This is a genomic window from Desulfogranum marinum, assembly GCF_963675105.2.
Classification (GTDB): Bacteria; Desulfobacterota; Desulfobulbia; order Desulfobulbales; family Desulfobulbaceae; genus Desulfogranum; species Desulfogranum marinum.
Genome location: NZ_CAXXRO010000003.1, coordinates 1 through 57671, shown reverse-complemented (window position 1 = coordinate 57671; position 57671 = coordinate 1). Strand labels below are relative to the sequence as shown.

The 57671-nt window shown below is 47.9% G+C and carries 48 protein-coding genes and 1 pseudogene (1 of these 49 running past the window's edge); 22 read left to right on the top strand and 27 right to left on the bottom strand.

Annotation, left to right across the window (positions count from 1 at the left end):
• The 6 genes in view from ACHZCY_RS07240 to cobC are tightly spaced (at most 1 nt apart) and all read left to right on the top strand, a layout consistent with a single transcriptional unit that may run on beyond the window.
• On the top strand, window positions 1–417 hold the 3' portion of the coding sequence (locus ACHZCY_RS07240) for a DVU_1555 family C-GCAxxG-C-C protein (protein WP_319548368.1). Its footprint begins 18 nt before the window's first position; only the last 417 of its 435 coding nucleotides appear in the window; the start codon falls outside the window, past its left edge; it ends in the stop codon at window positions 415–417.
• 1 nt (window position 418) lies between these two features.
• A complete protein-coding gene (gene trsS, locus ACHZCY_RS07235) occupies window positions 419–1780 on the top strand; it encodes a radical SAM (seleno)protein TrsS (protein WP_394713384.1) in 1362 nt (453 codons plus the stop codon).
• A complete protein-coding gene (locus ACHZCY_RS07230; protein WP_319548366.1) occupies window positions 1773–3110 on the top strand; it encodes a DVU_1553 family AMP-dependent CoA ligase in 1338 nt (445 codons plus the stop codon). The genes trsS and ACHZCY_RS07230 overlap by 8 nt, the downstream gene beginning before the upstream one ends.
• The gene (locus ACHZCY_RS07225) at window positions 3094–4107 is read left to right on the top strand and encodes an XdhC family aldehyde oxidoreductase maturation factor (protein WP_319548365.1); all 1014 of its coding nucleotides are present in this window, start codon (window positions 3094–3096) and stop codon (window positions 4105–4107) included. The genes ACHZCY_RS07230 and ACHZCY_RS07225 overlap by 17 nt, the downstream gene beginning before the upstream one ends.
• Window positions 4104–5210, top strand: a complete 1107-nt coding sequence (locus tag ACHZCY_RS07220; RefSeq protein WP_319548364.1) for a DVU_1551 family NTP transferase — start codon at window positions 4104–4106, stop codon at window positions 5208–5210. Before ACHZCY_RS07225 ends, ACHZCY_RS07220 begins: the two co-directional genes overlap by 4 nt.
• Window positions 5207–5806 carry an alpha-ribazole phosphatase gene (gene cobC / locus ACHZCY_RS07215; RefSeq protein WP_319548363.1) on the top strand — a complete coding sequence of 200 codons (600 nt, stop codon included), beginning with the start codon at window positions 5207–5209 and terminating at the stop codon, window positions 5804–5806. The genes ACHZCY_RS07220 and cobC overlap by 4 nt, the downstream gene beginning before the upstream one ends.
• A 141-nt stretch (window positions 5807–5947) precedes the next feature.
• Here the strand turns inward: cobC and ilvN are convergent, their stop codons facing one another.
• The 3 genes from ilvN to ACHZCY_RS07200 are packed head-to-tail and all read right to left on the bottom strand — an operon-like array spanning window position 5948 to window position 8519.
• Window positions 5948–6418: an acetolactate synthase small subunit gene (gene ilvN, locus ACHZCY_RS07210; protein WP_205224329.1), complete on the bottom strand. Its 471-nt coding sequence runs from the start codon at window positions 6416–6418 to the stop codon at window positions 5948–5950.
• Window positions 6415–8193 carry a biosynthetic-type acetolactate synthase large subunit gene (gene ilvB, locus ACHZCY_RS07205; RefSeq protein WP_205224328.1) on the bottom strand — a complete coding sequence of 593 codons (1779 nt, stop codon included), beginning with the start codon at window positions 8191–8193 and terminating at the stop codon, window positions 6415–6417. Before ilvB ends, ilvN begins: the two co-directional genes overlap by 4 nt.
• Window positions 8194–8228: 35 nt before the next feature.
• Window positions 8229–8519 (bottom strand): hypothetical protein, encoded by a 291-nt coding sequence (locus ACHZCY_RS07200; protein WP_319548362.1) that lies wholly within the window; start codon window positions 8517–8519, stop codon window positions 8229–8231.
• A gap of 248 nt (window positions 8520–8767) precedes the next feature.
• Between ACHZCY_RS07200 and ACHZCY_RS07195 the strand changes: the two genes are divergently transcribed.
• Together ACHZCY_RS07195 and ACHZCY_RS07190 are read left to right on the top strand one after the other, a co-directional pair.
• On the top strand, window positions 8768–9598 hold the full coding sequence (locus tag ACHZCY_RS07195) for a hypothetical protein (protein ID WP_319548361.1): 831 nt from the start codon (window positions 8768–8770) through the stop codon (window positions 9596–9598).
• Entirely contained in the window at window positions 9595–12282 is a 2688-nt protein-coding gene (locus ACHZCY_RS07190; protein WP_319548360.1) for a cation-translocating P-type ATPase, read from the top strand. The genes ACHZCY_RS07195 and ACHZCY_RS07190 overlap by 4 nt, the downstream gene beginning before the upstream one ends.
• An 82-nt stretch (window positions 12283–12364) precedes the next feature.
• On the opposite strand, the gene ACHZCY_RS07185 is transcribed toward ACHZCY_RS07190, so the two are convergent.
• From ACHZCY_RS07185 to ACHZCY_RS07170, 4 genes and pseudogenes are all read right to left on the bottom strand, one after another.
• On the bottom strand, window positions 12365–12646 hold the full coding sequence (locus ACHZCY_RS07185) for a Fic family protein (RefSeq protein WP_394713383.1): 282 nt from the start codon (window positions 12644–12646) through the stop codon (window positions 12365–12367).
• Between the two features lie 213 nt (window positions 12647–12859).
• A pseudogene (locus ACHZCY_RS07180) lies at window positions 12860–13072 on the bottom strand (Fic family protein); the annotation flags it as partial.
• Window positions 13073–13128: 56 nt separating this feature from the next.
• The gene (locus tag ACHZCY_RS07175; protein WP_319548358.1) at window positions 13129–13785 is read right to left on the bottom strand and encodes a class I SAM-dependent DNA methyltransferase; all 657 of its coding nucleotides are present in this window, start codon (window positions 13783–13785) and stop codon (window positions 13129–13131) included.
• 231 nt (window positions 13786–14016) lie between these two features.
• A complete protein-coding gene (locus tag ACHZCY_RS07170) occupies window positions 14017–14931 on the bottom strand; it encodes a hypothetical protein (RefSeq protein WP_205224322.1) in 915 nt (304 codons plus the stop codon).
• Window positions 14932–15428: 497 nt separating this feature from the next.
• On the opposite strand from ACHZCY_RS07170, the gene ACHZCY_RS07165 reads away from it, so the two are divergent.
• On the top strand, window positions 15429–16970 hold the full coding sequence (locus tag ACHZCY_RS07165) for an alkaline phosphatase (RefSeq protein WP_319548357.1): 1542 nt from the start codon (window positions 15429–15431) through the stop codon (window positions 16968–16970).
• A 90-nt stretch (window positions 16971–17060) separates the two neighbouring features.
• Entirely contained in the window at window positions 17061–18197 is a 1137-nt protein-coding gene (locus ACHZCY_RS07160; protein WP_319548356.1) for a YibE/F family protein, read from the top strand.
• Between the two features lie 158 nt (window positions 18198–18355).
• Here the strand turns inward: ACHZCY_RS07160 and ACHZCY_RS07155 are convergent, their stop codons facing one another.
• The 6 genes from ACHZCY_RS07155 to ACHZCY_RS07130 form a co-directional block, all read right to left on the bottom strand.
• Window positions 18356–19393 carry a DUF2278 family protein gene (locus ACHZCY_RS07155; protein WP_319548348.1) on the bottom strand — a complete coding sequence of 346 codons (1038 nt, stop codon included), beginning with the start codon at window positions 19391–19393 and terminating at the stop codon, window positions 18356–18358.
• A 684-nt stretch (window positions 19394–20077) separates the two neighbouring features.
• A complete protein-coding gene (locus ACHZCY_RS07150) occupies window positions 20078–20767 on the bottom strand; it encodes a PAS domain-containing protein (RefSeq protein WP_319548355.1) in 690 nt (229 codons plus the stop codon).
• A 139-nt stretch (window positions 20768–20906) separates the two neighbouring features.
• Window positions 20907–21386 (bottom strand): nitrogen regulation protein NR(II), encoded by a 480-nt coding sequence (locus ACHZCY_RS07145; RefSeq protein ID WP_319548354.1) that lies wholly within the window; start codon window positions 21384–21386, stop codon window positions 20907–20909.
• 1121 nt (window positions 21387–22507) lie between these two features.
• Window positions 22508–23875 (bottom strand): serine hydrolase domain-containing protein, encoded by a 1368-nt coding sequence (locus ACHZCY_RS07140; protein WP_319548353.1) that lies wholly within the window; start codon window positions 23873–23875, stop codon window positions 22508–22510.
• A 1501-nt stretch (window positions 23876–25376) separates the two neighbouring features.
• Window positions 25377–25730: an ATP-binding protein gene (locus ACHZCY_RS07135; protein ID WP_319548352.1), complete on the bottom strand. Its 354-nt coding sequence runs from the start codon at window positions 25728–25730 to the stop codon at window positions 25377–25379.
• Between the two features lie 124 nt (window positions 25731–25854).
• Window positions 25855–27147, bottom strand: a complete 1293-nt coding sequence (locus ACHZCY_RS07130; protein ID WP_319548351.1) for an OsmC family protein — start codon at window positions 27145–27147, stop codon at window positions 25855–25857.
• A 172-nt stretch (window positions 27148–27319) separates the two neighbouring features.
• Between ACHZCY_RS07130 and ACHZCY_RS07125 the strand changes: the two genes are divergently transcribed.
• Window positions 27320–28222, top strand: coding sequence for a LysR family transcriptional regulator (locus tag ACHZCY_RS07125; protein WP_319548350.1), 903 nt, complete (start codon window positions 27320–27322; stop codon window positions 28220–28222).
• 99 nt (window positions 28223–28321) lie between these two features.
• Window positions 28322–28972, top strand: coding sequence for a YibE/F family protein (locus ACHZCY_RS07120; protein ID WP_319548349.1), 651 nt, complete (start codon window positions 28322–28324; stop codon window positions 28970–28972).
• Window positions 28973–29130: 158 nt separating this feature from the next.
• Here ACHZCY_RS07120 and ACHZCY_RS07115 read toward each other — a convergent pair whose 3' ends face one another.
• The 12 genes from ACHZCY_RS07115 to ACHZCY_RS07060 form a co-directional block, all read right to left on the bottom strand.
• The gene (locus ACHZCY_RS07115) at window positions 29131–30168 is read right to left on the bottom strand and encodes a DUF2278 family protein (protein ID WP_319548348.1); all 1038 of its coding nucleotides are present in this window, start codon (window positions 30166–30168) and stop codon (window positions 29131–29133) included.
• Window positions 30169–30658: 490 nt separating this feature from the next.
• Complete coding sequence (locus ACHZCY_RS07110) at window positions 30659–31435, bottom strand: maleate cis-trans isomerase family protein (protein WP_319548347.1); 777 nt, start codon at window positions 31433–31435, stop codon at window positions 30659–30661.
• A 15-nt stretch (window positions 31436–31450) separates the two neighbouring features.
• A complete protein-coding gene (locus ACHZCY_RS07105; protein WP_319548346.1) occupies window positions 31451–32620 on the bottom strand; it encodes a M24 family metallopeptidase in 1170 nt (389 codons plus the stop codon).
• Window positions 32621–32658: 38 nt separating this feature from the next.
• Window positions 32659–33945 carry a TRAP transporter large permease gene (locus tag ACHZCY_RS07100; RefSeq protein ID WP_319548345.1) on the bottom strand — a complete coding sequence of 429 codons (1287 nt, stop codon included), beginning with the start codon at window positions 33943–33945 and terminating at the stop codon, window positions 32659–32661.
• Between the two features lie 72 nt (window positions 33946–34017).
• On the bottom strand, window positions 34018–34551 hold the full coding sequence (locus ACHZCY_RS07095) for a TRAP transporter small permease (protein ID WP_319548344.1): 534 nt from the start codon (window positions 34549–34551) through the stop codon (window positions 34018–34020).
• Window positions 34552–34611: 60 nt separating this feature from the next.
• Complete coding sequence (locus ACHZCY_RS07090) at window positions 34612–35670, bottom strand: DctP family TRAP transporter solute-binding subunit (RefSeq protein ID WP_319548343.1); 1059 nt, start codon at window positions 35668–35670, stop codon at window positions 34612–34614.
• Window positions 35671–35703: 33 nt separating this feature from the next.
• Window positions 35704–36981, bottom strand: a complete 1278-nt coding sequence (locus ACHZCY_RS07085) for a TRAP transporter large permease (protein ID WP_319548342.1) — start codon at window positions 36979–36981, stop codon at window positions 35704–35706.
• 15 nt (window positions 36982–36996) lie between these two features.
• A complete protein-coding gene (locus ACHZCY_RS07080; protein ID WP_319548341.1) occupies window positions 36997–37560 on the bottom strand; it encodes a TRAP transporter small permease in 564 nt (187 codons plus the stop codon).
• 85 nt (window positions 37561–37645) lie between these two features.
• A complete protein-coding gene (dctP, locus tag ACHZCY_RS07075; protein WP_319548340.1) occupies window positions 37646–38695 on the bottom strand; it encodes a TRAP transporter substrate-binding protein DctP in 1050 nt (349 codons plus the stop codon).
• A gap of 96 nt (window positions 38696–38791) precedes the next feature.
• Window positions 38792–40258 carry a pyridoxal-phosphate dependent enzyme gene (locus tag ACHZCY_RS07070; RefSeq protein WP_319548339.1) on the bottom strand — a complete coding sequence of 489 codons (1467 nt, stop codon included), beginning with the start codon at window positions 40256–40258 and terminating at the stop codon, window positions 38792–38794.
• 56 nt (window positions 40259–40314) lie between these two features.
• A complete protein-coding gene (locus tag ACHZCY_RS07065) occupies window positions 40315–41526 on the bottom strand; it encodes a YgeY family selenium metabolism-linked hydrolase (protein WP_319548338.1) in 1212 nt (403 codons plus the stop codon).
• Window positions 41516–42208: a GntR family transcriptional regulator gene (locus ACHZCY_RS07060; RefSeq protein WP_319548337.1), complete on the bottom strand. Its 693-nt coding sequence runs from the start codon at window positions 42206–42208 to the stop codon at window positions 41516–41518. The genes ACHZCY_RS07065 and ACHZCY_RS07060 overlap by 11 nt, the downstream gene beginning before the upstream one ends.
• A gap of 761 nt (window positions 42209–42969) precedes the next feature.
• Between ACHZCY_RS07060 and hoxE the strand changes: the two genes are divergently transcribed.
• The 5 genes from hoxE (at window position 42970) to ACHZCY_RS07035 (ending at window position 48062) form a co-directional block, all read left to right on the top strand.
• Window positions 42970–43500: a bidirectional hydrogenase complex protein HoxE gene (gene hoxE, locus ACHZCY_RS07055; RefSeq protein WP_319548336.1), complete on the top strand. Its 531-nt coding sequence runs from the start codon at window positions 42970–42972 to the stop codon at window positions 43498–43500.
• On the top strand, window positions 43484–45136 hold the full coding sequence (locus ACHZCY_RS07050; RefSeq protein WP_319548335.1) for a NuoF family protein: 1653 nt from the start codon (window positions 43484–43486) through the stop codon (window positions 45134–45136). Before hoxE ends, ACHZCY_RS07050 begins: the two co-directional genes overlap by 17 nt.
• A complete protein-coding gene (gene hoxU / locus ACHZCY_RS07045) occupies window positions 45133–45897 on the top strand; it encodes a bidirectional hydrogenase complex protein HoxU (RefSeq protein ID WP_319548334.1) in 765 nt (254 codons plus the stop codon). Before ACHZCY_RS07050 ends, hoxU begins: the two co-directional genes overlap by 4 nt.
• Before the next feature lie 188 nt (window positions 45898–46085).
• Window positions 46086–46619: an NADH-quinone oxidoreductase subunit B family protein gene (locus ACHZCY_RS07040; protein WP_319548333.1), complete on the top strand. Its 534-nt coding sequence runs from the start codon at window positions 46086–46088 to the stop codon at window positions 46617–46619.
• Between the two features lie 21 nt (window positions 46620–46640).
• A complete protein-coding gene (locus ACHZCY_RS07035; protein ID WP_319548332.1) occupies window positions 46641–48062 on the top strand; it encodes a Ni/Fe hydrogenase subunit alpha in 1422 nt (473 codons plus the stop codon).
• Window positions 48063–48146: 84 nt separating this feature from the next.
• Here the strand turns inward: ACHZCY_RS07035 and ACHZCY_RS07030 are convergent, their stop codons facing one another.
• Window positions 48147–49553, bottom strand: coding sequence for a glutamate synthase-related protein (locus tag ACHZCY_RS07030; RefSeq protein ID WP_394713382.1), 1407 nt, complete (start codon window positions 49551–49553; stop codon window positions 48147–48149).
• 77 nt (window positions 49554–49630) lie between these two features.
• Window positions 49631–50152 carry a rubrerythrin gene (gene rbr, locus ACHZCY_RS07025; protein WP_205224456.1) on the bottom strand — a complete coding sequence of 174 codons (522 nt, stop codon included), beginning with the start codon at window positions 50150–50152 and terminating at the stop codon, window positions 49631–49633.
• 640 nt (window positions 50153–50792) lie between these two features.
• Between rbr and ACHZCY_RS07020 the strand changes: the two genes are divergently transcribed.
• The 5 genes from ACHZCY_RS07020 to ACHZCY_RS07000 form a co-directional block, all read left to right on the top strand.
• Entirely contained in the window at window positions 50793–52670 is a 1878-nt protein-coding gene (locus ACHZCY_RS07020) for a lytic transglycosylase domain-containing protein (RefSeq protein ID WP_319548330.1), read from the top strand.
• 455 nt (window positions 52671–53125) lie between these two features.
• Window positions 53126–53926 carry a transglutaminase family protein gene (locus tag ACHZCY_RS07015; RefSeq protein ID WP_319548329.1) on the top strand — a complete coding sequence of 267 codons (801 nt, stop codon included), beginning with the start codon at window positions 53126–53128 and terminating at the stop codon, window positions 53924–53926.
• 73 nt (window positions 53927–53999) lie between these two features.
• Entirely contained in the window at window positions 54000–55445 is a 1446-nt protein-coding gene (locus ACHZCY_RS07010) for a circularly permuted type 2 ATP-grasp protein (RefSeq protein WP_319548328.1), read from the top strand.
• A gap of 11 nt (window positions 55446–55456) precedes the next feature.
• Entirely contained in the window at window positions 55457–56431 is a 975-nt protein-coding gene (locus tag ACHZCY_RS07005) for an alpha-E domain-containing protein (RefSeq protein ID WP_205224452.1), read from the top strand.
• Between the two features lie 163 nt (window positions 56432–56594).
• On the top strand, window positions 56595–57671 hold a 1077-nt coding region (locus ACHZCY_RS07000; protein ID WP_319548327.1), incomplete at its 3' end, for a transglutaminase family protein.

Here is a 57671-nt window from a genome sequence, read left to right as displayed (position 1 = left end):
GATATCCTTCGGCTTGCAGGTCTTGGGTACTGCTGTGCACAGATTGTTGTACAGCTTGCCTTAGAGGTACAGGGAAAAGAGAATCCGGGGCTCGTTCGCGCCATGTCGGCCTTGTGCCACGGCTTTCCCTGCACCACTGGAACCTGCGGAGCGTTAACCGGAGCAGCCTGTCTGCTTGGGTATTATGCTGGTAAAGGAACGCCTGAAGAGGAGGAACATGAGCGGTTTGCCCTGATGCTTGCAGAACTTGAGGAATGGTTTGAGCGCCAATACGGATCGCTTTATGGCGGTATTGCCTGCAGTGACATTGTTGCTGATGGGAAACCGGATACCACCATTTGTGGAGGTCTTGTTTCTGCATGTTATGGCCAGACAATGACGATTCTGGTGGAGAACGGTTTTGACCCGGAAGACTGAAATGGAGGCTGAAATCCTCCGCCAGGTTGAGAGTGTTTGCCCGGTATGCCTGGAACGTATACAAGGGCACCTGGTACACCGAGGAGAGTCGGTTGTTTTAGAAAAGCGCTGTCCGGAACATGGTTTTTTTGCTGCCACCGTCTGGAAAGGAGAACCTGCATTTTCTTCCTGGTTCAGACCTAAGATTCCTTATTACGGCGGGCGGCGAGAAAAAACAGGAACGGGCTGTCCCTTTGATTGCGGACTGTGTGAACGGCACACCCAGCGAACCTGTACAGCATTGGTGGAAATAACCTCGCGATGCAATCTGAACTGTCCGGTTTGCTTTGCAGACAGCGGTAACGGTACTGATCTTGATCTTGGTACTCTCACCAAGATGTTTGCCTCTATAATGACCAGAACCGGTGGGTGCAACCTGCAGCTTTCAGGAGGCGAACCAACGGTTCATAAAGATCTGGAACGTATTGTCGGGTTGGCGAAAGAGGCTGGTTTTACTTTTATCCAGCTCAATACCAACGGTATTCGACTTGCTGAGGATCCGCAGTTGGCCTTACGACTGAAAAAAGCCGGCCTCTCTTCGGTCTTTTTGCAGTTTGACGGAGTGGATGACACCGTCTTGCGCACGCTTCGCGGGCGTGAACTCTTTACCGTCAAGTGCAGGGCTATTGATACTCTGGCTGATGCCGGCATCGGGATTGTGTTGGTGCCGACCGTCGTGCGAGATGTGAATATGGATCAACTCTGGCAAATCGTCCGGTTTGGTTTGCAACGTCAACCCCATGTTCGTGGTGTGCATTTTCAACCCATGAGTTATTTTGGGAGATTTCCGGTGGATTTTGTACCCGATCATGTCACCCTCCCTGAAGTGATGAGTGGACTGGCAATACAGAGCGACAATGTGCTGCAGGTCAATGATTTCCGACCTCCGGGATGTGAACATGCCCTTTGCTCATTTTCGGCCAAGTATATGCAACAGGACGATGGTCGTCTGATGCGCCTTGGTAGTAACAGCTGCGACTGCACACCCGTCCCTGCTGAGCAAGGAGCTTTGACTTCTATTGGGGTAACAGCCAGGCAGTGGGCAGGCGTTGTCAAGGAACCCTTCAATTTACATGCACAGCCAGTAGATGAACTGGATCGTTTTCTGCAGCGGGCCCGGACGCATACCTTTTCCATTTCAGGCATGGCCTTTCAGGATTGCTGGTCTTTGAACCTTGAGCGATTGCAGGGGTGCTGTATCCATGTAGCCAGACCCGATGGGAGGCTCATTCCCTTTTGCAGTTTTAACCTTACTGCTTGCGATGGAACCTCTCTCCATCGCCCTTTGTCAAATTTTTCCAATCCAGGGCAGCAAGATGAGTAGACAACCCATTCAAACCCCTGTAGACCCGCTGGTTAAGCGTCGCTTGGCGATTAGCGGGGAGATGGGAAGAAAAGAGCTGGAACAAGCGCAAATGCAGGCATTGCGCAGTACCCTCCACTACGCGGCAGAGCATAGTGCCTATTATAGGCAACAGCTTGCTGGCTGCGATCCCGATCGGCTGCAGACACGCCATGATCTTGAGACTATCCCTTTTCTTACCCCGTCTACCATCACCAAGCAGGGACATCGGATGCTCTGTGTTTCTCAAAGCCGGGTCGCCAGGGTGGTAACCATGCATACTTCGGGCAGTACAGGGGTGCCGAAACGGTTTTTTTTCAGCATGGATGATTTAGCCTCCACAGCTGATTTTTTTCTGCATGGCATGCATACCTTTGTGAACGAGCAAGATCGGGTGTTGGTGCTGTTGCCTTATGAGCAACCTGCTAGTGTTGGTGAACTGCTCATGGGTGCTCTAGCCGAAGGCGGCATCCACGCAGAGGGCCTGTGGCCACCGCCGCTCAGGGGCGCGGATTTGCCGACACAGATCCACAAAAGCCGTATAAGCTGTGTGGTGGGGTTGCCCCAACATCTCCTTGCAGTGTCTAGCTTGGTTGCTCCTGGGCAGTTGAGGTCAATGCTGCTGTGCTCCGACTATGCATCGCCTGCATTACGCAGCCGGATTGAAGAAAACTGCGGCTGCCGCACGTATCTCCATTACGGAACAACAGAGTCTGGGCTGGGGGGAGGCGTAGAATGCCTGATGCATGCCGGGTGCCATCTCCGTGAATCAGATCTTTTGGTGGAGATTGTTGATCCGCGCACCGGCAGGCAGCTTGCCGATGGGCAAGCCGGAGAAGTAGTCTTGACTACCCTGGGGCGTGAGGCAATGGTGCTGGTACGATACCGTACCGGAGATATTGCAGTGCTTGAGCGGAGGCCCTGCGGCTGCGGGGGCGTAACAGCCAGGCTTCGCTCAATCCGTGGCAGGATGGATGGTTGCCTGTTGGCATCAGGTGCTCTGTTGCACAGTCAGGATATGGATGATTACCTTTTTCAGATACCAGGACTGCTTGATTATCGAGTGCGATTGGAGAGTGGCAGCGTGGATCAGCTCCATATCGATTATATGGCCGTTCCCGGATGCATGGAGACTGTCGGCGATCTGATGAGGATGACAGCAAAGGTTCCTGCCATTCGTGATAATCTTGCCGGCGGCAATCTGGCAATAGGAATATTGAAACAGGTCGATGCTTTTGCGGCCATTCATACTCTCAAACGAACTCTTATCGATCAACGCAAAGCTGGAGAATTATATGCGGTATGTTCTTGATACACTCATTGAAACCCTTGAGCAGGGAGAACCTGCGGTACTCGGTGCTATTGTGCACAGTTCAGGTTCTGCTCCGAGGACCTCAGGTGCCCGCATGCTGGTTTTAACAGATGGTACACTTGTCGGCAGCGTGGGAGGCGGGTCGGTTGAAGGGACCTGTCATGCAGAAGCACGGAAGCTGCTAGCCAATGGGCATACATATAAAGAGGTCAAATGTGATTTAAGTGCGGCTGCTGCAGCCGAGGAAGGCATGGTCTGTGGAGGAGCTGTGTGCGTGTTGTTGCAGAAAGTGGCGCCTGACGCTATTGAGCAGTTTCGGGAACTTCGTCATTGTTACCGAAATGGGACACGGCCGATGCTGGTGACCCAGCTGCCGGTTGACGATGCACCACCACAGATGATGACTCTGGGTACCGGGTCCGACGATGAAGTACCCGCTGCACTCCGGGAAAAGGCTCTGGCTAAGAATAAACGGGTTTCATTTATCGTTACCCATGCGGGTAAGGATTTTTTTGTAGAGCCTTTGGTCCAGCAGGGGACCGTGTATCTGGCAGGAGCCGGTCATGTGGCGCTTGCCACCGCTCACCTGGCATCCTATGTGGGATTTGAGGTCGTTGTCATGGATGATCGACAAGAATTTGCCAACAAAGAACGGTATCCCCAGGCGAAAAAGGTACGAGTGCTGGAGAAATTTGATGATTGTTTTTCCGAGCTGGGCGCTGAAGACTATGTGGTGATAGTTACCCGCGGCCATCAATATGATAGGGACGTCCTGGCGCAGGCATTACTGACCGAGGCTGGGTACATAGGTATGATCGGCAGCAGCAGCAAACGAAAGGCAACCTATGCTTCGCTGCTGGGTTCAGGGTTTACCGAAGCTGACCTTCAACGCGTACACAGCCCCATCGGGCTCTCGATTGGGTCGGATACTCCCCAGGAGATAGGACTGAGTATTGTCGCTGAGTTGGTACAGGTCAGGGCGGCAATGAATCGATGAAGAAACTGGGCGCGATTATTTTGGCAGCGGGATACTCGTCTCGTATGGACGGGTTCAAGCCACTTATGCAGCTTGGGGAACACAGTCTTGTCGGGCACTGTATCCGGCTTTTCAAAACAAAGGGTATTGACCGGGTCGTGGTTGTGGTCGGGCACCGACAGCAAGAGGTTGCAGTCGAGGTGACCAGGCAAGGTGCAGAGCCGCTCTTTAATCCTGATTTTGATAAGGGCATGTTTTCTTCGGTGTGTACGGCCGTTGCGAAAATGACAGAGCTGGATGGCTTTTTTTTGTTGCCGGTGGATATTCCGCTGGTTCGTCCGGTGACCATAGATTTACTTGTATCCGGGTTTGATGGAAAAAGTGTTATCTATCCTTGTCGTGACGGCAGGCGTGGACACCCGCCACTCATCCCCGGGCACCTCGTCAAAGAAATTATTGCATATACCGGTGAGGGGGGATTGCGAAGTCTGTTGCAACGATTTCCTGGTAAGGATGTTTTCATCTGGGATGATGGTGCGTTTATGGATGCAGATACTGCCAAGGATTTTGCACGACTTGCAGCACGTTTACCACAGCTGGAAAAAGGATCGCGACGTGAAGCGGAGGCTCTGGCGGCAATGTACATGCCACAGCGGGGAATAGCGCATGGGCGTGCAGTTGCCAAAGTTGCCGGTACACTGGCCAGGGCACTGGTGGAGCATGGGCGCACTCTGGATTTGGATATTGTGTATAATGGGGGGCTCCTCCATGATGTGGCAAAGGGGCAACCTGAGCATGAAGCACGAGGTGCGGAGATGATGCGAATGTTCGGTCTGGATCAGTTGGCCGAAGTTGTCGGCAGTCATCGTGATGCATTGCCGGTAGTACCGGAGAAGCTGGGGGAGAAGGAAGTAGTCTGTCTGGCCGATAAACTTGTCCGTGGAAACCAGTTGGTATCGGTAGCTGAGAGGTTTGGCGAAAAACTGATCCTCTATAAGGATGACCCTGAAGCCTGTAAGGCTATTCGGTCGAGGATGAACACCGCTGTTGCTCTGCAGCAGGCAGTGGAACAGGTAGCATCTACGACCATTGAACATTTACTCCTTGCCGAGGAGGAAGGATGAGTACTCTGTATCTTATTCGGCATGGAGAGATTCCATCTTCTTTGCCGCGTCGTTTTATAGGGCAGAGCGATGTGGCAATGACTGCCCATGGGCATGAGCAGTTGGAAAATATCGCCGGATACTTAATGGACTTTTCCCTTGAAAGAGTATGCACCAGCCCCTTGCTGCGCTGTCGACAAAGCGCTGAGATAATCGGTTCTGCTGTTGGCTGCATGCCCGAAGTGGTAGAGGAGTTGGGCGAAATTGCCTTGGGAACATGGGAAGGGTTGACCGTTGCCGATGTTCAGCAGCAATATCCAGGAGAATATGAGGCACGCGGTAAAGACATGACCGGCTATCGGCCTCCGGGTGGCGAAAGTTTTGCAGATCTCTTTCAGCGGGTATGGCCTGCATTTGCCAAGGTGATGGAGGCCCACTACGAGCGGACGGCAGTGGTGACACATGCCGGTGTTAACCGGGTTCTTCTCTGTCATTTGTTGGGAATGCCCCTTGCTAACCTGTTTCGTCTGGAGCAGAGCTATGGCTGCATTAACGTGGTGCATGTGGATGAAGGGACGTACCGAGTGGGATGTATCAACAGGGCTGCAATATACTAGTTTAGAGATGCCACGTCTGTGTTGGGTTAATAAGCGGAGCGCATCCATCTACGTACAGCCAACTCAAAAAAAAGCCTGCTGAAATAAAGTGATTAACCATATATCAACAGGCTGGCTACAACGAAAGTCCGAGAAAAATAGCTATTTTTCCATGGCGGTAACCCCGGTGCGGGCTATTTCAATGATGTACTCTCTGCCTATCTCATCCAGAAAGGAATCAATCTGCCTGGTGGAGCCGGCAACCTGAAGGATATAGGCATCTTCGTTCTTTTTTTCGAGCACTTCAAAATTATAACGGCCATGAAAGGATTCCAGATGGGCGGCATCTACCTCCAGTTGGATGATAGCCACTTCTCGCCAGTAGCTGTGGTCGGTATCCAGTTCCTTGGCGGAAATAACCTCGGTGAATTTTTCCAGTTGTTTAATGATCTGCTCAACTTTCGCTTCGTCATCCTCACGAAGGGTAATGGTCATCCGGCTTATTCCCGGAACCCGTGAGCTGCAGACGGTAAGGGTATCAACATTGTACATCTTTTTCCTGATCAACATCGATACCTTGTTAAGGACCCCGGGGCGATCAAGCATAAAGGTGAGTATCGCACGTCGGATCATGATTCTTCTCCATTTTGTTCTGTGGTTGCTGATGGCTCCTCGGGTGTCGGGGATGGACGTTTGATAATCATGTCTTCAAAGCCTCCACCTGCCGGAATCATAGGCAAAATGACTTCGCTGGGGTCGCAGATGAATTCCAGAATAATCGCTCCCTGATGGTCAATGGCCTTCTGCAGGGCAGGTACGATTTCCTCTGGTGTTTCTATTTTAAGATAGGGGATGCCGTATCCTTGGGCAATGCTGCCGAAATCCGGGCTCTGCATCGGCGTTCCTGCATATCGGCCGTCATAAAATAAGGTTTGCCACTGACGAACCATGCCGAGGTAGCCGTTATTGAGTATCAGGATCTTGACGTCAACCTGTTGCTCCATAATAGTACCCAGTTCCTGTATGTTCATCTGGAAACCACCATCTCCGCTGATCGACCATACTCGCTCAGTTGGCCGCGCCAGCTTGACCCCGATGGCAAGGGGCAGGGAGGCTCCCATGGTCCCGGCTCCACCGGAAGCAAACCAGCTGTTTTCGGTCTGGTAATTATAAAAGCGAGCTGCCATCATCTGGTGCTGGCCTACATCAGGAACGATCAGATCCTTGCCCTTTGTCAGCTCTGAGAGCTGGTGGACAATGGATTTCATCAACAGCTTGCCTCCGTCACCAACCGAACCTTCAATTTCCTGCTGCAGATCTTCAGCCATCAGCAGGCGGTAGCTGTTTATTTTTTCAAACCACCGTTTGCGTGGTTTAAAGGTGAGCATTGGATCACCGAGCAACACGTGGAGGGTGCGGTACACATCGGCATTGATGGCTACGCTGGTTGGCACGTTTTTGTTAATTTCCGAAGGGTCAATTTCCACATGGATGACATCCGCATTCTGTGCATATTCGTTAAGCTTGCCGGTCACGCGGTCATCAAAGCGCATACCAAAAGAAATCAGCAGGTCAGCTTCCATTATTGCCCGATTTGCCTCGACCGTTCCGTGCATCCCCATCATGCCAAGGCTTAAGGGATGATCGGCAGGTACCGCGGAAAGCCCGTGAAAGGTAAAAGCAATGGGAATGTTGACCTTTTCTGCAAATTTTTGCAGCATCTTGCCTGCATTGCTGTTGATGACCCCATGGCCACAAAACATAACCGGCCGCTGACTCCTGTTGATCAGGGTGATTGCCTTTTGCATCACCTCCCTTTCCGGCGAAGGGTGAAAAAAGAAACCGGGCAGATCGGGGTGAAAATTGTTGGCATCAAAGTGATAATCTTCAGGGAGTTGCTGGTCCTGAACATCCTTGGGGATATCGATCAGCACCGGACCGCTTCGACCTGTTGCCGCTACATAAAAGGCCTCATGTACAGTAGCCTCAACCTCTTCTGCAGCCAGCGGCATGTAGGTCTGCTTGCAAATGGGCATCATTACCCCAACCACATCGCTTTCCTGGAAGGCATCGGTGGCGATAACCCCTGTAGCTACCTGGCCGGTGACCGCAATGACAGGTACCGAGTCCATGTAGGCATCAGCAATACCTGTTGTCAGGTTCATTGCTCCGGGACCTGAAGTGGCCATACAGACCCCGATTTGCGGGGTGGAAGTAGATAAACTGGCCCTGGAAATACCCTGGGCCATAAAGGCTGCACCCTGCTCGTGGCGAGACATGACAAAGCGGAAATCGCCCAGCTTATCCATCTCGTCAAAAATCGGCATAATGGCTCCGCCTGTGTACCCGAAAATATACTTGACGCCCTTTGCCTTCAGGGCCTGCAGCATCTTTTTCTTTCCTGTCATGACGACCTCAATATAAGTTTGCTCATTGTGTAAAACTATTTGGTATTTCCGGAATTATTTGGAGAAAGGGACGATTTCTTTGTGGATATGACGCTTGGAACCGCTGATTTAGCAGGCAGTGTGCCATCCTGACCAAATAGAATCGTTATTTTGCTACATACCACATGCAGGTAAAGGTGCAACCCTTTACCGCGTGGTACCCACTCTTCTCCATACAAGAGATAGTTAAGGATTTGTTCTGTTGTCTTGATAAGCAGCAGAGATGGGATCGGTTCAAATGCACCACCAAAAGTGGTTGTTATGCACCAGTGTGTTACAGAGTACATGAATAATCACTCATGTATTGCAGTCAAGACAGTTCGTTGATAGAGATTGGTCATCTCTGCAAGCTATGGCACACGACTTGCTTAATTGAAAAAGAATATACGCAAAGCATTGCCTGTATTGCCTGTATTGGCTGTATTGCTGTGAACAGCCAGATCCTTTTTTGTTAGTTCGACTGGTGACCTTTTCAGGGAGCTTATCCTGTATCGTACATCCTCTTTTAACTGAGGCCTCTATTTGCGGAGGCAGTATGAATGTAATTGCAGCTATTAACGGCCAGATCACTGCTGAAGTATCCGCGTTTTACGCTTTGCATTTTGCTCGCGTTCATGGCTTTCCTTTACGCTTACTGCACATACTCAATCCTGCAGACAATATTGAGGCCGTAGAGAAAAGCATGGCCACTATTGAGCGGGTTGCAGAAAAGTACGGCATGGCAACCAAACGGGTAGTGCTGGGTGGGCCGCCGATTCGGACCATCGAGCAATACCTTCTCGAACATAGCTCTGAAATATTGTTTTGTAGTACCCGCTACCATCAGCGGAAAAATTTATTTAATCTTTCCTTCAGCCAAAAACTCTCTTCCATGACGCTGCCGGCCGATTTGGCGGTCGTTCGGGTGGTGCACCCCCGCACCACTCTCTCCACGAAAAACATATTGCTGTTTATACGAGGGAACAGGCTGTCAGTGGAGAAATTCACTTTTTTTGCCTCTATGGCCAAGGCCTATAAGGCAAGCTGCGAAATATACAGCGTCAGTGTGGTCGGTAAAAGGCAGCGAGCAAGGCTTGATCGGGGGCAGGTCAAGCTCATGCTGAAAAACAATGACGATAGGCTCTCACATTATAAACAACTGGCAAAGCACATGGATATTCCACTGCGGCTTAAGCACTCCATTGCTGTTAATGAGATGGATCAGGTGCTTTACCATTTGTCACACACCAATTTTGATCTGGTGATAGTTGGTGGCGAGAGACTGTCTATGTATTCTTCCATGAGTAAAGCAAAACCCATTGAAAGGCTTCACCGCTCTACATCTGTCAACACTATTTCCTTCTACCAGAGGGGGGGAGCACGGTGAAACTTTTTACGCAGGAAAAAGCAGAGGTGCTGAGAACACTGAAGACCAGTGAACAAGGTTTGACAACCTCTCAGGTAAGCAGAAGGCAGAAGGAATTCGGCCCCAATGTCCTTGAGGAGGAAGAAGAGAAAAACTATTTCCTTTCCTACCTCAAACAATACATCCAGTTTTTCGCCCTTCTGCTTGAGACTGCCGCCATCCTTTCCTTTGTCGCCGATTACTATGCTCCCAATCAGGGCAATAATATCCTGGGCTATGCCATTTTGGGCGCGGTAATCATCAATGCGACCTTTAGCTTCTGGCAGGAATATCGTGCCGACAAGGCAATGGCAGCGCTGCTTAAACTGATGCCCACCATGGTAACTGTACGCAGAAACAATGCAATTACGACCATTGATTCTAAAGAGCTCACCACCGGCGATATACTTATGCTGGTGGAGGGGGACAAAGTGGCTGCAGACGCAGTCGTGCTTGCATCCACCTCGCTTTATCTTAATCTTTCCCCGCTTACCGGAGAATCAAGGCCGGCTGCACGCAATAACCAACCATCGCAACAGACAAATTCTTTACAGGCGAAGAATATGGTGTTTGCCGGTGCCACTGTTACTGCAGGCAATGGAGTCGCTGTGGTCAGTGCAATCGGCAATGCAACGGAATTCGGCAAAATTGCGAGCCTGGCCAAGAATGTTGAGAAGAGCCTCTCCCCCATGCAGCGGGAAATTATAAGGATTACACGATTACTCACCATCATCGCCCTTGTCATGGGGGTGATCTTTTTTGTTTTGGGGCTTTTTTCCGCCAAAGGGCCGCTAATGGCGTCTATCTTTGCCCTTTCGCTGATTGTTGCCAATGTTCCTGAAGGGTTGCTGCCGACGATTACCCTGTCGCTTTCCCTTGCCAGTCAGAGAATGGCGAAAAGAAATGCCCTTATTAAAAACCTTGATTCGGTGGAAACCCTGGGCAGCGCTTCAGTCATCTGTACGGATAAGACCGGAACCATCACCCGCAATCAAATGACGACTCGTTCCATCTGGTTGGCAGGGGGAGATATCGTCAATGTTTCCGGTGAGGGGTACCTGGAGCCGGGAGAGTTCACCTTTGAACAAGAATCAGCAACAGGGGAAGAAAGGCTGGTGGAACTCCTTCAGGCAGGGTTGAATAATTGTAACGCCGCGATTGATGAAAACGAGACCCGCGGCGACCCTACTGAGCTTGCCATTGTGGCGGCGGCCCGGAAAAAAGGCCTGAAAAAAAACGTGGAGCATAAGATACAGGAACATGTGTTCACCAGTGAACGGAAGATGATGTCTTCTGTTTTTCAAAGCGATGGCCAACGTTCCATATACTGCAAAGGAGCAGTTGAGGTGCTGCTCGAAAAGTGTCTTTACTATATGGATAAGGACAACACGAACAAGCAACTCGATACATCCATCATCAACAAAGTGACGCTGCAGGCAGAGTCTTTTGAAAAGGAGGCGTATCGGGTTTTAGCCATAGGCAAGGGAGACGATGAACGTGAAGAAGAGCTGACGCTGCTTGGCTTAGTGGCCATCATGGATCTACCGCGGGCTGAGGTTGCCGAGGCTGTGGCGATATGCCGGCAAGCCGGCATAAGAACCATGATGATCACTGGAGATAACGCCTACACAGCCGCTGCAATTGCCCAAAAAATAGGCATGCAATATGACGGCATCATCCAAGGAGACGAGCTCGAAAACATGAGCGATGAACGGCTGGAAAACATCCTCTCCCAAGAGGACATTCTCTTTGCAAGAATGGCAAGCAAGCAGAAGCTGAGAATAGCAACCGCCCTGCAGAGTGTCGGCGAGGTTGTGGCCATGACAGGGGATGGGGTGAACGATGCACCAGCATTGAAAAAGGCTGATATCGGCATTGCCATGGGGGAAAGCGGAACTGAAGTGGCCAAAGAGGCTGCCGATATGATCCTGCTTGATGATAACTTTTCCACCATCGTTGCCGCCATAGAAGAGGGAAGGACGGTTTATTTTAATATTAAAAAATTCGTTACCTATATCCTCTCTTCCAATGTGCCGGAAATTGTTCCCTACATCCTCCAGTTTTTTTTCAAAATCCCGCTGCCGCTGTCTGTTATCCAAATACTCTCCATTGACCTGGGCTCAGACATGCTGCCGGGACTTGCCCTTGGCAGCGAAAAGCCGGAGAAAAATATCATGAAAAGGCCGCCTGCCGGCAGTCAGGAAAAAATTCTTGATTGGGAGGTTTTCAAACGCGGCTATTTTTTTATCGGCATCATAGAAGCCACAGCCGCGATGGTGGCCTTTCTTTCCTTTCTCGTTTTAAATGGGTGGCAATACGGCACGGTTGATTTGGCCGACCCCTATCTGCACCGTCAGGCAATGACCATGACCCTGTTAGGCGCGGTGAGCTGCCAACTTGTCAATGTGTGGACAATGCGGAGCTGGGAGTTTTCCGCCTTCAGTGTTGGCCTCCTGTCTAACCCGTTCCTGCTGTTTGCCATGGTTATAGAGCTGGCCTGGGTGTGGATGCTGCTCTATGTTGAACCGGTACAAAAAGTCTTTAATACGGCAACTGTGCCCCTTTCTCATTTATGGATCCTGCTTCCATTTCCCATCTTTCTTTTTTTCTGTCACGAGCTTTACAAATGGCGTCTTAGATCTCGTAAAGAAACGCATGGGACATGAAAAATCATATCAGCAGAAAATAATAAGAGGAAACAGTGTTCGATTTGCGTTTCAACAGGTGAAAAGAGGAGACAGCCCACGTTCAATCCTCTCCACGTAGTTGGAGCCACCTCTTGCCTTTACTTGTTAGACGATAGCGTTGGGTAGGGCTGCGTGGTGAATGGGGCTGGGTATATTCGATCCAACCACTTGCTAATGCCGGGTTGAGGTAGTTTTTTCTAAACGTCGGCCGGTGGGACAAGCCAACCGCCTTCACGAGATCAATACTGGCAATTTCTTTGCTTCCAACGGCTCGGCTGCACCTACTTGGTCGTTTACTTGGTCGGTTGCTACGGCTTCGTTGCTGGCGTTTTCTAACCCGGATTTCTCATTAGTTCAGGCGGTGCCAGGTTCAAAGTTTTTGGTGGTAAATTATAGTAGACTATATTTACTACCAAAATACTGAAGAAGATGGTGCCGCATGGACTGACCTTCGGTGAGCATTTTGTCAATTTTGCATGTAATTAATTTAAATAGTATGAGTTCGAAATTATAAGTCTTTTAATAAAATGAAAAAATGCTCATGAGAAATTCGGGCTAAGGCTCTGAGCATGAATTCAATAAAACAAGTAGCATCCCCCTGTTGATCCGATTTGGCCAATACCTGGTAATAAGCATTTTGTCGCTCACGGATCACAGTTTCCACCGGAAGGTAAGCCGGCAAAGGATTCCACTTTTGTAGGATCAACGTTTGCCACAATTGTCCCATCCGGCCATTTCCATCGGAAAACGGATGGATGAATTCGAATTCGAGAATCAATCGGGGTCAGACCGGAATGGTGCTTCTAATCGTAGTTTGGCCAATTCTTACAAATTACCCTCTACAACCGTAAAGCTAATGTAGTGTACGAGAATCTGATCACTGAACTCCTCATTGTCGGGTAGATAGGGCTGAGGTTCAGATATTTGCAGCTGGTCGATAACACCCTTATCTGAGAGTTCATCAAGCACATTCTTGAAGTTACGATCAACGAAAAGGTCACTTCGTTGGGTAACCACAATACTTCCTTTTGGTTTGACTATTCGGCTGAACTCTTTGAGGATAACACTACTATCCGGTAGGTATGTTAAAACCCCTACACAAATCAACCCATCATAGTGATTGGCTGGAATTGATAAGGGCAATTGCTGCATGTTCATTGCTCGTAATGTTCGGTATGCATCGGTCATACCGGCGATTTCCAATGATTGTTTTGAAACGTCTATTCCATCAATCGTTGTAAACCCGATAGAGCGCAACGCTTTGCCACCTAGCCCCGTACCGCATCCTGCATCAAGAATTTTCGAATCTGGCGAGAGTTTGGTTCGAAGAATTGAAGCCACTCGATCAGGCGCTTTGTAGCTCCAATCGGCAAGATTGACATCATAGTCAGGAGCCCAGCCATCATAATAGTCGGCAACATCATCGCTCTTGTTTGAGATGCTGCTCAATCCACTATGTTTGTTGCATTGGGCTTTGTGCATGATTCTCCTTTCGTTTTTTTGAAATTCTTAGGCTGAAGCTACTAAGGTAAAAGGAAGATGCAATAATTTCAACCTTGTTACATTGGTTTAACATCGCCTCCAGTGATTCTTCTCTGGGCTATCGGAGTTGCGGCCTCAACTATTGCCCCCTTTACTTCATAGAAAAAAATCTTCTCCAATCAGCGTTTATGCGTTTCTACCCTGGAAAACGATGGCCGGAATTCCCTGCTGTCAGTGGCCGGATTGCTCTGGGATATGCATTTGCGGATGTCTGGTGGTTGGCATAGCCGTTGTGAGAAAAAGCGAGTTAACAATCCTCATAAGAAACCAGAATATAAGCAATGGCAGGACTAACACCTGAATGACGAAAACACCAAGATAGAGAAATGTTAACCGCAGCAGGTTCTCAACGATAACAGCCTTGTTATCCATAATGACCTGAATGGTATTTTTAAAATCAACCGATTTTTCTTTGAGATAGGAGGCGCTGTTGCCGATGGTCCCCATGAAACCGTCTACCTTGGGAACTGTAGCAACATCCTCTAATTGGTCGATATCAGCGGTACTGGCAGTGAGTTTTTCGTTTGCCTCAATGATTTGTTCCTCAAAGAAGTGCTCCTGAAGAAACTCATTGGCGATAGATGATAGTGGAAGACAGAAACGGGCTATTGCAGCGATGATCAGTACACTTGTCAGTATTCTCTGGAGCTTAAAGACCCTTTCATTTCTAAACCACACAAGCACAGACATGAGCAAAAGGAGTACCGCAAGCAGCTGTGGAACAATGGTAATGCTGATTTCATATGCCAGTTCCTGTACCCCTAATGAAGTAATTGACATGACCAGCACCGTGGATAGCCGCTCAACCATATCATTTATAGGATCTACAATCTGACCTACTGCTAACGACAATCCAATCCCGGCTGGTTCCAATTGTACCGTTGATTGCTGTATGACCGATACGGTGGCATTGATTACCCGGCATACGCCGTAACTGACGCCTGCTTTAGTGATAGACTCTTTAAAATATGAGTCCGCTGTTGAGTCAAGTCCCGGAATCTGTAGCCCTGAAGAGAAGAAGAAGACAATTGACAGGAGTATCCCTATTATTGATTGGGTAGCTGTTTGCTTGACTTTCGATTCCATATTCTGTTGGTGGTTTTTATTGTCGTTTAAGGGCACTCTCTCATTGAGATGGAATACTTTTTCAAATATTGAAAACCGTATCCCTTTAAACCAGCTCCCATCGATTTAACCCTATTTTCTTGCAACTTCACCCAATCATTATCCAAGAGTGAAAAGGGGGTGAAACTCTTTATTAGCTTTTCGGGGTCGTCCAGGCTTTGTATTTGACTTATGGACCCCCCAGTCTCTCTGCTGGTTCCCGGTGAATGAAACTCAACAAGCCTGATACTACTTTGTGGTGTGTAAACTGCTGGAAATAAGGAAAATATATTAACGGTATCCTAATGTTATCCTTATTTAAACCGCATCGGTTCCTTTTCTTAGCCTAATTAAAAAGTAAAAAAACGCTGCTAAACTCGCAGCTCCTTGTTCGGCTGAACTCGAAAACATCAGTAGCTCTTCTCGAACAATAAGAAGTGATTGTACAACTTGAAACCGTAAAAAAAAAGGAGCCCAAAATGACCACCAGTCTGAAAAAAATTCAAAAGGCGGGCATGGCCTGTGTCGCTGCAGCGCTTTTGCAAGGCACAGCCCATGCCGACGTACCAAAGTATGTTTTTTATTTCATTGGCGATGGTATGGCAAGCCCACAGATTCATGCCACTGAAGCTTACCTTGCTGCAGTTGAAGAGGATGATGCCGTGGCCGGTGGAGTAAAAGCCAAATTGCTTAACATGAGCCAGTTTCCTGTAACCGGTATGCAAATGAGTTTTGCCAACGATCGTTTCATTACCGGTTCTGCGGCAGCAGGAACCGCGCTTGCCTGTGGAATGAAAACCAACATCGGTGTGATTTCCATGGATCCCAATGTTACCACCGATTACACCACCCTTGCCGAGGCAGCAAAAGGATGGGGGATGAAGGTAGGTATTGTGTCGAGCGTTTCCATCGACCACGCCACCCCGGCTGTTTTTTATGCACACACAGAAAGTCGTAACAACTACGAAGAGATTGGCGAAGACCTGCTTAACAGCGAATTTGATTATTTTGGGGGAGGTGGTTTTCGCGTCAATAAATATTCGAGTGACACTTATGCAGGTTTTTCCAATGATGATCGTTATGCCATCCTTGAGGACAAGGCTGTTGCCAACGGATTCGTCTTCACCAATACCCAGGCTGAATTTAAGGCGCTCAAAGAAGGTCGGGCTATAGCGGTCAACCCCCATCTTGATAGTTCAAATGCGATGCCTTATGCATTGAACACAAAAGGCAACAAAGGCATTGGTAAAGAGTATCAGGGAACTATCTCCCTGGCGCAATTTACCAAGAAAGGTATTCAGCTGATGAAGAAGAATCCTGAGGGCTTTTTCATGATGGTAGAAGGCGGTAAGATTGACTGGGCAAGTCATGCAAACGACGCACGGTCTGCCATAGAAGATACCATTGCCTTTGATGATGCGATTGGCGTAGCCGTTGATTTTGCGGCAAAGCACCCTGGTGAAACATTGATTGTTGTTACCGGCGATCACGAGTGCGGCGGTATGACACTTGGCTTTGCCGGAACCGGTTACGCAACCTATTACGAAAAAATGGCCAAGCAGAAACTTGCCTATGATGACTTTGCAGACAAGATCCTCAGTTCTTACAAGGGAGCATATGATGGAGTCGTGCCGGCTGATATTGATAAAAAAATGTGGAAGGTGGTGAAAAAATACTTTGGGCTTGACGGTTACGGTCTGACTGCGGAAACGGATGATGACTTGACCGCATATGAAATTGAGCTTTTGGAAGCTGCCTACGATAAGACCATGACGCGTGCAAACGCAAACAGTGATGAAGAAAACACGTTGCTTTATGGCTACTATGACCCTTTCACCGTGACCCTGACCCACCTGTTAAACCGCAAGTCCGGTCTCACCTGGACATCCTTCTCACACACTGCTGTGCCTGTTCCTGTCTTTGCTCAAGGCGCTGGGGAAGAGGAGTTTACCGGTTACTATGACAATACCGATGTTGCTAAAAAGATTGCCTCTGCTATGGGGGTTGAGCTTGGCAATTAATACCAATCCAGTCTCGTCTATCCAATAATTTCTCTTCAGCAGACAGAAGGATTTTCTCTTCTGTCTGCTTTTTTCTGCCATTTTCTTATAATGAATAAAGACAACGTCATTTTTCTCTTTTTTGTCATCTGCTGTATCGTGCTCGTTTTGCTCCCCACCGGTTTTGAGGGCAGTCGATCAACTGATTCCCATCTGGTGAAGGCCAAGGTGCTTTCCGTCGATAACAGAGATTTACGCCAAAATCTTATCGTGTATACGGGAACCCAAGATGTGCAGGTTCAGCTTATGGAAGGTCCTCATGAGGGAATGGAAGCCCGGGTGGTCAACCCTTTAGCTGGAAAGCTGGAGTTTGATGAAATATATGCCCCGGAAGATCATATTCTTGTTGAGTATAAATACAGAAAAGGCAAGGTACACCTGGCGTTTACCAGGGGGTATTACCGCTTAACCCACGAACTGATACTCATTGTATTGTTTTGCGGCCTGATTGTGGGAGTAGCCGGCTTTACCGGAGTAAAGGCCCTGCTTTCGTTTGTGTTTGCCGGACTCATGATCTGGAAGGTCTTGATTCCACTATTTTTAAAGGATGTTGCGCCTATTCCTGTTGCTCTTGCGGTTGTTGCTGCATTGACAGGTTCTGTCAGTTTTCTTGTGGGCGGCTGGACCCGTAAAGGAGTGACGGCTTTTGTCGGTTCCTTTGGCGGCCTGGTGCTGGCCTGCACCCTGGCCAAGCTTTTTGCGCCGGGGTTTCACCTCAATGGAGCGGTCAGGCCCTATGCCGAAACCCTGTGTTATGCCGGTTTTCCCCATTTGAATCTCACAGAGATATTTCTTGCTGGTATATTTCTCGCCTGTTCCGGGGCGGTTATGGATCTCTCCATGGATATTGCGGCTTCCCTTGATGAGGTGAAGAACAAGAAGCCTGATATCTCTTTTAAGGAGCTGTTTACATCGGGCATGGCCGTTGGACGATCTGTTGTCGGGACCATGACAACAACGTTACTGCTTGCCTATTCCGGAGGCTACACGGCAATGCTCATGAACTTTATGGGGCAAGGGCTCAGGATGGAACAGATCCTGAACATTAATTTTGTTGCGGCTGAAATACTCAATGTTTTTGTCGGCAGTTTCGGACTGGTGGCCGTCGCACCGCTCACCGCAATTGCAGGCGCTGCTTTATTTTCACGGCATCATTCACACCACCCTGAGCGCAGCGCCGGCCAATAACCATGCAAACAGGCAAACGGCATTATCCATCAGTATGTTTTGTACCTAAAAAAACGTCGCCAATATCTGACGTGGTCAAGCAGAAAAGGACTCTCTTTCCATGGCTGCTGCTCCAACAAAATTGATGAAAACGTGGCAGGTATGCTCATTTTTACGATCTATCTGAAAAGAGTGATGTAACCCTCTTGTTGAGCTTGCTTCCTGGTGTAGTTGACACCGTCTACCTTTACCCCGTTATTATCGAGCAAAGTGAGCAGGCCGCCTTTGTTCGAAAGTGGGGCCTTGTTCATTTCCACCGTGTGAATGCCTCCTGGGGCTAAGACGATCTCGTCGGCCATCGGTTGCACTTTTTCCGATTTGTTGAGGATAGACCATCCTTTGAGGCTAATGGGTGTTGGACTACGATTCATCAGCCACACCGTTTCCGGTCTTCCTGTGTGGTGGGGAGTATTTTCCGCTCCAACCGGGTTTACCAGCGCGCCGATTATAGCGACGCGTAGATCATCTGCGATGACGGGTTCGCCTGAATGTGTTATCAGCTGCTTGAGATTATTGCTTCCAGGCAAGGCGTTGCCGGTTGATTCGTCTGTGTGCGCCGCCTGGCTGGCAAAGGCAATAAGGATAGATGTATACGAACCATCACTGTTTTCAATGAAGAGTCCACCGTCCTGCCAGACGTCGTTGTATTTGCTGAATTTTCCCGCGCTGCCCTGGTTCATGTGAACGTCGTGAATGCCTTGACGTGCCGGCAGATACGGTTCACCAAACAGATGAACGACGGCTTGACGTTGCACGGCTGATTTCAGCAGAGGAAAGACGAGGTCGAGCACGTCGTTTTCTTGACCCGGGATATCGTGGGGAAGCACTCGCCCTTCTTTGAGATTCATCATATTGCCACGGATGTAATCGAGTGCGATGCCATTGGCTTTGTTCTCCAAGGGCGTGAATCCCTGATTCAGCGCAGAAAGTTTTTCTGTTATGGTATGAGTGAAGTTCAAATTTATCCATACAACCAGCTCGGAAATAGCTGAGCCGGACTTTACATTAATCGAAGCCCGTCGAGCATTGTCATATTCCCCTCCTGTTCCGTCATCATAAAAAAGATGAATGTGAGGAGTATGGGGGTCATCTGCCGCTGTCTCTGCAGAAACCCGAACTGCTTTTCCCGTCCAGACTCCGTATTCTTTTAATGACATATCCATTCTCCACTTTTTAATGTTTTTGCGAAGTCCACCTCACAAGCTGGTGCTCGTTACCGATAGATTTAAGAACCTGTTATGGGGGCAATCTTTATCATTGCGAACTAATCAGCGTTTCGCGGTTAACACCATTGCAAAGAACGATTGGTCGATCCATCCCCCGGCATTAGCAATTTTCACCTGCTGCATACGCTTGAAAAGCAAAACTGATGCCATTGAACTTACAAAAACCTCTTAAAGGGGCTTTTCAAAGATCAGGAAAGATTGGGAATCTAATAGATGGGGGAAAAACGAAATTTTGGTGCATATCCACCAGAAGTGGTGGTTCATATCAAGCAGGTGGTTCATAGGTAAAATTGATAACAGCGAGGAGCCTTGTGGAACATGATGTTGGATATGGCAAGTAGGGTTAAAATTATTTTTGTTTTTCTTATCCGTAGTAGCTCAAGCTTGATCCGTCAACTTGAACTGGTAAGTCTTGAGCGCATCTTGCAGGCCATTATGGAAGTGACTGGCTCTTGAGGTTTACAGGAAACATGTTAAGTTGAGCCACTACTAAAAAGCTTAAAACTTCGTATTGGCAATCCTAACAATTATCTAAACAGAAGGCATACAGAACGAAATTACTGATTGGCGTCTTTGCTGATAGCTGACGGACTACGGTGTAGTGTAATAAATAAACTATTTATTCTCGGTTCCCTTGTACCAATCTTGCTTTCCATATAATTCTTCAACGCATTCGGGGCAGATGCCATGGCTGAAAATTGCGTCCGAATGTTTTGTCACATAGGATTCAAGCTGGTTCCAATATCCTTTATCATCTCGTATTTTTTTGCAATGTGCACATATTGGCAGCAGGCCGCTTAGAATTTTTACTTCATTAAGTGCTTTCTGGAGATTTTTAATCAGATTATCTCTTTCTATCTCCGTCTGTTTCCTTTCCGTTATGTCTTCAATTACTGCAACAATGCCACTAAATTCATTGTTGCTATCAAATATAGGGGCTGCATTAATCGAAAGATAAACTCTTTTACCACTAGCCCATTGAATAGCATGTTCGATACCAAAAACAGGTAAGGCTCTTCTTTTCACTAAATTGAATGGTAACTTTTCATAAGGATATGGATTGCCATCAAAATCAGTTATTTGCCAAGTTGGGTCATTATATGACCTGTCAAAAATATCAGCCTTCTGCAAACCAAGAACTTTTTCAGCCAATTCATTTGCTAACGTAATGTGCCCTTCTTTGTTTACCACTGTAATACCCACAGGGCTTGTTTCCATTAACTGTTTTTGAAATTTTTCTCTCTGTAATACCTTCTGTTCCGCAACTTTTAGTGCGGAAACGTCATTAAAGATCGTGATTACCATCGAAACTCAGCCTGAGTTACAGCCCCGATGATATAACATTGAAATTTCGCTACTTTTTCATTTAGAAATTTGCAAGACCCTCTGATTCTTGCTTGCCACACAAGTTGAACTGAATAATTTTTACTGACATAACAAACAGTTAATCTGCGCGTTCTAAGTCAAGCTGAAGATTAGTGGTAATCACATTAAAGATAGCAACAACATCATTGGAAGGTAATCTGAAAACTATATTTTCAAACCAGCCTTTCCGGACTTCATCTTTATAGTAAAAAGGAGGGATATGCTCTTTTATCCCGGTTTTACAGACTCTCTGCAATGCTCGAAATAAGCTGGTTTTGTTCATATTTGGGAAAAGTTCCAAAAGCCTATGCCCAATTGCATCATTTCGTGAGATTTGTGTAACTATTTCTGCTTCTCTATTTAAAGATTTAAAAACAAAATCAGAGCCGTTGTCAGTTGGTTTGTAGATAGCAACACCGCTTGGCATATACTCAAACAATACTGAGAAGAGATCTTGGTTTTCGTTTATTGTTTCCTCATTTTCTATACGTGCTGATTCAGCTTTTTCTAATTCCTGGATTTTCTTTTCAAGTTCTTCATATGTCGGCTTTGCACACATAAGATCTCTCACAGTTTATTGAAATAACATTTAATTCACATAACTAATTAAAATAATTATTCATTGACCTAAATAGAATCTCCATGCATCAATTAAATAATAACTTGCTTCCTGACAATTGGATAGGAAATTTTCGACATCATGTGTACTGATCAGCCCCTGCAGACTGTTAGGTATCTTGTTTGACACCACAACAGTATCGTGCTGGCTCATATTGAAAATTTGCACTGCCAATGCAAAACGAGCCGTAGATTCGGCTGGTTAAAGTGTTTCCTGTTATGTTGCGAGTTGCCCTATCTATTTGAAATTAAACAGTTTTCGCGACATTTTTCTGAAAAATTAATATTTCTTTAGACATCAGGTAGTTATAGGTCATTTGGGAATTGGTACTATTAAGCTCGCAACATAATTTTCCGACCTTAATTAAACCACGACGGTAAAATTTCTATAGGTACTGAAGGGCTACCTAAGTGAGAAATAATTGATTAAGGAAAGAAATCCAATCGTTAAAGCGCTCATATCACTCGGAATAATTTAACATTTTTAGTGGTTCGTACCATTACACTATGAACAGTTATAAGAATTTTTGAGTTTGTAAATACAAAAAAAGTAAAAAAAGTAAAAAAAGAAAATCCAAAGAAAAAGGAGGAAGAAGAGATAAAATTACGACCACAAAAAGAGGGAAGAAAAGCAAGCAGAGAAAAAAGACACAACATAACGGATCTCGCAACATAATTCCTGTGAAGTTCCTTTATCGGCCCTAGGAGAGGGAACGTGTTCCTGTACACCTTCTAATCGGTAGGTGCACAGGAAAAGTATTAACTAACTAGAAAGGAATGAAATTGAGGCCTTCGATGTGGCAAGCTTAACGCCCAGTTAAGCGGCGACTGGTATGGAGCGGCGTTCGCGCAATTATGGCGAAGCCATGTGTAAATCGCCGCGGAGTGCCAGACATCCTAACGAGCGAAGCGAGTGAGTTGAGCACCTTGTTAGGTGTAGACGCCCCGACGACTGAGTACGGCCACCAAGGGGGCGGTAACAAATGATTCTTACTTGTCCCCGATCCCCTTCCGCTCTTCGTTTCTGCTCTGTTCCTGTACATCGTAGTTTGGCCCCTTCGCTCAGTAAGCGCGCTTCCATGCGTCGACAACGGCCCATACAAAGTCGTAGCCGCCAGGCAGGTCGGTCGATACACCCGGCGTATGCCCGGGCGTTGCACGCTCTTCTTTTCCAACCGACATCACGACGATTGCTTTCTTGTTCTTTCTGTCGGCCCAGAACAAGGTCGCCACACCTGGCTGCGCACCGCCATGGTGAAACTCGCGCGGCAATCCGTTGTAGATCTCGTCCTCGACCATAACCCCCAGCCCATATCGCTGGCCACTCCATGTCAGCGGTAGCCGGCACTTACCAGTTAGACATGTTCCGGAACTGCACGAGGACGTGCACCCGTTGAGCGAGCTTGCACTGTGCCAGATGGGAGTCAGGATCTCCTCGATGTCTGCAAACGGGATGACCCGAACGCCGCTGCGATTGATGCCGTCATTCATCAGGATATTGACCATCTTGGCGTAGTCCACCGGGTGAGCCAGAAGACCTCCGGCAAACTTCACGTCCGTGAACCGGACAAACAACTCGCAGGGGATTCCTCCGCGGTCGTAGCACGGGCGTGCCAGGTTAGTCATCGATGGCGAGGCGCGTTCGTAGGTCGACCGGGTCATTCCGAAGACTCTGAGTATGTGGTCATCGAGGAACGCTTCTGCAGTCTGCCCCGAAACGATCTCTACCGCCGCTTCGGCAACGGTGAATCCGCCGCCTGAGTAATCAAACACGGTTCCCGGGATTGCAATCGGCTGCGTTGCTTCCTCTTCGCAGGGTTTGTTCATGCCAAGCAGTACATTGCGCATGAACGTGTGGCAAGTCGTTAATGCTGTCGAAACACCATGTCGGCTCAGTCCGCCCGTGTGGCTCAGCAATCTGCGGACAGACGGACCGTTCGGTGCTCCTGTGACTTTGCTCCAGAAGGTTTTCGGGCGTGTATCGTACCAATGGTCCAACAACGTCCCTGGGTTCGCATTCGCAATCTTGCCGACAGTGCGTCCCAGCTTTGGCCCGTTGCCAAGGCGCGCGCCAGCAACAACGGCAAGTGCAGCAGGCAGTTTCGCCATCGAGGCCGTGGGAAATATCGTATCCCCGTCCACAGGCCAGCCATCGTCGACGTTGCGATAGCCAAAGTGTTCTACCCGCTCGATGCGGTTTCCTACGATCGTGACGATGGCGGCCCCTTCTACGCCGTAGAACGTCATGGCATCCTGGATCGTCATGGTGTCAACGACCTTCTTACCATTGATATTCTGAACCTCGACCTTTATGTCCTGGCGCATCTTGTTGAAGTTGGATTTTGTTTTGGCGAGAGTGGGACCCGGCCCAAGCAGGGCGACGCAAACCAGAGCCGTGGCACAAAAACGGGCAGAAAAGATCAGAGACATTTGAAACTCCTTAAGCGGTGTTCGGCGCTTCAGCTTCCTGAAAGGCACCAGTGACGTGAATGGGTGGAGCGAATAGGGGGCAACGGGAACAGTGTACCTATCTAAGTCTCACAGCTGGTTACGTGTACTGTCCCCTGAACACGTAATCTCTCGGCTTTTCATGTCGCTTCTCCCTTAGGCATATACAAATGATGCACAAGTAATAGTGAGATATTTATTCATTATAACCTCCCGTCTTCTAATATATTATACTGTCACAATCATGTACCACGTTGCAGGTTGCTTGATTATACATTGTGAAGTTATGTTGTGTTTGTAAATAGGTATATTTACCAGTTTTTGATGTTGGTAGCGTTTTTCCCTAGTTGTTAAAAATCAATTCAAAAACTCAATCGACAAGTTTCCTTCTTAGCTTTTAGGAGGGGGACCACCAAAGGGTGAATTGGTTACATTTGCCCCAGTGGTGGATATGTGTGTCCAGCGCAGATTTGTGCTCAGTTCTCTGTGATTAGCCTGGCCGTGATCACTGCTCGTCCTCATGGCTGAAAACTCAGCTGTCAATTTCGCTCAACAATAATGGGTAGTCAAAGGGCGCTGGTGGTCTTGCCAGGTTTAGTTTAAGGCCGATGTGGGATGCACAGGAATAGGTGTGCCACGAGAGCAAGCATTTTGCTCGTAACTACACGAAAGATGAGGGTAGGCCCCTCGAAGTCGGCTTGCAGGAGCGGGCTTCAAACCACCTTAAGCTGCTGTGGTAAAGAGCCATGGTGGTGAGCGTTAAGGAAAAGGCCGGGCATAAGACTGGGTCAGGTATGGATCATGGAGACGAACGCAAGTGAACCACTGATGAGGTGTCGAAAGTGCAAGGATGTCGTCAAAACTGGGACCCTATTCTATCCCAGGATAAGTTCGGGGGAAACCTGTCTACTGCCCGAGCGGCGACCGGCACAAAGGTGGCGTGAACATGATCTTGGCTTTTGTGTGGAACGTGGGAACCTGTCGTTCCGATGTTAAGGGAAGAATCCAAGTGGAAGCCCCATGAGGATGCAAGTACCAATGCGGAGCACAGGGGCGGATTACCTCGTAGTAGTGATGAAGCCTCTGTAATGGAGGTGGAGCGAAGGGGGTAACATGTCTGAAGTTACTTATTGGTCAACCAGAGATGGGAGGAACCTTCTAGTAATGCAAACCTTGGGGTATAGGGGACATGAAGAGCTGTATGAGGCGAGAGTTTCACGTACAGTTCTGTGGGAGCCTGGGGGGGAGGTTCCCCCGGGCGACTCGACTGTAAAGTTTCAACTTGGTCTGGATTGTTAATATTGCCAATGAATCTTATAGATTTATGTTTTGAGGAACCTATAGCATAGCAGGAAATCTACCTGCTTTCTTAAATGAAGAAACTCAATATGTTTGATCCTGTACTCCCTACAATCCACTCCGACGGAAGTAAGAGGCGCCCACTGTACTGTTCAGCCAGACAACACTTCACAGCATTCGTTACTCAGACAGCCAATTCCTCTTTGCAATGAGACGAAAAAGTTTGCCTTTGCCTCTCAACTTTGTGGATAGCAAATTCATGGCATTGCTTTATGCACAGCCCGCATGACGTACAAACATCGGGATTTATCATAGCTTTCTGGTTTCCTTTAATTCTTACTTTCAATCGCCCCTTAAAAGACAAATTTTTAACATCATCAGCAGAAAGCGTTGTCATACTTATTGCGGATTGAGGGCATGTATCAATGCACTGGCCACAGCCATCACAAGATGATTCATCTACTGTCATTATTCCATCCTTGATACTGAATTCCTGCTTCATTTTTTTATCGAATAATATCTGCTTGAGATTTTTCATTATATCTTCTTTATTTGATCGTATTCATTTCGTTAATTCATTGTTTATGTCTGAAGTTAAGAGGCCGGCAATAAAGCCTGGCCTCTCGATTTTTTTAACTTCACCTGCCCGCCACAGAGAAATTCTAATTAACAATTTCTCCATTGAGATAGATGTTGGACTCCATCTCTGTTTCATTTTGTATACCTTCACCGGCAAAACACATGGCGAGAGCTTGTTTTGCATAGTTGGTTAATGACTCTTTTGCTGCATCACTGGTTACGATAACCCTAGTGATTACACCATCAAGGTGACCTTTCATGGTGGGGGTCATAAACTTCTCCTGTTGATAGTCAAACTGGTGCTCCACTCTGAAATCATCGATATTGATACCCTGTTTCTGGTAGTACATCTTGTTTGCGGTAAGCTGACTCATCAAGCAGAACGAAGTACCCAAAGTAAAATAATCTCTGGATGTAGGAGCTGTGTCTATACCTTCATAGCCACGACTATCATCAGCATAGAGCTCCCAGGTTTGATAATTTTCAGTCAGGGATTTTGCTCTTACTTTGTGTAGATAGGGACGTGCGGCATCATGTGCTGTTTCTGCTATGGATATTTCAGTAAATTTGAATGGGTTTGGGAAGTTTCCCATCTCAATAGAGAGGTCTTCCTCTATTTCTACTGTCTGCAAATTTAGATCCGGTGTTACATTGGTGAAAGTGAGACCATTATCAACAGAGATTGGTGACTCTACTTTACCAGGACGAGCGTTGAGTCCGCCCCAATCATCAGCGTTGACGATGATCCCCACATCGATTGGAGTACTGTTTTCCAAGCCTTCACCGACAGCCCACGCTTGAAGAGCCTTCTCTTTCAACTCTTTTATTTTTTCAGGTGATTCACTGCTTTTGATAAGGATGTTGGAAACAACCTTATCTGTATAGCCAGTCCAGTTATCACTCATCGGGTCGGACCACCTGAAATAGATTTTTGATTCTACCTTTACGTCCTCAACTTCCAGGCCCATGATCTTGATTAACCTCTCAACCTGGGTAAGCAAGCTGGAGGAAGCTCCAACCGCATAATAAGTTAAAGGGTTGGGAGCTGTCTGATTATGTCCTTTACCTCCTTCATCACTTACGAACTCCCATGCGCTGAATTGATCTTCACCGACAGGTTTGGCGAGACCTTTCTTGAGAAAATGCGCTTCATGGTTGAGTATGTTTTGCGTGGTGGTAACAATATTCTCTGTGATAGCACCATTTGCTGGCACCGCCTTTGTCGGGGTAAAGGTAATAGGGCGGGTATACCCATCGAGTCTTTTTCCAATCTGATAAACTTTTAATTCCTGATTAACATCACCTTGTGCATATGGTGTAGTTGCTGAAATACAAAGTGCTGTTAGAACTGATAATGCTTGCAATTGAGCTTTCACTGTTAGTCTCCTTTACCTGATCTGATAATTGGTCGTGCTGAAAATAATTGATCGCTTTAAATACGATGCGTTGTTTGCTGTCTCTTCTCTTTAAATGTATCTACCGTTTTGTTGTGACCCCATTATGTGAACTTTATTGCATCTAAACAACAGATGTGTTCTCATGTTATATATGAGTAAAATAGATTGGTTGTCTCTGGATGGGAAAAGTTTGCGGGTATTTCTCACCGTGATTGAGGTTGGTACAATTACAGGTGCTGCGGATAAGCTTGGCATCACTCAGTCAGCAGTAAGCCATACGGTGGAGAAACTCCGTGAGATATTGGGAGATCCTCTCTTTATCAGGGCGGGAAGAACCATAACCCCAACGGCCTATGCGCTACAGATTGCCGGTAAGGTTGAGGGGATTCTTGATGATATGAAGGGACTTGTTCAGGCGTCTTTATTTTTACCTGAAAAAAGTGAAATTGATCTGATTATCGCTGCCAACGATTTCCAGTCCAGTCTGCTTATGCCCCGTTTCTATGAGCAGGTTAATGGCAAGCTGAAGCGATTTAACCTTAAAGTTATCTCACCTCAAATACCCACTGTCGAACTGCTTCGTGAAAAGAAGTGCACCATTGCCATTGCAGCATTCAGTCCCGACGCAGCAGATATCATGCAAAAAAACCTCTTCACCTTGAGTACTTCTGTTTTTTATGACCCATTAGTGAGGGAGGCACCAGAAGATCTCGAAGGTTATTTGAACTCAGACCATATCGGGCTCTCGTTTCTCCAAGACTATAAGGACGGGGTGGATAATTTTTTAGAGAGGAATGGACAGGGCCGCAGGGTTAAAATCGCTGTTCCAAATTTTTCAAGTGTTTCAACATATCTTAAAGGTACGGATATGCTCGCGACTCTGCCGTCTTTAATGGCTCTTGTTGAGTTGAAGGATTTTGCTTCTGTGCCTCTGCCGTTTGCGTTTACCACAGGTAAAATGTATATGATTTGGCACCAGTCCTATCAGCACGATGAACAGCATAAATGGCTAAGAAAGGAGATGATTGAGGTAGCTAACTCACTCCCTGTGTAAGTTTCAGAAGTGAATCACCCCTGGTTTTGTAGACACTTTAGAGCCAAAAGGGAGGATTGCTCGGGTTGATATTTTCCCTGCTAAGGTTAGCCAGTTCCAATGAACCATCAAGTTAACCTAATTCCTGTTGCTCTTGCGGTTGTTGCTGCATTGACAGGTTCTGTCAGTTTTCTTGTGGGCGGCTGGACCCGTAAAGGAGTGACGGCTTTTGTCGGTTCCTTTGGCGGCCTGGTGCTGGCCTGCACCCTGGCCAAGCTTTTTGCGCCGGGGTTTCACCTCAATGGAGCGGTCAGGCCCTATGCCGAAACCCTGTGTTATGCCGGTTTTCCCCATTTGAATCTCACAGAGATATTTCTTGCTGGTATATTTCTCGCCTGTTCCGGGGCGGTTATGGATCTCTCCATGGATATTGCGGCTTCCCTTGATGAGGTGAAGAACAAGAAGCCTGATATCTCTTTTAAGGAGCTGTTTACATCGGGCATGGCCGTTGGACGATCTGTTGTCGGGACCATGACAACAACGTTACTGCTTGCCTATTCCGGAGGCTACACGGCAATGCTCATGAACTTTATGGGGCAAGGGCTCAGGATGGAACAGATCCTGAACATTAATTTTGTTGCGGCTGAAATACTCAATGTTTTTGTCGGCAGTTTCGGACTGGTGGCCGTCGCACCGCTCACCGCAATTGCAGGCGCTGCTTTATTTTCACGGCATCATTCACACCACCCTGAGCGCAGCGCCGGCCAATAACCATGCAAACAGGCAAACGGCATTATCCATCAGTATGTTTTGTACCTAAAAAAACGTCGCCAATATCTGACGTGGTCAAGCAGAAAAGGACTCTCTTTCCATGGCTGCTGCTCCAACAAAATTGATGAAAACGTGGCAGGTATGCTCATTTTTACGATCTATCTGAAAAGAGTGATGTAACCCTCTTGTTGAGCTTGCTTCCTGGTGTAGTTGACACCGTCTACCTTTACCCCGTTATTATCGAGCAAAGTGAGCAGGCCGCCTTTGTTCGAAAGTGGGGCCTTGTTCATTTCCACCGTGTGAATGCCTCCTGGGGCTAAGACGATCTCGTCGGCCATCGGTTGCACTTTTTCCGATTTGTTGAGGATAGACCATCCTTTGAGGCTAATGGGTGTTGGACTACGATTCATCAGCCACACCGTTTCCGGTCTTCCTGTGTGGTGGGGAGTATTTTCCGCTCCAACCGGGTTTACCAGCGCGCCGATTATAGCGACGCGTAGATCATCTGCGATGACGGGTTCGCCTGAATGTGTTATCAGCTGCTTGAGATTATTGCTTCCAGGCAAGGCGTTGCCGGTTGATTCGTCTGTGTGCGCCGCCTGGCTGGCAAAGGCAATAAGGATAGATGTATACGAACCATCACTGTTTTCAATGAAGAGTCCACCGTCCTGCCAGACGTCGTTGTATTTGCTGAATTTTCCCGCGCTGCCCTGGTTCATGTGAACGTCGTGAATGCCTTGACGTGCCGGCAGATACGGTTCACCAAACAGATGAACGACGGCTTGACGTTGCACGGCTGATTTCAGCAGAGGAAAGACGAGGTCGAGCACGTCGTTTTCTTGACCCGGGATATCGTGGGGAAGCACTCGCCCTTCTTTGAGATTCATCATATTGCCACGGATGTAATCGAGTGCGATGCCATTGGCTTTGTTCTCCAAGGGCGTGAATCCCTGATTCAGCGCAGAAAGTTTTTCTGTTATGGTATGAGTGAAGTTCAAATTTATCCATACAACCAGCTCGGAAATAGCTGAGCCGGACTTTACATTAATCGAAGCCCGTCGAGCATTGTCATATTCCCCTCCTGTTCCGTCATCATAAAAAAGATGAATGTGAGGAGTATGGGGGTCATCTGCCGCTGTCTCTGCAGAAACCCGAACCGCCTTGCCCGTCCAGACTCCGTATTCTTTTAATGACATATCCATTCTCCACTCTTTAGTTTATTTTGTGAAGTCCATCTCACGCGTTGGTGCTGGTTGTCGCCCAATTTAAGAACGTATTGTGTGGGGCAACCTTATTGTCATTGCCGACCAATCAGTATTTTGCGGTTAACACCATGGCAGACAACGCTCGGTCGATCTATCTCCGAGCATTTTCTGTCTGCTACTTAAGTTGGAGAAGCAAAAGCAGTGCCATTGGAGCTATAAAATTCTTTTAAGGGCTTTTTTTAACAGCAGGAGAGGGTGGGAGTATAATTGGTGAGCAGAAAATCGAAATGTTGGTTCATATCCACCAAAACTGGTGGTTCATATCAAGCAGGTGGTGCATAGAAAAGAATGATTGCAACAGGAAATAGGTTGGAGAGTAGGATATTGTAAATATGCCGGCTTGAACGTTCGGCAATCTCGGCCAAAAGTGTTGGTGTCGATCTCGCGCAGTTGTCTGAAAGTTGACAAGAAAAAATGGGTGTCACGACCGCAGATTGAGTAATCGGCCAAAACCCGTGCATTGCGGCAACTTACCTGCGAGGGTCATGGCGTGCCAATACATTGCCTGGTTGCTGCAGATAACCGGGATGCCAAATAATGATTCAAGCTGTTCTATGTGATCGAGAACTCTCAGGTTGGTGCAGGACATAAAAAGGACGTCTGTTTTGGCACGATCCAGGATTTGCTCTGCACCGTCAACCATGGATTGAAAGGATACCGATGTGATATCCGTGTCGTTTTGTATGCGCAGTGCTCCGATTGCAGGAACATCAAACCCTTCTTCCAGCAACTCCCTGTATAGGGGGTAATTGACTTCTGTGGGGTACGGAGAATAGACGGAAACCTTTTCAGCATTTAGTCTTCTGAAGGCTGCTTTGGCCGCTGTCCATGGGTTGGTAGCAGGAATGCCTGGGTGATTCCTGGTCAAAAGCTCCTCGATTTTGTCGCTTCCTATGGACAGAGAGGCCGAGGTGCATCCGAAAGCCATGACATCCATGGACAGTCCGGTGGCGATCAAGCCTGCAGACTGAGCAATACCCTCGGCAATAGCATTAAGGGCATCCCGGGTCATGATTGATGAGTAGTATACGCGGGTAGAGAAAAACAAGGCAGAGGTGCCTATCAGCTTAGACCAGTCCGTTTCAAGGGTGTGATCTGTAGATAACTGCACCAGGCCGATATGCACCTTTTCCGGGCGCGGGGATTGCTCATGGGAGAGCGGGATTTCCAGTGCCTTGAGTTCCTGTTCCGTGATCATGAGGATTGTCTCGTCTTAGTCGATTATGGGTAATTCGGGAGGGCAGCGGATCGACAGGTACTCTGCACCGTCTTCAGTGATGACAATATTTTCTTCATGTACCATTTGTTTTCCTGAACTATAGGTCATGCCTGGCTCCAAAGTGATGACCATACCCGGTACAAGAGGGGTCCTGTCCGAGGCCGTGTTGGAAGGCCATTCGGTTAACTCAATGCCGAGGCCGTGCCCCAATCGTCCCACGTCATTGCCAAGGGCACCGCCGGCTTCCATAACCGTCCACATTGCATGGAAGATATCAGTGGTGGTGGCCCCTGGTCGGGCAGCCTCAAATCCTGCATCTGTGGCCCGGTAAACCACGTCATATGCCCTGAGGGTTTCGTCGCTCGGGCGGCCAAAGGCAAAATTCCGGTCAAAATCGCAAAAATAGCCGTCATAGACGGCACCGGTATCTATGATCAGGACATCGCCATGCTTAAGCACTCGGTCTGTCGGTCCCATGATAATACTATCGTATCCATCCCGGCCAGAGCCGGCAATCAAATATTTGACCGCATCAGCTCCGGCTTGCAGCATGTCGATACGCATTTGCGTACAGATCTCCCGCTCTTTCTTGCCGATTCGGGCGTGGTTGGGAATGTTGGTAAAGCCCGTGTGGGCAATGTCGCACGCTTTTCGTATTTTTTCTATTTCCGCAGTGGACTTAACAGATCGAAGCCGGTGGATATGTGCGGCGATATCGATAAGTTCAACTCCAGTAATCCGCTGTGAAAGTTCAATAAAGTTGTTGAAGGGCATTCGAATCCTGGATTGAATCCCCAGAGTGGCGCCGATGCGGCCGTAAGTACGCGGTAGGGAGTTGAGCAAATCGGCCAGGAGGGAAATTCCATCGTCGAGGGGATTGGGAGAGGCCCAGGTCCGGATATCATCGATCCATGTAGCGGCCATCCCTGAAGAACCGATTTCGGGAATCACGGCAATGGGTTTGCCGTGGGCAGGAATGACCAGATACCACGGGCGAGTCGGACTTTCCCAGAACTGGGTGAAAAAACCCGAATAGTACCTGACATTGGGTTCAGTGGTGAACAAAACCGCATCCAGTCGTTCGTCAGCCATCATTTTCTGGAGTTGACGTGTTCGGTTTTCAAATTCGGTGTTATCAAAGCCGCGCGGTAGAGTAACTGCCATTTCTGTATCCTTGTGTAGCATGATATTTTTCAGGGTTCTTAAATCAAGCCTAGCAGCCGAGGTATGGTTAGGCTGATGGCCGGTATATATGTAACGACAAAAACGGCAAGAACCAAGGCCGCAATAAAAGGAAGTATTTCTTTTGAGATCCCTTCAAGTTTTACTCCTCCTACAGCGCAGCAGGTAAAAAGACAGGCACCCAGGGGTGGTGTTGCAAGGCCTATGGTCAGGTTCAGGCACATGATAGTTCCAAAGTGGAGCGGGTGCACTCCGATTTGCGTAGCCAAAGGGGTAAATACCGGACCGAGGATAATCAACGCCGGGATGCTGTCCATGAAACAGCCTACAAACAGAAGAATTATGTTGATGATCAGCAGGACCAGGTATTTGTTGGTTGTAATTGACAGGACAAGCTGAGCCACCTGCTGCGGCACTTGCTCGGTAGTCAGGAGCCAAATAAAAATTCCAGCCGTTGACAGGATGATAAAGGCAATTGCCGATGATTTGGTCATTATGCACAGCATATCGTACATGTCTTTAAGGCTGATATTGCGATACACAAAGAACCCAATGATAAGTGCATACAGCACTGCCACCGCTGCCGCTTCCGTCGGGGTGAAAACGCCTCCGAGGATGCCGACCAGAATAATGACGGGCATCATCAGCGAGAGAAAGGCTTTTTTGAAGTCAATGCCGATTTCCGAAAGAGTCGCTCTTCTTTCTTCTTTGGGATATTGCCGTTTGACCGATATGCGATGGGAAAAGAACATGAGTGTCGCTCCCATGATAAGGCCGGGAAGTATCCCGGCCGCAAAAAGGCCGGCAATAGAGACCTGCATAAACGCGCCGTAGATAACCATGACAATGGAAGGCGGGATGACCGGGCCGATGCAGGATGAGGCAGCGGTGACAGCAGCTGCGAAATTTTTATCGTAGCCCTTCTTGGCCATTCCGGGGATCAGCATGCTGCCCAGGGCGGCTGAGTCGGCAACTGCCGATCCGGTGAGGCCGGCAAAGAGGATAGAGGCAAGGATGTTGGCATGAGCCAGCCCCCCTCTCCAGTGGCCGACAAGCCGAGTGGAAAAATCGATAATCCTGCTGGTGATTCCGGCCCTGTTCATTATTTCACCGGCCAGAATGAACAGTGGCATGGCCATGAGCGGAAACAGGTTGATACTGTTAAAAAAGCGCATGGGAATCAGGGGAAAGAGGCTGCTCCCCCCGGTCTGCAGTATCATAAACACTGATGTCACACCCAGAACATAGGCAACAGGCATGCCGAAGAGAAGTGCGCCGAATAAGAGTAGGATAATGGTAAGAGACATGGAGGGCCTTTCTGTACTGAAAACCGCGCATGCCCAATGAGATGACATGCGCAACGATGGTTATTGTTCTGTTTAAAGTCGATGGGGAGAAATCCGGCTTCTCCACATAAAAATATCTATGAGCATTTGCAGCCCAAGCTGAATCATGGTGAGCAGGCCGCCCACCGATATGCATAAAAGAGGGTAGAACATGGTGATTCCAAGGGACGGGACTATCTGCATTTTCGCATTGATCGCCATCTGGAATCCTTTGACCGTTAGAATACACAGAAAAACCATGATCAGAATCTCATTTACAAGCTTAATCAACCGCTGGAGAATAACTGGAAACTTGATCACCAGAAATTCAACACAGAGATCTTGACGGTTTCGTGTGACCACAGACATACCGATGAGGACCATCCAGATCATGAGGAAACGGGACGCCTCTTCCGTCCAGGCAAAAGGATTATTCATGACATACCTGGCGATGACGCCGGCAATAACGATGAGCACCATGCTTCCACCGAAAAGAACACTGGCAAAAAGAGAAACGCGCTCGATAAGCGAGGCGACGGTGTCTAGCACAATGATGGGTTTACTGGTCTGGGTTCTATCAAATTGCATGGCTTTTCTCCGGATCCCGGGTCTTTGTTCAGAAAAACCCGGGATGTTTCCCCGATCAGTTTATTGGTGAAAGTTGAGCTTTTGTTGTGATTCCTTGACGGCCTTGATATAGTCGTTCAACAGGTCAGTGCCTTCCTGTCCCAGGGTTTCGGAGATGTATTTCCGCATGGGTGGAATGGTGGCATCCTGAAATCCTTTGAGCTCAGCAGGGCTCGGTTTGTAAATTTCCATGTATTTCTTGAGAAAGGGGAGCCCCTTTTCAATGTCCGCATTAACCAGGGAGTTCATACCGCGTGCAGCGGTCTTGGCAACTCGTGCAGCATCAAGGACTACATTTTTCTGATCCAAAGTCAGGGACTGGAACCACTGATCGTTCACCAGGAAAAAGCCCACAGCGTACATGTGACCGGTCAGGGTCATATGTTTCTGTACTTCTTGTAGTTTGCCCTGGACAATGTAGCCAACAGGGTTGTGCTGGCCGTCGATGACACCGGTTTGGAGAGAGGTGTACAATTCAGCCCAGGAGATAGGAATAGCCGATGCCCCCATTGCTTCAAAAACCTTGATATGGCTGGGAAGGGTCATGGTCCTGAACTTCAACCCTTTGACATCATCAACATTTTTAATGACTTTTTTATTGTTGGTGATGTGGTAAAAGCCGCTTTGGGCAAAGAAACCCAGGCTGCGAAGTCCTGTTTTTGCAAAAATCAGCTGATCCACTTTGTTGCCGAACCATCCGTCCCATACATCGTAGGCAACGGAATAACTGGGGATCAGATAGGGGATGTCAAATACGCCGTAAAGAGGGAAGAATGCTCCCATGGAACCGGCTGTAGCCAGGTGAACCTGAATCATTCCGGCTTTCAGCATCTCCATCATTTCTCTTTCCTGGCCAAGGACTCCTCCAGGATACAGCTGGACTTCAATTTCGCCGTTTGTTCCTGTTTCAACCAGGTTTTTGAATACAACGGCTGTTGCACCGTCAACGCTGACATATGGATCGTCGCTGCCGATAAAGGCCACTTTAATGACACTTTTACCGAAAGCAGAAGAGGTGAAGAGCAGGCATAGGGCCAGCGAAAAGAGAACAACCAGTTTTGGCTTGAGACGAAACATCATGTGACTCCTTTTCTTAAAGTTTCTTAAGATGCATTATACCAATGCATTGTTGGGTAAAAACAGCGCTATTGAAGGAAACATTACCAGCAGTATGGTAACGATTAATAAAATGATGATGAAAGGCGGGGTGTGACGTATTACCTCAAAATATGGTCGCCGGAAAATTAACTGGGCGGTGAAAATATCACAGCCAAAAGGCGGGGTTGCCGAGCCTATGGCTGTCTGGAGGCAGACCAGGGTACCGAGGAGCACAGGATCAATTCCCGCTGCAACGACGTAGGGCTTGAATATGGGGCTGAGTACGTAAATGGCTACAATGGGGTCCACAAACATGCACGCTACAAAGTAGGCTACGATCACGGCAAAAATAACTCGCAAAGCAGAGGGGTCGGCTCCCAATACCAAGGGCATGAGTTCCTGCGGAATTTGAAGAAAGCTCAGCATCCAGGACAAAGCCTGGCCGGCGCCTACCAAAATAAAGACCACACCGGTGATCACGCCGGTTTGAAGAAAAGCGTCGCCAATTTTTTTAAGGGTCAGGCTTCGGTAGAGAATGGTTTCCAGGATAAGCGCATAGATGACTGAAGCTGCTGCAGCTTCGGTGGGGCTGAATATTCCTGAATAGATCCCCCCGATAATAACCAAAGGAAAGCCCATGACAGGCAGGCCCTGCCAGACGGCGCGTATCCGTTCTCTGGTGCCGGCTTTTGGGTATTGACCGATGCCTTTTATTCTGGAATAAAAATATGAATAGATAGAAAAAAGTACAAAGACAAGGATGCCGGGGAGAATGCCGGCCAGAAAAAGTTTACCGATGGAGGTACTGGTCGCCACCCCGTAGACGATAAAGCCGATACTCGGTGGAATCAGGTAGGCAATATCCGATGCATTGATGATAAGGCCTAATGTAAAAGAGCTGGGATAGCCTGCCTCAAGCAGCATTGGACGCATGGTGCCGCCGATTGCGGCCACCGTTGCCTGGGTGGATCCGGAAACTCCACCGAAAATAGTGCAACAGGCATTGGCGGTAATCGGCAGCCCTCCGGGAATATGACCAACAAAAGAGCGTACCATGTCTATAAGTTTTTGCGCCGATTTTCCTGAAGTGATGATATTGGCGGCCAGGATAAACATAGGGACGCAGACGAGTGCCGGTGGCGTGATGCCGGTGAGTACTTGCTGGACCAGTACCAGAAAGTTGAACCCGGGCATGTAGACGGCTATATATAAGATCAGAGACCCTAAGAGAACCACCATAAATGGAAAACCAAATAGCAGCATGGTGGCCATGCTGATTGCAAACAACATCATTTTGTGGGCACCTCTCTAAAGCTCATCTTCGTATTCACTTTGCTGTTCCGGCGACATCCAGACTTCTTTTACCGTGAGATTTTTAATGATGGTCAGAATGTACTGGATCCCGGCCATGAAAAATCCCAAGGGCATGATCACATAAAATATCCAGTAGGGCAGTTTCAGTGCCGGTGTCTGGTGCGCCTTTTTCAGGCTGTGCATCAGGTAGTCATACGAAGCGTCGGCCATGAAAAACATAACACCAGCGCTGATGATAGATATGATAATGATACAAACTTTTTCAATTGAGGACGGCAGTAGTTCCAGTAATGCACCCATCCGTATATGTCGGGCTCGTCTGACTCCGTAACTGACCCCGATAAAAGTGATGAAAATAACCAGAAACTCCGAGAGTTCTTCGGCAAAGTAGATACTCGTAAAAAATTCCCTTGCTATAACATTGGCAATCAGCAGAATGGACAATGCTCCCACGCAGAAAATCAGGCAGCATACTTCGGTGGCATTGATCACTGTGGCTGTGATCTTCGATGTTTTGTAAAAGAAGCTTTTTATAGGGTGGAGGATACCTGGTTTCATAGTGCAGCCATGGTTTTGGAGGGTTTCAGCGATCCGGCACGCGTCTTGTCGCTAAAGACGGCTGACGCGCGCCGGAAGAACTGTACTATTCCATTCCCAATGCTTTTTTTGCATTGGCAATGTCGCTTAGCAAGGTCTCGCGTACCAGTTTGGCATCAGGCCCGCCGATGGCGTCAAATTTCTCGTAATTGGCTTTTGCAATAGATGAGAATTCAGCAATTTTTTCATCGTCCAACTGTGTGAATTCGATGCTTGGCCGTTCTTTTTTGATTTTTTCCATATCGGCACTGTTTCGCTCTTCAATCCACTTGGCGGAAGAGATGGTCGCCTCTGCCCAGAATGCACGCATTTTGTCCTGTGCGTTTTTAGGCAGTGCGTCAAATTTTGCCTTATTCATGGTAGGGATACCAAGGTATGCTTCAGCGTAGGTCAGGGTGAAAAAATCGGTGACCTCGAAAAATTTCATACTGTAATCTGCAAAAATCGGATTCATCTGGGCATCAATCAATCCCATCTGCAGTCCGCCGTACACTTCCCCAAAGCTCATGGGTGTAGGACTTGCTCCATACGCTTTCCATTGGTCGACCAGGACCTTGGATGACATGAGGCGAAGTTTCATTCCTTTCAGGTCAGCTCGCTTGTTTATGGCTGTTTTTGAGGTGATCCACATCCAGTCTTCCCAGATGATACCCAGGGGTACCAGATCATTTCTGCGGAAAGCATTTTCGAGTGCGGCCATGAATTTGCCGTTTTTCACAACCCAGGCAAGAACCTCGGGGGCCCTCTCTTTCGGCCAGATATAGTGCAGGGCCAAGACTTGCGCCTCGGGTACAAAAGAGCTTATCCAGGCATAATCGGTTACGACATAATCAATCACACCGAACTGGCACAGTTCATTAATGTCTCTGGTGTCTCCCAGTGAACCGTAAGGGAAAACAGAAATGTCAATTTTTCCGCCTGACCACTGCTTCATTTCTTCAGAAAATTTCTGCGACCATACGGTCATGAAATCTCCTTCAAGATCTTCGGTGGCTAGTTTTGACTTCATTGGGGGGCCTGTGTATTCGTTTGCTTGCGGACTTGTGGCCAGAAGCAGTACACATAGTGCGACGGCGACTGTCATGAATTTTTTCATCGTGATTCTCTCCTTGGTAAAATGATTGTAAATCGTGATCTTATCTATTACTGACGAAACCCCGACTGATATCGGCAATACCAGTCGAGTGTTCGCCTAATCGCCGATAATACCGACTCGTTTATTGAACTCAGTGATCAGTTTGTCGATTTCCTCCACCTGATTAAAGGTGTTTTGCCAATAGCTGTCATGGTCGTACCACTGAGCATTGAGCTCTTCGACATCTTTTCCCTGCTGCTCGACCCAGGTGTAGTATTTCAGGTTGTGAATGGTTTTCTTGTCGTAGTAGGACAATTCTTTCATGTGATCTATAGCCACGGAATCCATCATTTGGATATCCTGTTGTGCAAGGTTTGCAGTGTACGCGCCGCGCTCCTGGGATAGCTCCGACAACCTGGATTCATACAGCTGCATGGAATCCGTTGCGATGCTTACCACATAGTCGTTTTCTGTTAACTCGTTGTATTTGGCAAATTTAACCGCCGCTATCATATTGCCGATACCGGAAATGCCGAGGAGATCGAGTCTGTCGATCAGGTCAGGGGAAACCCCCTTTTCCGCCAGGGCTTGTTTGCCGATGTCTTCGTTGAATAACCGAATCAGTCTGATCGGCACCTCGTCGTCTACTGCAATCGTAAAATCAGTATCCTTGCAGTCATGAACCCATGGTATATGCTTGTCGCCTATCCCCTCTATACGGTGACCGCCGAAACCATTCTGTAGTAATGTTGGGCATTGCAGGGCTTCGGCTGCTGCTACTTTGGAGCCGGGAAACTGTTTTTTCAGATAGTAGCCCGCCGCCAGAGTACCGCCGGATCCGGAGGAGGATATATAACCGGCGAACCTTTTTTTGCCGGTGAGGTATGAGTGGATAATTTCTTCTATTGCAGCTCCGGTGACCGTATAATGCCAAAGAGGATTACCCAGTTCATCAAACTGATTGAAAATCCTCAGGTCCTCGCCGGAACTTCTCAGTTCCCAGCATTTATCAAAAATTTCTTTTACGTTGGACTCGCACCCGGGGGTAGCGATCACCTGGCCGGCGATCTTGTTGAGCCACTCAAATCGTTCTTGTGACATTTCCTCGGGCAAGATGGCGATGGCATTACAGGCCAAGAGGGCCGATATGTAAGCTCCGCCGCGACAATAATTTCCGGTGGACGGCCAAACTGCCTTGGTCAACTGAGGGTCGAACTGTCCGGTGACCAAGGCAGGGGCCAGGCATCCGTAGGTAGCTCCGACCTTGTGTGCCCCGGTAGGGAACCAGCGTCCGGAAAGCATAATGATGTTGGCCCGGCACCCTGTTAGCTCGGGTGGAAGGACAATATGGTTGACGTCGCCAAACAGTCCGCCGGAGTCCTTTTGTTCATTTTTCCAGGTAATTCTGAAAAGGTTTGCGGAATGGACATCCCACAGCCCAGTCTCTTGTAACTGTTTTTTGATGCTCTCAGGAACGGTATTGGGGTCTTTCATCATGGCGAAAGTTGGAAGGGCGATCTGCTTTTCCTTACAGAATTCGACATTCTTCTCTAATGCCTCGGGGGATATGTTTAAATCAATCATTCTTTTTCCTTTTTGATAGTGTTGCGTGTTGGGCGAGATCTTTCCTGCTTCCAGTATTATGCTTTCAGGCTATCTACATAGAGCGTAGGGAGTACTGCGTACAATGCGGCAGCGTCCACCAGGTCCTGTTTGCTTACTTTTTCGTCTGGAGTATGTGCCTGGTCGATTTCCCCCGGGCCAAAGCCGATGCACGGGATGTTGTGGCGGCCCATGATGGCGACCCCGTTCGTGGAAAAGGCCCAGTTGTCAATCTCGGCATTTTTTTTAAACAGCCGGGAGTAAGCATCAGCAAGGGTTTTACATACCCGATGGTCTTCTTCGAGAGACCAGGAGGGAAAATAACATTCTGTTGGATAGACAAGTCCGGTATACGAGGGCTTGTCGTAACGGTAAAGATCTACAGTGGCTGATGTTTCCAGGACAGAGGGGAGGTTGTTAATTTCACTGATGGCACTTGCAACTGTTTCGCCGGTGGTCAGCCGTCTGTCAACCGATATCCAGCAGGAGTCAGCCACCGCGCATCGGGAAGGGGAGGTGAAGAAGATTTCGGACACAGTGAGGGTACCTTTCCCTAAAAAAGGGTCATGCTTGAGCGTGCTTGCCAACTGCTCAAGATCGGCAAGGACGCGCCCCATTTTAAAAATGGCGTTATCTCCCAATTCCGGTGCAGCCGCATGAGCGCTTTTGCCATCCACTTGAATCCGTATTTCCATCCGTCCTTTTTGCCCTCTTCTAATCTTGCCTGATGAGGGTTCGGTGCAGACAACAAATTCAGGCCGGATTCCGTCTTCTTCAATGATATATTGCCAACAGAGCCCATCACAGACTTCCTCCTGGACCGTTCCTGTCACCAGTAGAGTATAGTCAGACAGAAGGCCCATCTCTTTGATGATCTTTCCCGCATAGACCATTGCAGCCATGCCGCCGGCCTGGTCGCTTGTACCAAGCCCGAAGATGTTTGTGTCGTCTGCGTATCCCTGGTAGGGATCATGGGTCCAATTAGCAGTATTGCCGGGACCGACGGTATCAACGTGAGCATCCATGGCAATAAGATGTTTGCCTGTTCCGATATATCCAAGGATATTGCCCATGGGGTCAATTTCTATTTTGTCGAAGCCGACAATCTCCATTTCCAACCTAATGCGATCAAGGATGGCTTTCTCGTTGCGGCTTTCACTTGGAATCGCAACCATGTCGCGAAGAAAATTTGACATAGCTGCCTTGTAGCCATGAGCCAGCTCCAGAACTTGTTCAAAATTAATTTGCATCTTTCTTTTCCGTTTCTTTCGATTCCATGCTCTGCTGTCGCTCTAAACTTTTTTCCCAGTTCAGGTGAATAATCTGTTCAGCCTGCTGAAGGTCGCCGTTTTGGAGAGATGTTATGAGACTTTCATGTTCTTCAATAGACGATTGAGCGTAGTGGGCACCTTTAAAGAAAACGACCTCCAGGCGCCGGTATCGTATCTTCAGATCTTGTAGAATCATGATGAGGTGCGGGTTTAATGAACGTTCTATGATGACATCATGAAAATCTGCATCTGCCTTGGATGCGGCAATGGGATCGTTCTTCTCTATAGCTTTCTTGAGGACTTGATTGGCACGCCTCATTTTTTGGTAATCTTCGTCACGCATATTCCCCACTGCTACGGACAACGCTAGTTTTTCAAGCGTCCAGATGATGGGGTAAATCATTTCCGCCTCTCCAGGTGGAATTTCTGCGACACGTGTCCAGCGATTGGCAGAGGATTCGACAAGCGCTTTATCTTCGAGACGGCGAAGAGCTTCTCTGACGGGAGTTCGGCTGACGCCGAGGTGTGAGGCAAGCTCTTTGTCTACAATTTTTTCACAGGGGCTCAGAACTCCTTCAGTTATCCAGTTCAATAAGGTTTGGTAGACCTCATCTCGCATCGAATGACGGTTGATCCTGCTGTCCTTCGGTGGCAGGGGCATTCCGACTCCTCCTCTTTTTTGCTCAATTGAATATGTAAAGCATGCTCTCTAAAGAGCAATATAATGGATGTGATATATTGGATACTACTTGCTGTCAACTTGTTTTCGCATCTTCTTTTTAAAATATTCCGTACAAATTTGTTATCTATTTGAAATCACGAGCGGAGTAATTAATTCAAAAATGTGATTTATTTTACGCGTGTGCTGTGGGTGGTTGTTTCTTGTGGTCAATGATAGAAGGGGTGCTGGATATAAAAAAAGCGCCTTTGCTACTGTTCTTTCTTGCTGTAGTCGAGGAGTGCATGCTGATCATAAAATGATTTTACAGCGAGAGGGGGTGCGAGGGAGGAGGTTTGCTTAAGGCCGAAGATGGTCAGTAAGCAGTGGAAGGAAAAGCCTCGTCGGAACCGGGGCCGGATGGAGTAGAGGGGGCTTAACTTGATGTCGGCATGTTGATCTTTGGTTATAAATATACAGAAAATAGGGGGCTTTTATTGGCATCTGGAACCATGAGAGGTATAATAATAGCATAATCTCTATCCTGGGTTTATCGCGGGCACTTTGTCAGTATTTGAAGAGATGAATGATTTTATGTTCATACTGTTAAAATCAATCAAGTATACGATTGAGTAAAATGCTCTCTGGGTGTCCGTTCATGTGTCACCATCTTGATTGATGAGAAATTCGGGGTAAATTGTACGGGCTTTCATGTGCCTGCTATCTGGTCATAGATAATGAGCAGGCTTGTCAAGGAGGAAGCTATGATACATGATGTTAGGGAGGCTTCATCGGTAGAAAAAAAGGCTGTCGCCACCCAAGATTTGCAATGGCGTGCTGTTGACCGTACCATGCGGGGTCATGGAAATCATCCGGAAGCCCTTATTGAAACCCTCCACGTAGTACAAAACACCTTTGGCTATATCGATCAGGACGCCATGGAGTATGTGGCCCATGGGCTGCACGTGCCGCTCAGTCAGGTCTATGCCGTAGCCACCTTTTATCACTCTTTCACTTTAAAACCACCCGGAGAACACGCCTGTGTTATCTGCACAGGGACCGCCTGCTATATAGGCGGATCATCCTCTCTGCTTGACGCTATCCATGAATATGCTGGTATTGCGCCTGGAGAAACCACCAAAGACGGTAAGGTTTCGCTCCTGACTGCACGTTGTCTTGGCTCGTGCGGCCTTGCTCCTGCCGGGGTATTTGATGGAACAGTGAACGGAAAGCTACAGCCCTCTGATGTTGTACAACAACTAAAAAGGTGGGGAATCGATGACGCTGACACTTGATGACCTAAAACATGTTGCCGAAACGGAAAATCAAAGGCTAAGCAGCTATCAGTACCGGATTAACATCTGCGTGGCCGCCGGCTGCCTCTCCTGCGGAAGTGGTGAGTTAAAAACCGCCTTAAAAGAGGAGGTAAAGCAGCGGGGGCTGGAAGATCGAATTTTAGTAAGAGGTGTGGGCTGCATGGGGCCTTGTTCCAAAGGGCCGCTTGTTGCTGTTCAGCCGGGAAATATATTTTACCAGGGATGTAGTGGTGCAGATGTCGATGCTTTACTGGACTCTTTGGACACCGAACCGGTGGAACGGCTGCGTTGTCCTGCTGATCATCCGTTTTTTGCAAAACAGCATAAGCTGGTCTTGGAAAATTGCGGGGTAATAGATCCGGAACGAATCGAAGAATATATTGCTGCTAAGGGATACGAGCCCCTGTATACGGCGCTGCGGACTATGACTCCCGAAGAAGTGATAGAGGAAGTCAGCAGGGCCGGTTTACGGGGCAGGGGCGGGGGCGGCTATCCTACCGGTTTGAAATGGTCCACCGTTGCCAATGCCTCTGACCGGACAAAGTATGTTGTCTGTAATGCGGACGAGGGAGATCCTGGAGCGTTTATGGATCGGAGCGTACTTGAAAGTGACCCCCACCGGGTCCTGGAAGGGATGGCCATCGGCGCCTATGCTGTTGGCGCGAATTACGGCTACATTTACGTGCGGGCGGAATACCCCCTTGCTGTGAAAAGGTTGAAAAAAGCAATCATCCAGGCAAAGCGGATCGGTCTTTTGGGAGAAAATATTTTTAACAGCGGGTTCAGCTTTGATGTGCAGGTGCGACTTGGTGCAGGTGCCTTTGTCTGTGGTGAGGAAACCGCACTTATAGCCTCCATTGAAGGACATCCCGGAAAACCTCGTCCCCGTCCTCCTTATCCTGCTGCATCAGGTTTAAGGGGCTGCCCAACCTTGATCAACAATGTGGAAACCTTTGCCAATATAGCGCCGATTATCCGTAACGGCGGTGACTGGTTTTCCCGGATCGGATCTGCGGAAAGCAAGGGCACAAAAGTTTTTGCCCTTGCCGGAAGAGTCAGGCAAACCGGGTTGATAGAGGTCGACATGGGAACAACGCTGCGTGAAATTGTGTATGATATTGGTGGGGGAATCGTTCAGGAGGGGACTTTCAAAGCGGTACAGACTGGGGGGCCTTCCGGTGGCTGTATCCCTGAGCAATTTTTGGATATGGGGGTGGACTATGGCTCCCTTGCCAAGGTGGGGTCTATCATGGGTTCAGGCGGGATGATCATTATGGATCAGCAATCCTGCATGGTGGACGTGGCCAGATTTTTTATGGAATTTTGCATGAGCGAGTCGTGCGGCAAATGCGTTCCCTGCCGGGTCGGTACTGCCCAGATACATGAGTTGCTTGTCAAAATTATTCGCGGCAGAGGCGAGATGTCGGATTTGGCAATGATTGAGGAACTGTGCGGCCTTGTCAAAGAAGCGTCGTTATGTGGACTCGGTCAGACCGCAGCTAATCCGGTCATAAGCACCCTGCGTTACTTTAAAGACGAATACCTGGCCCATATTCAGGAGAAAAGGTGTGTGGCCGATTCCTGTGCCAAGGTCATAATCACGGAGGCCTTATGAATCCTTCTGCAAAGCTTCCTCCGCGTCAGGTAACGGCAGGTGAGCCTCAGGCTCAGGTTCTGACGTTTAAGATAAACGATATAGATGTGAGTGCCAGGGAAGGCGAAACCATTTTGTCGGTAGCAAATCGCTATAACATTACGATTCCAACTCTTTGCCATCTGGATGGGTTATCCCCGTATGGAGGATGCCGGATCTGTGTTGTTGAATTGAAGCAGAGCGGCAAGTTGGTCCCGGCCTGCATCACTTGTCCCCTGGAGGGGATGGAGATCCTGACTCATTCGCAACAGGTGATGGAGTCCCGGAAAAAGATACTGGAGCTCATTTTTTCTGAACGCAATCATGTGTGTGCGGTCTGCGTTTCCAATGGGCATTGTGAACTGCAGCAGTTGGCAACCGATCTTGGGCTCACTCATGTTCATTATGCGTATCGTTATCCGCACCTGGCTGTTGATGCTTCCCATCATCGCTTTGTGCTTGATCCCAATCGATGTGTACTATGCCTGCGCTGCGTCAGGGTGTGCGCGGAAATAGAAGGGGCCCACACCTGGGATGTGATGGGGCGGGGGATATCGTCGCAGATTGTGGCCGATTTGAATCAGCCGTGGGGAAGCTCAACAACCTGTACCAGTTGCGGCAAATGCGTGCAGGTCTGCCCAACCGGCGCACTCTATGAAAAAGGGAAATCTGTTGCAGAGATGGTCAAGAACCGGGAGTTCCTCCCCTATCTCCAGGAGATGCGGGATAGGAAACACTATTAGTGATCAATAAGGTCACTTATTATTCAAAATTATAGGGTTTGTAACTGTGTAACCATTTAGCGGTGCTATAGCTCTGACAAGGTGGATGCGCTGCGCTTATCCACCCTGTACTGATTGTTTGTAAGGTGGACACCAGGAAGACAAGGCTCCAGCCGGTATCATGAAAATGGAAAAGGGAAGAGGCTGCAATGAACAAGGTACGGATTGCAACAACCTGGCTTGACGGCTGCTCAGGCTGTCATATGTCGTTTCTGGATATTGATCAACGATTGGTTGATATAGCTGATCAGATTGAGATTGTTTACAGCCCTCTGGTTGATGCGCTTGCAATTCCGGATGACATTGATGTTGCTTTTATCGAAGGTGCGGTGAGTAGTGAAGATGATGCCCGCAAGGTCCGTCTGTTGCGTGAGCGCAGCAAGCTGTTGATAGCCCTTGGCGACTGTGCTGTAACAGGAAATGTTTCGGCAATGCGTAACGCCTTTGGCGTAGAGGAGGTGCTGGAGCGAGTGTACTGCGCCGGGGCGACCGGGGAAAATGGAGTGCCGACCGAGGACGTCCCCCGCCTGGAGCCTCACGCATCTCCGGTCCATTCGTATGTGAAGGTTGATGCTTTTTTACCGGGATGCCCTCCACCCAGCGATGCCATATTGTATATGGTTACAGAGTTACTGGCGGGGCATGTTCCCGATATGCTAGGCAAGAGTCGCTTCGGGGCTTGATCAAAGAAAGAGGAGAAGGACATGGCACAGCAGGTTGTTATTGAACCGATCAGTCGCATCGAAGGGCATGGGAAGATAACCATTCAGCTGGATGAGCAAGGACAGGTTGCAGATGCCAGGTTGCATGTAACGCAGCTCAGGGGATTTGAAAAATTTTGTGAGGGCAGGCCATTCACCGAAATGGTCTCACTGGTGGAAAGAATCTGCGGAATATGCCCCATCAGCCACTCCATGGCTTCTTCCAAGGCATGCGATCAGATTATGGGCGTGAGGGTTCCGGACGCTGCACTGAAGTTGAGAAAAATGATCAATTTTGGAGCCTTTATCCAATCCCACGCACTGAGTTTTTTTTATCTCTCTTCACCGGACCTGTTGCTGGGCATGGATGCTGAGCCGGAACAACGTAATATATTTGGGGTGTTAAAAGCAGACCCTGTTTTGGCTAACGACGGGATTCGGCTACGGCAGATCGGCCAGCAGGTTGTCGAGTGGCTGGCCGGCAAGCGGATTCATCCTTCCTGGGTAGTACCTGGTGGGGTCAATAAACCTTTCAATGCGGTATTTAAAGATGATATTCAGGCCATCCTTCCAGAAGGTGTAGAGATTGTACAGCGCGCATTGGCCTTTTTTAAACAGTCCACCTCCAAGTTTGATGACGAGATCCGGACCTTTGCGAACTTTCCTTCCTATTTTCTCGGGCTTGTCGACCGGAACGGGATGCTGGAATATGTGGATGGCAGGCTGCGATTTATAGATGCAGCCGGGGATACTGTTGTCGACCAGGTGGATCCGTCCAGATACCAGGAGTATGTCGCCGAGGCTGTTGAGACGTATTCGTATCTTAAGTCTCCTTATTATAAGCCATTGGGCTACCCTGAAGGCATGTACCGGGTCGGTCCTGCAGCCAGGCTGAATGTCTGCAGCGGCATCACCACCCCGTTGGCTCATGCAGAGTGGGCTGAATTTCGAAACCTTGCCCCCAAAGGCCCGGTGCTCAGTTCGTTTTTTAACCATCATGCCAGATTGATTGAGATGCTGTACGGGTTGGAGATGCTGGACCGGCTGCTCAGGGACGAGGATATTCTGGATCAGAATATACGGGCAATTGCCGAGCCTAATTTCCAGGAAGGAATCGGAGTGGTGGAGGCACCACGGGGAACATTGTTTCATCATTACAAGGTGGACGGCAACGGACTGATGACCTGGCTGAACCTGATTGTGGCCACCGGGAATAACAATCTTGCCATGAACCGGGGACTGCTTCAGGTGGCAAAGCATTTTGTCCATGGCGACAAACTGACTGATTCGGCAACCAACAGGCTGCAAGCTGTTATCAGGGCATTTGACCCCTGCCTGAGCTGTTCCACCCATTGTCTGGGGACAAAGGGTGGAGTTATTCAGTTATTGGCAGCCGACGGTGAAGTGCTGGATGAGGCTGGCTGACGATGTCAAAATGATAGACGCTTTGGAAATGTTACTAGCCAGACCTCGATCAGAAAAAAACCTTTTTCAAGGTACCTGGTAAGTTCAGACATGTCGTACCTCTGTGTGGGCCGAAATTTCAGAATTGGTGGTCCGCAGGTCCTTGATGCTGAGGTCATGTATCTTGGTGTTGCCGGTTAATCTGGTGAAATCTTCCAGTTCGGCAGTGGAGATTTTTAAAAAATTATGCAGTCTGCGGGTTGCGTGATCAATATCCAACCGTGCCCGTAATTCAGGATCATGGGTAGCAATCCCGACTGGACACTTGCCACTATTGCATATTCGGTACTGCCGGCAGCCGATGGCAATCAGAGCACTGGTACTGATGGCCACGGCATCGGCTCCCAGGGCAAGGGCTTTGGCAAAGTCAGAAGAAACACGTAAGCCGCCAGTGCAGATCAGGGAGACGTGAAAGGCCTTTCTGGCGTTAAGATGTTTCCTGGCACGGTAGATGGCAAAAGGGGTCGGCACGCCAACAGAACTTTTTATATATTTTGGTGATGCGCCTGTACCGCCTGACCTGCCGTCCAGGGTGATGAAATCAGGCTGCGCATGCAGGGCAAAGTCGAGATCCTCTTCAATATGACCGGCTGCTATTTTAATCCCGATCGGTCTGCCTTCTGAAGTCTGCCGCAGCCAGGTAACTTTTTCCTTTAGTTGTTCTCGGGTAATAATATCTTCAAAATGGGCAGGGCTGACGATGTCAACTCCTTCTGCAAAGCCCCTGATATCTGCGATTTCCCTGGTAACTTTGTTTGCGGGAAGATGACCACCCATGCCTGGTTTGGCAGATTGGCCGAACTTGATCTCAATGGCGTCTACCGAGCGCAGATTTTCTTCTGTGACGCTATATCGATTCGGTACGTATTCAAAGATGTACTTATGAGCATTCTCAAAGGATTCAGGCAGGATTCCCCCTTCACCTGACCCTATGGCAGTCTGCATAGCGCTGCTGCCACGTGCCAGAGCAATTTTTGCTTCTTTTGAAAGTGCTCCAAACGACATGTGGCTGATAATGATGGGAGTGGCAATGACCATCGGTTTTGTCGCCATGGGGCCGATAGTGGTGGTTGTTTCTACGGGATCATCATGGTTGAGCGGGGTGCGGGAGAGTTGAGCGCCTTGGATAAGAATATCATCCCACTTGATCAAGGTTGCCTTGGTCTGCATAGGTTCGATAATGGATTGACCCGATTCGGCCATGGCAACTATATCGGCTAAATAGGTTTCGTGGCTATCTTCTGTTTTTAAAGGCTCAAAGGCAATCGGATCTTTTTTGGTGGTTTCCCGGGTGTCTTCAAACGTGTCTGGTTCGGCTCCGATCCTTCGCCAGAAGGCTTTACCGGACTCGCAGACCGGGCAAACCCAATCAGGGGGCAGGTCATTCCACGCTATATTTTCCTGTGCTTCGTCGTATTCGGTATCGCAAACGGTACAAAGATAGACAGCCATCATCTCCCTCCTGATTTTTGAACATCTACACTGCCTGTTGAGCAGACGGTGTAGATGTTGTCAGCTAACACATTGAGTTAAATATCCATATTTGCAGGCTGGTAGTATTCTCTGGGGTGTTTGCAGGCTGGACACTTGGGTGGTGGTTCTGTTCCCTCGTGAGTAAAACCGCATACTGAGCATTTCCATTTAATCGGTTGGTCACGCTTGAAAACCGTGCCGTTTTGTACCATCTCCAGGCAGCGCTTATAGCGGTCGCGATGGTGCGCTTCAATCTTGGCAATTTGTTTGAAAAGGATCGCTGCTTCCATGTTACCCTCTTCTTCAGCTTCTTTAGCAAAAGTCGGGTACATGTCGGTGGTTTCGTAATTTTCGCCGTTTATCGCTTCCTCCAGATTGGCGGCGGTAGTACCAATGCCGTTGAGCATTTTGAAGTGATCGTTGGCATGACGTTGTTCATTGGCAGCGGTCTCGTCAAAGAGTTCAGCTATGTAATGGTAACCTTCCTTGCGGGCAACCTTGGCAAAAAAGGTATACATGTTTCTAGCTTGAGACTCTCCGGCAAATGCTGCTTTCAAATTTTCGACTGTTTTCGACATGGTGCCTCCTTGTTGGTCATTGAACGTTGCGTGCATGAACTTGCATTGCGCGCTGTGTGGTAAGCTAAGCTTTGTCCTAGTTTTGGGGGGAAGTCTCCTTAAGGGGTGCCTTGAAAGATTGGTTATTCTTCCAGTCACTGCGTTATGGCCATAAAATTATCCATGGAATATCGAATAGATGCCTGTGGTAAAAATTTTTTACAAGCCTCGGATTCCGGGCTTACCTGGCCTTGATCGGTAATAATTATTAAGGAGAGGTGCGGAAGGTTACGCGAAAAGTATACTCATTTTAAAAAGGCGAAATCAAGGGAAAACAGAGGCTTGGCCTGCTTCCCGGTAAAGCGGGTGCAGCGGGGGTGACCTTATTGGCGACGACCTTGAGAATAGGTGTCGGTTTCAGCTCAGCTTTCAGTGTGCTGGGAGCGTGACAGGACAGCTAAAATTCTGTACTCTTCCTGATGACTGCTGATGCAACATGTGTTGCTCAACGTCGTCAACCATGGATAAGATCGCGGGGTCAGTGTTCTCTCGCAAGTTCCTCTTGTTTGTGAGGCGTTGTGTCTCCTCTTCAGTCGTAGGTATTACTGTAGCAGCTCAAGAGAAATGACCATTTCTATTTGACCACCTCGTTTACATGATCATGATAAAAAAAATACAGGCATTGTTGGCGATCTCCATCCTTTTTATTGTTTTTCAAACAACAGCATGGGCAACCATGCAGACCGTGTCTTTGCCCATAACGGTAGATTATTTGATGCTGAGAAAGTTGTTGGTCGCCGGTTCTTTTACTGAAGAAGGAGAATCGGCAACTTTGGTTGATGAAGGAGATGGATGTATTCAATTACGGCTGGCAACCCCCCATCTCAGCGAGCAAGAAGGTACCTTGAGGGTCGAGTTGAGCGTTTTCTCCCAAACAGGAGTGCCTTTGGGTGGGGCGTGTTATTCACCGGTGAAGCTGCAGGGGTATGTCGTCCTGTATCAAAGGCCTGTTATTAATCCGGTGGACTGGAAACTGTCTTTTGAAACGGTGCGAACCGAGTTGCTGAATGTGCATCGTAAGCCGACCAGGGTAGCTGGGGTGGTGTGGAAGTTTGCAGAGCCGTATATTGCGGCCTACCTCAGCGGCATCAAGATTGATTTGATGCCGCCTGTAAAGAATATTAAAGACTTTGTTTCCCCGCTTTTTTCTGCTGATAAAGAGCAGCAAGTGAAAGCCATGCTCGCCTCCATGCGACCCGGGACAATAGAACTTGAACCCAGTGCCCTGTATCTGCCTGTTTTAGTTGATGTAGCCAGTGTATATGATCCGCATGAGCGTAGATCAAATATAATATCGGATAAAAAAAGGCTGAAACAGACCGTTGCCCTGTGGGAACAATGGGATGATTTATTGGTGCACCTGATCACGCGATTAGCGGGAAGGTCGCTCAGTGAGGATGAAAAAGAGGTCTTGGTTGGTGTTTTGTTGGAAAGCCGGTACCGTTTTGTTTCGGAATTATCCGATGAATCAATCCGGCACGATATAGTGAGAAAGCAATTTATCGAGGCTTGGCGTCAACTGGCTCCTCTTTTCCGTAAATATTTTCTGCAACAGGGCGAAAGCAAAGGAATACTGGGCTATCTCGGCTTCTTTTCCTCTGTAGATGCTTTGATGACTTTGGATAAACTCGGGCCGACATTCGGCGTGGAGATAAGTACTGCAGGGCTGGTAAGGCTTGTGGAAATGCTTCAGGTGAATCCCAGCTTTTTTTATTACGGGAGTCAGCCCAATGCGAACCTGCAGGAATTGTTTCATATACACCCGCTGGAAAAGCAGGAGGAGATTCCGATTGAAGAGGATTCCTTTCAAGATAACGGTGGGGTGCTCAAGAGAATGTTCAATACGCTGACAGTTTCTACTGCCTATGCCGCAACAAATACGAAGCAAATGTCTATGCGTAAAATCCTGCAATGGAAAGTGCCGGAAGCAGATGTTACTGATTACATACAGAGGGTACGGGATGTTCTTAAAGCATCTACTGCCGCGACCCTGATAAAAGGAAATGTGCCGGAGCAGCAACAGGCAATGTTTCAAAAGCTCATTCAGGCAATGGCTTGGCAGGAAAGTTGTTTTCGCCAGTTTGTCGTCAAGAACCGTAAGCTGACTTACCTCCTATCCTACAACCGAAGTTCTGTTGGTTTGATGCAGGTGAACGAAAGGGTGTGGAGAGGATTGTATGACTTGAACCGTCTCCGGTGGGATATTTATTACAATGCTGCAGCTGGAAGTGAAATAGCTGCTCTTTACCTTAAGCGTTATGGTCTGCGCAAAGAGGTTACAAATAGAAAACTGGACGATGAGACCATGGCCCGTCTCATTTATGCCATGTATAACGGAGGCCCTTCCCAGCGCACAAAGTTTTTTAAAAGATTTTCATCAAAAAAATTATACGAGAGCGATGAGCTTTTTTGGAAAAAATATCAGATGGTGAGCGCTGGAGATGTGGGCAAGGTGAGTCTTTGTCTGGTTGGCCGTTGAACTTTTTGCTTCATTTGCAGGGTTGCTAGGATAATCAACTTGTGGTGAGTTGTTTCCCAGTGTCGGCCAATGTGTTAAGTGAAGTTTACTGGGCAGTGTAACTTTTGTTACATTTATGTGGATTTGGTTAGGGTGTGCTTGCATTTTTGTGTTTTTCCTGTTTTTTTAAAGTGAGGTTCTTTCGTTACAGGCTGAGCACTTTGTGCAAAGCTTTCTCAAGCTGCTGAGTTTTTTGCATCCCTCATTTTGATTAAATTTTAGCCACGGAGTAAAGCGTAACCTGCTCTATTGTTTGAATCCTGTGCCTTTGAGCCAAATTTAACCTGATGTTGGTCGAGGCTCATTTTTTAAGTACTCTAAAAGTGAATCCGTTCAACATCTTTGGTGGTGCAAAATTTGCATTTTTTCCGGAGCGGGGGAGCAGGCTAACATCTACAAAGAGATTTTGTTATTTTATGCAATTACAAACACGCTGTGATTTGTCTTTTGAAATTTCCTATCCAACACCCTTCGTACTGATGCTAAGACCGCGAAGTGGTGCGTATCAATGGGTGGTCAGTGAAGAATATGTAATCACTCCTTCCATCCGTATCTCTGAATTTACTGATAACTACGGAAATCTTTGTCAGAGATTGCTCGCCCCACCCGGATATTTGAGTATTTGCACTCAATCTAAAGTGATTATTGCAGGAGGAGTAGAACGAAGTCCCGGTGGAGCGTTTGTTGAGATTCAAAATCTTCCCGATGGGGTGCTTTGTTACCTTCTTCCGAGTCGCTATTGCGAATCAGAACATTTTAACAGCCTTGCAGTGGAGATAACAGCAGGGCAGTTCATAGGATATGATCAGGTTGCAGCAATTGAATCCTGGATACGCAATGCAATTCGTTATGAGTTGAAGGGGAGTGATGCACCCGTGTCGGCAATGGACGTCAAGGAGCGGCAGTGGGGCGTATGTCGTGATCTTTCTCACCTTGGGATTGCCCTGTGCCGTAGTTTGAGTATTCCTGCACGGATGGTTGTTGGTTATTGTCACGGTCTGGAACCGATGGACTTACATGCATGGTTTGAAGCATATGTGGCTGACCGGTGGTGTACTTTTGACCCTTCTCAGAGTGAGTTAAATGGCAAAGGATATGTAGTGCTGGGATACGGTCGTGATGCTGCTGATGTAGCAGTCTATAATCAGTTCGGCCCCTCTGTATATCCCATTTTAAAAACTGTGGATGTTATAAAACTCGTAGAAGAGGATGCGTGAACATCTCTTTGCTGCCTGTGCAGAATTATATCATTTTAACTTAATTTGTCTCCCATGACTGAGGAACGGTTTTATGGAAACATTTCAAACCTATGACACTGAAGATTTTTTTGACGAACTGGTAGACGAGAATGGTTCCCCCCGGCCGGGTGTGCAAATTCTGGTGGATAAAATCGAGTCCTTGCCCAATGGGGATTTAACCCTCCGGCAAAAAGAGGCCGAAGCCCTGCTTCTAAAAATGGGGATAACCTTTAATGTCTATGGTGCCGATGAGGGAACAGAGAAGATTCTTCCATTCGATCTTATTCCCCGTATCCTTCCAAGCAATGACTGGCAGCAGATTGAAGCTGGTCTCAAACAGCGGATATTCGCCCTTAACGAGTTTTTGCAGGATATCTACAATGATAAAAAAATTTTAAAAGATAACGTTGTTCCTAAGGATCTCATTCTTAGTAGTAAGACCTATAGAAAGGAGTGTGAAGGGTTTAGTCCGCCTAGAAAAATATGGTGCCATATTACCGGTACGGATCTGATACGAGGCGGGGATGGATGTTTTTATGTACTGGAAGACAACTTGCGTTGCCCTTCCGGAGTATCTTACGTTCTGGAAAACAGACAGGTACTGAAACGAACCTTTCCACACGTTTTTGAACAATCCAAGGTTCGCCCGGTTGATGAGTATCCGGTGAAGCTTTTGGATATGCTCGAACACCTTGTGCCGAGAAATGTGCAGTCGCCTACTATCGGTTTATTGACCCCGGGAAAATACAACAGCGCCTACTTTGAACATTCTTTTTTGTCACAGCAGATGGGGATTGAGCTCGTGGAAGGGAAAGATCTGGTTGTCGCTGACGGCTATGTCCACATGCTTACCACCAAAGGCCTCAAAAGAATTGATGTCCTCTACAGGCGAATAGACGATGATTTTATCGACCCCACAGTGTTTCGACCTGATTCTTTGCTCGGGGTAAAAGGACTTGTCGACGTATACAAAGCAGGGCGGATAGCCTTGGCAAATGCTTTGGGTACAGGCGTTGCCGACGATAAGGTCGTCTATGCTTATGTACCAAAAATTATAAAATACTATACAGGAGAGGATGCTATCCTACCCAATGTTCCCACCTATATCTGCGGGGATGAAAAAGATAGATCCTATGTTCTTGCTCATTTGGATGAGCTGGTGGTTAAAGCTGCCAATGAGTCAGGAGGGTATGGTATGTTGGTTGGGCCCCATTCAACGAAAAAAGAGAGGGATATTTTTGCCGAAAAAATAGCGGAAGATCCCCGTAATTACATTGCTCAACCAACCATTTCCCTTTCTAGGGTTCCAACTATTGTTGGTGATCGTCTGGAAGGCCGCCACGTTGATTTGCGACCCTATGTTATTTTTGGTGAAGATATTTATGTTCAACCAGGAGGGCTTACCCGAGTGGCGCTAAAAAAGGGTTCATTAGTGGTTAACTCATCTCAGGGCGGCGGCAGCAAGGACACTTGGGTGCTGTTACCGAGTCCACAATAGGAGGAGGAAATATGTTAAGCCGTGTCGCCAATTCAATTTACTGGATGTGCCGTTATATTGAACGGGCAGAGAATGTAGCCCGCTTTATTGATGTAAATCTCAATCTCCTGCTTGATATGCCGACAGAGGAGAGTGAGCAGTGGTCACCGCTGATTATGACCACCGGTGACCAGGAACTCTATGAAAAAAAAGAGCAGGTCTATAATGCCGAGGAGGTTATCTGGTTTCTTACCTTTGACCGGGAATATCCCAATTCTATCTTAAGCTGTGTTGCTGCGGCCAGGGAGAATGCACGATCAATCAGGGAAACGATTTCCTCGGAAATGTGGGAACATCTTAATAATTTTTATTTGGAACTGATAAAGGAAGAGTCGATCAAAATGGCTTTGCAGGATCCAAATCGTTTTTATAATATCATCAGGATGCGCAGTCATCTTTTCACCGGTCTGCTTGATAGTACCATCAGTCACGGTGAGGCGTGGAATTTTGCACGGATTGCAATGATGATGGAACGGGCTGACAAGACCTCGCGAATCCTTGATGTAAAATATTTCATGTTGCTTCGACAGGCAGATTTAGTGAATACGCCCATTGATAATATCCAATGGCTAGCTGTCCTCAACTCAGCGAGCGCCTTTGAAATGTATAGAAAAGAAAAGCACCGTGTAACGCCTCGCGATGTAGCCGACTTTTTGATTTTTAATAAGCAGTTCCCGCGATCTATTTACCATTGTATTGCAAAGGCGCAAATTTGCCTGCACCGCATAACTGAATCGCCAAATGGTACAGCGACAAATCCGGTAGAGAGGCTGCTGGGACGTCTTAAGGCTGATCTTGAATATACGGATATCGATGAGGTTATCCAGTCAGGTCTGCATGAGTTCCTGGACGACCTGCAGACCCGTCTGAATCAAATCGGCGGAGTTATCGGCACGACTTTTTTCAATATTAAACCGGTGACTGCAGCGACAACTAGCGAACAGTAGTTATATAACTGGGTATAAATCTCTTTTTTTATTCAGTCGTAACTGCTCGCGGTGCTGCTAGCTCATTGATTTATCATTTTTAAAAGCTGCAAGTAGTTATTGCCCAGCCAAACATTCCCAGCCCCGAAAGTGGGCTCTTATTTGACTTCATTGAGGAGTATCAGTGGGTATCCATATAGCCTTAAATCATAAGACATCTTATCGTTACGATCGACCCATCAACCTCGCGCCCCAGATAGTACGTCTGCGGCCTGCACCCCATTGTAGAACACCCATTCTCAGTTACTCCCTGAAGGTGACGCCTAAGGATCATTTTATCAACTGGCAACAGGATACTTTTAGCAACTATCTCGGTCGGCTTGTTTTTCCGGAAAAAACCACCGAATTTGAGGTTGAGGTAGACTTGGTTGCGGACATGGTCGTTATCAACCCTTTTGACTATTTTTTGGAACCGGATGCCGAGGAATTTCCTTTTACCTATGAGAAGGATCTGGCTGATGACTTGGCCCCCTATCTGGCGAAAGACAAGGCAAAAAAAATACTAAAAAAATACCTGAAAGAAATCGATACAACCCCACGGCGGACCATTGATTTTTTAGTCGATTTGAACCGGAAGCTGAGTAATGATATTAGCTATCTTATTCGGATGGAGCCGAACGTCCAGAGCTGTAAACAAACCCTTACCATGAGGAGTGGCTCCTGTAGGGACTCTGCCTGGTTGCTTGTCAATATTTTACGCTCCTTTGGTTTGGCTGCCCGTTTCGTGTCCGGCTATCTGGTTCAGTTGAAACAGGATATTAAATCGCTGGACGGCCCCTCTGGTACGGCAGAGGATTTTACCGACCTTCATGCTTGGACAGAGGTCTATCTGCCTGGTGCCGGCTGGGTGGGGATGGACCCGACTTCCGGCCTTTTTGCCGGTGAGGGGCATATTCCTCTTGCCTGTTCGCCTCAACCCCAGAGTGCTGCTCCTATTACCGGCGCTCTGGATGAATGCGAGGTTAATTTCAGCCATACCATGTCGGTAACACGCATTCTCGAAGATCCCCGTTCAACCCGTCCTTACCCCGAAAATGTCTGGTCCGAGATCGTTGCGTTAGGTGATAAAGTTGATGAGGAACTGGAGGAGAGAGATGTTCGCCTGAGCATGGGAGGGGAGCCAACCTTTGTTTCAATCGATGATATGGAAGGAGCGCAGTGGAATACCGAAGCACTGGGGGAGGAAAAGCTGGTACTTTCA

Excerpts from the sequence above, each read along its gene's own strand:
- trsS (WP_394713384.1), top strand. The coding sequence starts at position 419 with ATGGAGGCTGAAATCCTCCGCCAGGTTGAGAGTGTTTGCCCGGTATGC.
- ACHZCY_RS07230 (WP_319548366.1), top strand. The coding sequence starts at position 1,773 with ATGAGTAGACAACCCATTCAAACCCCTGTAGACCCGCTGGTTAAGCGT.
- ACHZCY_RS07225 (WP_319548365.1), top strand. The coding sequence starts at position 3,094 with ATGCGGTATGTTCTTGATACACTCATTGAAACCCTTGAGCAGGGAGAA.
- ACHZCY_RS07220 (WP_319548364.1), top strand. The coding sequence starts at position 4,104 with ATGAAGAAACTGGGCGCGATTATTTTGGCAGCGGGATACTCGTCTCGT.
- cobC (WP_319548363.1), top strand. The coding sequence starts at position 5,207 with ATGAGTACTCTGTATCTTATTCGGCATGGAGAGATTCCATCTTCTTTG.
- ilvN (WP_205224329.1), bottom strand. The coding sequence starts at position 6,418 with ATGATCCGACGTGCGATACTCACCTTTATGCTTGATCGCCCCGGGGTC.
- ilvB (WP_205224328.1), bottom strand. The coding sequence starts at position 8,193 with ATGACAGGAAAGAAAAAGATGCTGCAGGCCCTGAAGGCAAAGGGCGTC.
- ACHZCY_RS07200 (WP_319548362.1), bottom strand. The coding sequence starts at position 8,519 with ATGTACTCTGTAACACACTGGTGCATAACAACCACTTTTGGTGGTGCA.
- ACHZCY_RS07195 (WP_319548361.1), top strand. The coding sequence starts at position 8,768 with ATGAATGTAATTGCAGCTATTAACGGCCAGATCACTGCTGAAGTATCC.
- ACHZCY_RS07175 (WP_319548358.1), bottom strand. The coding sequence starts at position 13,785 with ATGCACAAAGCCCAATGCAACAAACATAGTGGATTGAGCAGCATCTCA.
- ACHZCY_RS07170 (WP_205224322.1), bottom strand. The coding sequence starts at position 14,931 with ATGGAATCGAAAGTCAAGCAAACAGCTACCCAATCAATAATAGGGATA.
- ACHZCY_RS07165 (WP_319548357.1), top strand. The coding sequence starts at position 15,429 with ATGACCACCAGTCTGAAAAAAATTCAAAAGGCGGGCATGGCCTGTGTC.
- ACHZCY_RS07160 (WP_319548356.1), top strand. The coding sequence starts at position 17,061 with ATGAATAAAGACAACGTCATTTTTCTCTTTTTTGTCATCTGCTGTATC.
- ACHZCY_RS07155 (WP_319548348.1), bottom strand. The coding sequence starts at position 19,393 with ATGTCATTAAAAGAATACGGAGTCTGGACGGGAAAAGCAGTTCGGGTT.
- ACHZCY_RS07150 (WP_319548355.1), bottom strand. The coding sequence starts at position 20,767 with ATGGTAATCACGATCTTTAATGACGTTTCCGCACTAAAAGTTGCGGAA.
- ACHZCY_RS07145 (WP_319548354.1), bottom strand. The coding sequence starts at position 21,386 with ATGTGTGCAAAGCCGACATATGAAGAACTTGAAAAGAAAATCCAGGAA.
- ACHZCY_RS07140 (WP_319548353.1), bottom strand. The coding sequence starts at position 23,875 with ATGTCTCTGATCTTTTCTGCCCGTTTTTGTGCCACGGCTCTGGTTTGC.
- ACHZCY_RS07135 (WP_319548352.1), bottom strand. The coding sequence starts at position 25,730 with ATGAAAAATCTCAAGCAGATATTATTCGATAAAAAAATGAAGCAGGAA.
- ACHZCY_RS07125 (WP_319548350.1), top strand. The coding sequence starts at position 27,320 with ATGAGTAAAATAGATTGGTTGTCTCTGGATGGGAAAAGTTTGCGGGTA.
- ACHZCY_RS07120 (WP_319548349.1), top strand. The coding sequence starts at position 28,322 with ATGAACCATCAAGTTAACCTAATTCCTGTTGCTCTTGCGGTTGTTGCT.
- ACHZCY_RS07115 (WP_319548348.1), bottom strand. The coding sequence starts at position 30,168 with ATGTCATTAAAAGAATACGGAGTCTGGACGGGCAAGGCGGTTCGGGTT.
- ACHZCY_RS07110 (WP_319548347.1), bottom strand. The coding sequence starts at position 31,435 with ATGATCACGGAACAGGAACTCAAGGCACTGGAAATCCCGCTCTCCCAT.
- ACHZCY_RS07105 (WP_319548346.1), bottom strand. The coding sequence starts at position 32,620 with ATGGCAGTTACTCTACCGCGCGGCTTTGATAACACCGAATTTGAAAAC.
- ACHZCY_RS07100 (WP_319548345.1), bottom strand. The coding sequence starts at position 33,945 with ATGTCTCTTACCATTATCCTACTCTTATTCGGCGCACTTCTCTTCGGC.
- ACHZCY_RS07095 (WP_319548344.1), bottom strand. The coding sequence starts at position 34,551 with ATGCAATTTGATAGAACCCAGACCAGTAAACCCATCATTGTGCTAGAC.
- ACHZCY_RS07090 (WP_319548343.1), bottom strand. The coding sequence starts at position 35,670 with ATGATGTTTCGTCTCAAGCCAAAACTGGTTGTTCTCTTTTCGCTGGCC.
- ACHZCY_RS07085 (WP_319548342.1), bottom strand. The coding sequence starts at position 36,981 with ATGATGTTGTTTGCAATCAGCATGGCCACCATGCTGCTATTTGGTTTT.
- ACHZCY_RS07080 (WP_319548341.1), bottom strand. The coding sequence starts at position 37,560 with ATGAAACCAGGTATCCTCCACCCTATAAAAAGCTTCTTTTACAAAACA.
- dctP (WP_319548340.1), bottom strand. The coding sequence starts at position 38,695 with ATGAAAAAATTCATGACAGTCGCCGTCGCACTATGTGTACTGCTTCTG.
- ACHZCY_RS07070 (WP_319548339.1), bottom strand. The coding sequence starts at position 40,258 with ATGATTGATTTAAACATATCCCCCGAGGCATTAGAGAAGAATGTCGAA.
- ACHZCY_RS07065 (WP_319548338.1), bottom strand. The coding sequence starts at position 41,526 with ATGCAAATTAATTTTGAACAAGTTCTGGAGCTGGCTCATGGCTACAAG.
- ACHZCY_RS07060 (WP_319548337.1), bottom strand. The coding sequence starts at position 42,208 with ATGCCCCTGCCACCGAAGGACAGCAGGATCAACCGTCATTCGATGCGA.
- hoxE (WP_319548336.1), top strand. The coding sequence starts at position 42,970 with ATGATACATGATGTTAGGGAGGCTTCATCGGTAGAAAAAAAGGCTGTC.
- ACHZCY_RS07050 (WP_319548335.1), top strand. The coding sequence starts at position 43,484 with ATGACGCTGACACTTGATGACCTAAAACATGTTGCCGAAACGGAAAAT.
- hoxU (WP_319548334.1), top strand. The coding sequence starts at position 45,133 with ATGAATCCTTCTGCAAAGCTTCCTCCGCGTCAGGTAACGGCAGGTGAG.
- ACHZCY_RS07040 (WP_319548333.1), top strand. The coding sequence starts at position 46,086 with ATGAACAAGGTACGGATTGCAACAACCTGGCTTGACGGCTGCTCAGGC.
- ACHZCY_RS07035 (WP_319548332.1), top strand. The coding sequence starts at position 46,641 with ATGGCACAGCAGGTTGTTATTGAACCGATCAGTCGCATCGAAGGGCAT.
- ACHZCY_RS07030 (WP_394713382.1), bottom strand. The coding sequence starts at position 49,553 with ATGGCTGTCTATCTTTGTACCGTTTGCGATACCGAATACGACGAAGCA.
- rbr (WP_205224456.1), bottom strand. The coding sequence starts at position 50,152 with ATGTCGAAAACAGTCGAAAATTTGAAAGCAGCATTTGCCGGAGAGTCT.
- ACHZCY_RS07020 (WP_319548330.1), top strand. The coding sequence starts at position 50,793 with ATGATAAAAAAAATACAGGCATTGTTGGCGATCTCCATCCTTTTTATT.
- ACHZCY_RS07015 (WP_319548329.1), top strand. The coding sequence starts at position 53,126 with ATGCAATTACAAACACGCTGTGATTTGTCTTTTGAAATTTCCTATCCA.
- ACHZCY_RS07010 (WP_319548328.1), top strand. The coding sequence starts at position 54,000 with ATGGAAACATTTCAAACCTATGACACTGAAGATTTTTTTGACGAACTG.
- ACHZCY_RS07005 (WP_205224452.1), top strand. The coding sequence starts at position 55,457 with ATGTTAAGCCGTGTCGCCAATTCAATTTACTGGATGTGCCGTTATATT.